At 65.5% G+C, this 57,671-nt stretch carries 41 protein-coding genes and 1 pseudogene (1 of these 42 running past the window's edge); 21 read left to right on the top strand and 21 right to left on the bottom strand.

From position 1 onward, the window contains the following. From NMG10_RS02655 to ccoN (NMG10_RS02610), 10 genes are all read right to left on the bottom strand, one after another. On the bottom strand, positions 1-525 hold the 5' portion of the coding sequence (locus NMG10_RS02655; protein WP_028692872.1) for a FixH family protein. 6 nt of this gene lie to the left of the window's left edge; 525 of the gene's 531 nt are visible here — the first part of the coding sequence; its start codon is at positions 523-525; its stop codon lies beyond the left edge, outside the window. A gap of 15 nt (positions 526-540) precedes the next feature. Then, positions 541-1,956, bottom strand: a complete 1,416-nt coding sequence (ccoG, locus tag NMG10_RS02650) for a cytochrome c oxidase accessory protein CcoG (protein ID WP_232856759.1) — start codon at positions 1,954-1,956, stop codon at positions 541-543. A 304-nt stretch (positions 1,957-2,260) separates the two neighbouring features. Continuing rightward, positions 2,261-3,238 (bottom strand): cytochrome-c oxidase, cbb3-type subunit III, encoded by a 978-nt coding sequence (gene ccoP / locus NMG10_RS02645; RefSeq protein WP_203651767.1) that lies wholly within the window; start codon positions 3,236-3,238, stop codon positions 2,261-2,263. Beyond that, positions 3,235-3,426, bottom strand: coding sequence for a cbb3-type cytochrome c oxidase subunit 3 (locus NMG10_RS02640; RefSeq protein ID WP_186715629.1), 192 nt, complete (start codon positions 3,424-3,426; stop codon positions 3,235-3,237). The genes ccoP (NMG10_RS02645) and NMG10_RS02640 overlap by 4 nt, the downstream gene beginning before the upstream one ends. A gap of 5 nt (positions 3,427-3,431) precedes the next feature. Beyond that, on the bottom strand, positions 3,432-4,040 hold the full coding sequence (ccoO, locus tag NMG10_RS02635; RefSeq protein ID WP_186715631.1) for a cytochrome-c oxidase, cbb3-type subunit II: 609 nt from the start codon (positions 4,038-4,040) through the stop codon (positions 3,432-3,434). Next, positions 4,040-5,482, bottom strand: coding sequence for a cytochrome-c oxidase, cbb3-type subunit I (ccoN, locus tag NMG10_RS02630; protein ID WP_011533054.1), 1,443 nt, complete (start codon positions 5,480-5,482; stop codon positions 4,040-4,042). The genes ccoO (NMG10_RS02635) and ccoN (NMG10_RS02630) overlap by 1 nt, the downstream gene beginning before the upstream one ends. A 559-nt stretch (positions 5,483-6,041) precedes the next feature. Further along, positions 6,042-6,983, bottom strand: a complete 942-nt coding sequence (gene ccoP, locus NMG10_RS02625) for a cytochrome-c oxidase, cbb3-type subunit III (protein ID WP_254463794.1) — start codon at positions 6,981-6,983, stop codon at positions 6,042-6,044. Further along, entirely contained in the window at positions 6,980-7,174 is a 195-nt protein-coding gene (locus tag NMG10_RS02620; protein WP_023632287.1) for a cbb3-type cytochrome c oxidase subunit 3, read from the bottom strand. Before NMG10_RS02620 ends, ccoP (NMG10_RS02625) begins: the two co-directional genes overlap by 4 nt. A gap of 5 nt (positions 7,175-7,179) precedes the next feature. After that, a complete protein-coding gene (gene ccoO, locus NMG10_RS02615) occupies positions 7,180-7,788 on the bottom strand; it encodes a cytochrome-c oxidase, cbb3-type subunit II (RefSeq protein ID WP_028692880.1) in 609 nt (202 codons plus the stop codon). Between the two features lie 13 nt (positions 7,789-7,801). Further along, a complete protein-coding gene (gene ccoN, locus NMG10_RS02610) occupies positions 7,802-9,226 on the bottom strand; it encodes a cytochrome-c oxidase, cbb3-type subunit I (RefSeq protein ID WP_050706570.1) in 1,425 nt (474 codons plus the stop codon). 49 nt (positions 9,227-9,275) lie between these two features. On the opposite strand from ccoN (NMG10_RS02610), the gene NMG10_RS02605 reads away from it, so the two are divergent. Continuing rightward, entirely contained in the window at positions 9,276-9,968 is a 693-nt protein-coding gene (locus tag NMG10_RS02605; RefSeq protein ID WP_203651771.1) for an alpha/beta family hydrolase, read from the top strand. A 102-nt stretch (positions 9,969-10,070) separates the two neighbouring features. On the opposite strand, the gene NMG10_RS02600 is transcribed toward NMG10_RS02605, so the two are convergent. Both NMG10_RS02600 and NMG10_RS02595 read right to left on the bottom strand, forming a co-directional pair. Continuing rightward, positions 10,071-10,355 (bottom strand): pyrimidine/purine nucleoside phosphorylase, encoded by a 285-nt coding sequence (locus tag NMG10_RS02600; RefSeq protein ID WP_038705716.1) that lies wholly within the window; start codon positions 10,353-10,355, stop codon positions 10,071-10,073. Positions 10,356-10,428: 73 nt separating this feature from the next. After that, positions 10,429-10,980, bottom strand: a complete 552-nt coding sequence (locus tag NMG10_RS02595; protein ID WP_203651773.1) for an exonuclease domain-containing protein — start codon at positions 10,978-10,980, stop codon at positions 10,429-10,431. Between the two features lie 188 nt (positions 10,981-11,168). Between NMG10_RS02595 and NMG10_RS02590 the strand changes: the two genes are divergently transcribed. Then, complete coding sequence (locus tag NMG10_RS02590) at positions 11,169-11,969, top strand: ABC transporter substrate-binding protein (protein ID WP_203651775.1); 801 nt, start codon at positions 11,169-11,171, stop codon at positions 11,967-11,969. Between the two features lie 187 nt (positions 11,970-12,156). On the opposite strand, the gene NMG10_RS02585 is transcribed toward NMG10_RS02590, so the two are convergent. After that, positions 12,157-12,684 carry an RNA polymerase factor sigma-70 gene (locus tag NMG10_RS02585; protein ID WP_203651777.1) on the bottom strand — a complete coding sequence of 176 codons (528 nt, stop codon included), beginning with the start codon at positions 12,682-12,684 and terminating at the stop codon, positions 12,157-12,159. A gap of 319 nt (positions 12,685-13,003) precedes the next feature. Here NMG10_RS02585 and NMG10_RS02580 point away from each other — a divergent pair, with 319 nt between their 5' ends. From NMG10_RS02580 to NMG10_RS02565, 4 genes and pseudogenes are all read left to right on the top strand, one after another. Next, positions 13,004-25,951 (top strand): non-ribosomal peptide synthetase, encoded by a 12,948-nt coding sequence (locus tag NMG10_RS02580; RefSeq protein ID WP_254463793.1) that lies wholly within the window; start codon positions 13,004-13,006, stop codon positions 25,949-25,951. 148 nt (positions 25,952-26,099) lie between these two features. Further along, a complete protein-coding gene (locus NMG10_RS02575; protein WP_254463792.1) occupies positions 26,100-30,659 on the top strand; it encodes an RHS repeat-associated core domain-containing protein in 4,560 nt (1,519 codons plus the stop codon). A gap of 11 nt (positions 30,660-30,670) precedes the next feature. After that, positions 30,671-31,090, top strand: coding sequence for a hypothetical protein (locus tag NMG10_RS02570; protein WP_254463791.1), 420 nt, complete (start codon positions 30,671-30,673; stop codon positions 31,088-31,090). An 89-nt stretch (positions 31,091-31,179) separates the two neighbouring features. Further along, a pseudogene (locus tag NMG10_RS02565) lies at positions 31,180-31,359 on the top strand (hypothetical protein); the annotation flags it as partial. A gap of 82 nt (positions 31,360-31,441) precedes the next feature. Here the strand turns inward: NMG10_RS02565 and dsbG are convergent. From dsbG to dsbD, 3 genes are read right to left on the bottom strand one after another with little or no spacing between them, the layout of a single operon-like run. Beyond that, positions 31,442-32,200 carry a thiol:disulfide interchange protein DsbG gene (dsbG, locus tag NMG10_RS02560; protein WP_254463790.1) on the bottom strand — a complete coding sequence of 253 codons (759 nt, stop codon included), beginning with the start codon at positions 32,198-32,200 and terminating at the stop codon, positions 31,442-31,444. A gap of 1 nt (position 32,201) precedes the next feature. After that, positions 32,202-33,032, bottom strand: a complete 831-nt coding sequence (locus NMG10_RS02555) for a TlpA disulfide reductase family protein (RefSeq protein WP_254463789.1) — start codon at positions 33,030-33,032, stop codon at positions 32,202-32,204. Then, positions 33,032-34,750, bottom strand: a complete 1,719-nt coding sequence (gene dsbD / locus NMG10_RS02550) for a protein-disulfide reductase DsbD (RefSeq protein WP_254463788.1) — start codon at positions 34,748-34,750, stop codon at positions 33,032-33,034. Before dsbD ends, NMG10_RS02555 begins: the two co-directional genes overlap by 1 nt. Positions 34,751-35,041: 291 nt before the next feature. On the opposite strand from dsbD, the gene NMG10_RS02545 reads away from it, so the two are divergent. The 3 genes from NMG10_RS02545 (at position 35,042) to NMG10_RS02535 (ending at position 38,673) form a co-directional block, all read left to right on the top strand. Continuing rightward, entirely contained in the window at positions 35,042-35,725 is a 684-nt protein-coding gene (locus tag NMG10_RS02545) for a response regulator transcription factor (RefSeq protein WP_254463787.1), read from the top strand. After that, complete coding sequence (locus NMG10_RS02540; protein WP_203651789.1) at positions 35,722-37,044, top strand: ATP-binding protein; 1,323 nt, start codon at positions 35,722-35,724, stop codon at positions 37,042-37,044. The genes NMG10_RS02545 and NMG10_RS02540 overlap by 4 nt, the downstream gene beginning before the upstream one ends. A 228-nt stretch (positions 37,045-37,272) precedes the next feature. Continuing rightward, the gene (locus NMG10_RS02535; protein ID WP_254463786.1) at positions 37,273-38,673 is read left to right on the top strand and encodes an aspartate aminotransferase family protein; all 1,401 of its coding nucleotides are present in this window, start codon (positions 37,273-37,275) and stop codon (positions 38,671-38,673) included. Between the two features lie 125 nt (positions 38,674-38,798). On the opposite strand, the gene NMG10_RS02530 is transcribed toward NMG10_RS02535, so the two are convergent. Then, positions 38,799-39,731, bottom strand: a complete 933-nt coding sequence (locus NMG10_RS02530) for a siderophore-interacting protein (protein ID WP_234561765.1) — start codon at positions 39,729-39,731, stop codon at positions 38,799-38,801. A 135-nt stretch (positions 39,732-39,866) separates the two neighbouring features. On the opposite strand from NMG10_RS02530, the gene NMG10_RS02525 reads away from it, so the two are divergent. Beyond that, positions 39,867-41,489, top strand: a complete 1,623-nt coding sequence (locus NMG10_RS02525) for a twin-arginine translocation signal domain-containing protein (protein WP_232856750.1) — start codon at positions 39,867-39,869, stop codon at positions 41,487-41,489. A 92-nt stretch (positions 41,490-41,581) separates the two neighbouring features. Here the strand turns inward: NMG10_RS02525 and NMG10_RS02520 are convergent, their stop codons facing one another. The 3 genes from NMG10_RS02520 to NMG10_RS02510 are packed head-to-tail and all read right to left on the bottom strand — an operon-like array spanning position 41,582 to position 46,130. Continuing rightward, positions 41,582-42,985, bottom strand: a complete 1,404-nt coding sequence (locus tag NMG10_RS02520; protein WP_234561767.1) for an efflux transporter outer membrane subunit — start codon at positions 42,983-42,985, stop codon at positions 41,582-41,584. A gap of 3 nt (positions 42,986-42,988) precedes the next feature. Then, positions 42,989-44,950 (bottom strand): MacB family efflux pump subunit, encoded by a 1,962-nt coding sequence (locus NMG10_RS02515; RefSeq protein WP_203651795.1) that lies wholly within the window; start codon positions 44,948-44,950, stop codon positions 42,989-42,991. Position 44,951: 1 nt separating this feature from the next. After that, on the bottom strand, positions 44,952-46,130 hold the full coding sequence (locus NMG10_RS02510; RefSeq protein WP_254463785.1) for an efflux RND transporter periplasmic adaptor subunit: 1,179 nt from the start codon (positions 46,128-46,130) through the stop codon (positions 44,952-44,954). A 216-nt stretch (positions 46,131-46,346) separates the two neighbouring features. Between NMG10_RS02510 and NMG10_RS02505 the strand changes: the two genes are divergently transcribed. From NMG10_RS02505 to NMG10_RS02480, 6 genes are all read left to right on the top strand, one after another. Continuing rightward, positions 46,347-46,823, top strand: coding sequence for a sigma-70 family RNA polymerase sigma factor (locus NMG10_RS02505; protein ID WP_186732870.1), 477 nt, complete (start codon positions 46,347-46,349; stop codon positions 46,821-46,823). Between the two features lie 172 nt (positions 46,824-46,995). Further along, a complete protein-coding gene (locus NMG10_RS02500) occupies positions 46,996-47,481 on the top strand; it encodes a histidine kinase (RefSeq protein ID WP_232856744.1) in 486 nt (161 codons plus the stop codon). Between the two features lie 53 nt (positions 47,482-47,534). Next, positions 47,535-48,860 carry an MFS transporter gene (locus tag NMG10_RS02495; protein WP_232856743.1) on the top strand — a complete coding sequence of 442 codons (1,326 nt, stop codon included), beginning with the start codon at positions 47,535-47,537 and terminating at the stop codon, positions 48,858-48,860. A 94-nt stretch (positions 48,861-48,954) separates the two neighbouring features. Beyond that, complete coding sequence (locus NMG10_RS02490) at positions 48,955-49,251, top strand: type II toxin-antitoxin system MqsR family toxin (RefSeq protein ID WP_203651799.1); 297 nt, start codon at positions 48,955-48,957, stop codon at positions 49,249-49,251. 1 nt (position 49,252) lies between these two features. Further along, positions 49,253-49,654, top strand: a complete 402-nt coding sequence (locus NMG10_RS02485) for a type II toxin-antitoxin system MqsA family antitoxin (protein WP_254463783.1) — start codon at positions 49,253-49,255, stop codon at positions 49,652-49,654. A gap of 149 nt (positions 49,655-49,803) precedes the next feature. Beyond that, the gene (locus NMG10_RS02480) at positions 49,804-51,453 is read left to right on the top strand and encodes a hypothetical protein (RefSeq protein WP_254463781.1); all 1,650 of its coding nucleotides are present in this window, start codon (positions 49,804-49,806) and stop codon (positions 51,451-51,453) included. A gap of 63 nt (positions 51,454-51,516) precedes the next feature. Here the strand turns inward: NMG10_RS02480 and NMG10_RS02475 are convergent, their stop codons facing one another. Then, complete coding sequence (locus NMG10_RS02475) at positions 51,517-53,181, bottom strand: electron transfer flavoprotein-ubiquinone oxidoreductase (RefSeq protein WP_203651802.1); 1,665 nt, start codon at positions 53,179-53,181, stop codon at positions 51,517-51,519. A gap of 542 nt (positions 53,182-53,723) precedes the next feature. On the opposite strand from NMG10_RS02475, the gene NMG10_RS02470 reads away from it, so the two are divergent. The 5 genes from NMG10_RS02470 to NMG10_RS02450 all read left to right on the top strand — a co-directional run bounded on the left by NMG10_RS02470 (position 53,724) and on the right by NMG10_RS02450 (position 57,481). Continuing rightward, the gene (locus tag NMG10_RS02470) at positions 53,724-54,473 is read left to right on the top strand and encodes an electron transfer flavoprotein subunit beta/FixA family protein (protein ID WP_254463779.1); all 750 of its coding nucleotides are present in this window, start codon (positions 53,724-53,726) and stop codon (positions 54,471-54,473) included. Then, complete coding sequence (locus NMG10_RS02465) at positions 54,474-55,403, top strand: electron transfer flavoprotein subunit alpha/FixB family protein (protein WP_028692906.1); 930 nt, start codon at positions 54,474-54,476, stop codon at positions 55,401-55,403. It abuts the gene before it with no gap. An 87-nt stretch (positions 55,404-55,490) separates the two neighbouring features. Then, entirely contained in the window at positions 55,491-56,312 is an 822-nt protein-coding gene (locus NMG10_RS02460; protein ID WP_254463777.1) for an ABC transporter substrate-binding protein, read from the top strand. A gap of 9 nt (positions 56,313-56,321) precedes the next feature. Then, positions 56,322-56,675 (top strand): DUF4398 domain-containing protein, encoded by a 354-nt coding sequence (locus tag NMG10_RS02455; protein ID WP_203651804.1) that lies wholly within the window; start codon positions 56,322-56,324, stop codon positions 56,673-56,675. Further along, positions 56,672-57,481 (top strand): OmpA family protein, encoded by an 810-nt coding sequence (locus NMG10_RS02450; protein WP_203651805.1) that lies wholly within the window; start codon positions 56,672-56,674, stop codon positions 57,479-57,481. The genes NMG10_RS02455 and NMG10_RS02450 overlap by 4 nt, the downstream gene beginning before the upstream one ends. The last annotated feature ends 190 nt before the right edge of the window (positions 57,482-57,671 follow it).

The raw sequence follows: 57,671 nt of genomic DNA, 5'->3' as shown, positions 1-57,671 counted from the left end.
CTGGTGCTCGGCACCTTGCAACGCCTCATCCCCCAGCTGCAAGGTCACCCCATGCTCGACCTTCTCTTCCTCGAACAGTCGCCACACATGCTCATCCTGGCTGCCCAGCAGTTCGACGAAGCGCCGCCCCTGGACCTTGTCGTCGAGCTGGCCGACATAGCGGCCCTGTTCGGCGCGGATCAGCGGCACCTTGCGGTCCTTGTCCGGCTGGGTCGGTGAGATCAGGTTCAGCTCCAGCGTCTGCGGGTCGCTGTTGCCGGTCAGGCGTACTTCCACTTCGCCGGTCAGCTCGTCCAGGTGCACGCTGGCCTTGAGGTTGAGGGTCTGGGCCAGCAGTTCGCGGTCCAGCGAGCGGTTGATGCCCTTGCCGGCCTCGTAGTAGTTGTCGTTGACCAGGTTGTCCGGGTTGCGCACGGCAATGCTGACCATGGTCAGGCTCAGGCACACCGAGGTGGCCAGGATGCCGATGATGATCCAGGGCCAAAGGTGCTTGTACCAGGGGCTGGCGGCGGTGGCTGCAGGCATTGTTGGTGTTCTCTCTCAGCGGATCTGTGGGCCGATGAAGCGGCTCTTGGCTTCAACCTGGCTGGCGCTGTCGTCGGCGTCCTTGAGGATGAAGGTGATTTCGTTGGTGGTCGAGGGCAGTTGTTCCGGGGCGACCGACAACTGCACCGGCAGGTTGACGATGTCGCCGGCGCTCACGCGGATCTCACGCTGGCCTTCGAGCTTGAGGTCGGGCAGGCCGGCGGCGTCAAGCACGTAGACGTGGTCGCGCTGGTCCTTGTTCATCACCTTCAGGCTGTAGACGTTCTCGATCCGGCCCTGGGCGTTCTCGCGGTACAGCACGCGGTCCTTGGCCACGTCGAAACCGATCAGCGAACGGGTGGCGAAGGCGGTGGCCAGGGCGCCGATCATCACCAGCAGCACCAGGGCATAGCCGATCAGGCGTGGGCGCAGCATGTGGGTCTTCTGCCCGGACAGGTTGTGCTCGGTGGTGTAGCTGATCAGGCCCTTGGGGTAGTTCATCTTGTCCATGATGCTGTCGCAGGCGTCGATGCAGGCGGCGCAGCCGATGCACTCGATCTGCAGGCCGTCACGGATGTCGATGCCGGTGGGGCAGACCTGCACGCACATGGTGCAGTCGATGCAGTCGCCCAGGCCCTTGGCCTTGTAGTCGATGTCTTTCTTGCGCGGGCCACGGGTCTCGCCGCGGCGCGGGTCATAGGAGACGATCAGGGTGTCCTTGTCGAACATCACGCTCTGGAAGCGCGCATAGGGGCACATGTAGATGCACACCTGCTCGCGCAGCCAGCCGGCGTTGCCGTAGGTGGCCAGGGTGAAGAAGCCGACCCAGAAGTAGGCCCAGCCATCGGCCTGACCGGTGAAGAACTCGATGGCCAGCTCGCGGATCGGCGCGAAGTAGCCGACGAAGGTCATGCCGGTGACGAAGCCGATCAGCAGCCACAGGCCGTGCTTGGCCAGCTTGCGCAGGAACTTGTTGGCGCTCATGGGCGCCTTGTCCAGTTTCATGCGCTGGTTGCGGTCACCCTCGGTGACTTTCTCGCACCACATGAACACCCAGGTCCACACGCTCTGCGGGCAGGTATAGCCGCACCAGACCCGCCCGGCGTATACGGTGATGAAGAACAGGCCGAAGGCGGCGACGATCAGGATGCCCGAGAGCAGGATGAAGTCCTGGGGCCAGATGGTGGCGCCGAAGATGTAGAACTTGCGTTCCGGCAGGTTCCACCAGACGGCCTGGTGGCCGCCCCAGTTCAGCCAGACGGTACCGAAGTACAGCAGGAACAGCACCGCGCCACCGACCATCCGCAGCCTGCGGAAGATGCCGGTGAAGGCGCGGGTGTAGATTTTTTCGCGCGAGGCGTAGAGGTCGACGGAATCCTTCCCTTTGCTGGCAGGCGGGGTGACGTCATGTACCGGAATTTGCTTGCTCATCATCAAGTCCCACGGCAGTGGAGAAATGCCGCGGCCAGTGCGTGCCGGCCGCAGTCTCGCGCGTTCTGCTAGCGCTCTGCGGCCCATGATACGCCTGAGATGGCGCGTGCGGGGCGCGCTGCGACCTTTAGTCGCGTTGGGTTCGTGGTGTGAATCGTGTTATGGCGGGTGTCAATTGATTCAGGTCATGAGGCCTGCAGGAATTGTGCTGTCAGTGCCGGCCTCTTCGCGGGTAAACCCGCTCCCACAGGTTCAGTGAAGTACCTGTGGGAGCGGGTTTACCCGCGAAGAGGCCAGGCCTGCCTTACTCGGTCTTGGCCGGTTCCGCCTGATGCGACAAGCTGTACACATAAGCGGCCAGCAAGTGCACCTTGTCATTACCCTGCATCTGCGCCTGGGCCGGCATCTGCCCCTGGCGGCCATAGCGGATGGTCTGCTGCAACTGGGCGAAGCTCGAGCCGTAGATGAACGCCTGCGGATGGGTCAGGTTCGGCGCGCCCATGGCCGGGGTGCCCTTGCCTTCAGGCCCGTGGCAGGCCACGCAGTTGGTGGCGAAGATCTGCTGGCCCTTGGCCGGGTCGGCCTTGGCGTCCTCGGGCAGCTTGCGACCGTCAAGGTTGGTCAGCACGAAGGCCGCCACATCCGCCACGCCCTGCTCGCCGATCACCGTGGCCCAGCCCGGCATCACGCCGTGGCGACCGTTCATGATGGTGGTCTTGATGGTCTCCGGCTCACCGCCCCAGCGCCAGTCGCTGTCGGTCAGGTTGGGGAAGCCGTAGGCGCCGCGGGCGTCGGAACCGTGGCATACCGAGCAGTTGGAGGCGAACAGGCGCGCGCCCATCTTCAGGGCCTGCGGGTCCTTGGCCACATCCTCCAGCGGCATGGCGGCGAACTTGGCGAAGATCGGCCCGAAACGGGCGTCGGCCTTGGCCATTTCCTTTTCCCACTCGTGCACGCCGGTCCAGCCGGCCTGGCCGTTGGAGAACTCGGTCTTCTTGTCGTTGTCGACGTAGGCGTAGCCCGGCAGGATGCCTTTCCAGTTGCCCAGGCCGGGGTACAGCACCAGGTAGCCGAGGGCGAAGACGACGGTGCCGACGAACAGCCAGAACCACCATTTCGGCAGCGGGTTGTCGTACTCCTCGATGCCGTCGAAGGCATGGCCGACGACTTCGTCGGTAATCTCTTCGCGCTGGCCCTTGCGGGTCGACAGCAGCAGCCAGGTCAAGGCGAAGATGGTGCCCAGGGTCAGGACGGTGACGTACAGACTCCAGAAGGTTGTCATTGTTGTTTGCTCCTAGAAGCTTTTGCTTGCTCGACGTGCCGGGTGGCGTCTGGATCGTCCGCGAACGGCAATTGCGTCGCTTCGTCGAATTCCTGCTTGCGCCGCGGGCTGAACACCCACAGCGCCAGGCCCACGAAGGCCACCAGCACCACGACGGTGCCCAGGCCGCGAATCATCCCGATATCCATCAGCGTCACCGTTTGCTTTTGATGAGGGTGCCAAGGCCTTGCAGGTACGCGACGATGGCGTCCATCTCGGTCTTGCCCTTGACCGCGTCGCGGGCGCCGGCGATGTCTTCGTCGGTATACGGCGTGCCCAGGGTGCGCAGCACTTCCATCTTCTTGGCGGTGTCCTTGCCGTCGAGCTTGTTCTCCACCAGCCACGGGTACGACGGCATCTTCGATTCCGGTACCACGTTGCGCGGGTTGTACAGGTGGGCGCGGTGCCAGTCGTCCGAGTAGCGGCCGCCAACCCGGGCCAGGTCCGGGCCGGTGCGCTTGGAGCCCCACAGGAACGGGTGGTCCCACACGCTTTCGCCGGCCACCGAGTAGTGGCCATAGCGTTCGGTCTCGGCGCGGAACGGCCGGATCATCTGCGAGTGGCAGCCCACGCAGCCTTCGCGGATGTAGATGTCGCGGCCTTCGAGCTCCAGCGCGGTACGCGGCTTCATGCCCTCGACCGGCTTGTTGGTGACGTCCTGGAAGAACAGCGGGACGATCTGGGTGAGGCCACCGACGCTGACGGCGATGACCATGAAGAAGGCCATCAGGCCGATATTCTTCTCGACTGCTTCATGCTTCATCAGTGGGCTCCCACGACGACGATCTTGGCGGCTTCCTCAGCCTGAACCGGGTTGGCGGCGCGCACGGTACGGAACACGTTGTAGGCCATCAGCAGCATGCCGGAGGCGAAGAACGCACCGCCCAGGGCGCGGACGATGAAGCCCGGGTGGCTGGCCTGCAGGGCTTCGACGAAGGAGTAGGTGAGGGTGCCGTCGTCGTTGATGGCGCGCCACATCAGGCCCTGGGTGATGCCGTTGACCCACATCGAGGCGATGTACAGCACGGTGCCGATGGTGGCCAGCCAGAAGTGCGCGTTGATCAGGCCGACGCTGTGCATCTGCTCGCGGCCGTAGAGTTTCGGGATCATGTGGTAGACCGCGCCGATGGAAATCATCGCCACCCAGCCGAGGGCGCCGGCGTGGACGTGACCGATGGTCCAGTCGGTGTAGTGCGACAGCGAGTTGACCGTCTTGATGGCCATCATCGGGCCTTCGAAGGTGGACATGCCGTAGAACGCCAGCGACACCACCAAAAAGCGCAGGATCGGGTCGGTGCGCAGCTTATGCCAGGCCCCCGACAGGGTCATCATGCCGTTGATCATGCCGCCCCAGCTCGGCGCCAGGAGGATGATCGACATCACCATGCCCAGCGACTGCGCCCAGTCCGGCAGTGCGGTGTAGTGCAGGTGGTGCGGGCCGGCCCAGATGTACAGGGTGATCAGCGCCCAGAAGTGCACGATCGACAGGCGATAGGAGTAGATCGGGCGTTCGGCCTGCTTGGGCACGAAGTAGTACATCATCCCGAGGAAGCCGGTGGTGAGGAAGAAGCCCACGGCGTTGTGCCCGTACCACCACTGGATCATCGCGTCGGTGGCGCCGGCATAGGCCGAGTAGGACTTGAACAGGCTCACCGGCAGCGAGATGTGGTTGACGATGTGCAGCATCGCGGTGACCACGATGAAGGCGCCGTAGAACCAGTTGCCGACGTAGATGTGCTTGGTCTTGCGCTTGACGATGGTGCCGAAGAACACCAGGGCGTAGGTGACCCAGACGATGGCCAGCAGGATTGCCAGCGGCCACTCGAGCTCGGCGTATTCCTTGGTGGTGGTGAAGCCCATCGGCAGGGTGATCAGCGCGCCGACGATCACCGCCTGCCAGCCCCAGAAGGTGAAGGCGGCCATGCTGTCGGAGATCAGGCGGGTCTGGCAGGTGCGCTGCACCACGTAGTAGCTGGTGCCGAACAGGGCACAGCCACCGAAGGCGAAGATCACCAGGTTGGTGTGCAGCGGGCGCAGGCGGCCGAAGCTCGTCCATGGCAGGTCCAGGTTGAGCTGGGGCCATACCAGTTGCGAGGCGATGAAGACGCCGAGCCCCATGCCAAGGATCCCCCAGACCACCGTCATGATGGCGAACTGGCGGACGACCTTATAGTTATAAGCAGTCGGACTGATTGCAGTGCTCATTCTAAGGTTCCACGGTTTGGGTGTTCTTGTTGGTTGGTAAATCGGCGCCAGTATCGATAACCACCAGGGTTATGGCAACGCAAGGAAACCTGCGCCGACCCGTGTCCAGACCCTTTTCACCGCCGTCCCGCGGCTTTTGGGTTGGATGATTGTACACAAATAAATATTTGTAATGTGTACCGTTTTCCATGTTTTTCTGATCGTTTGGTCAAGCTTTTTAATCGGGGACGGGCACGCAAGGCGTCATCCCAAAGCCGCAGGCTCGTGAGCGTGGAGTCGAGGCGTGATGTCAGGCTGTGCACCACGTCTGTTCCGGTCGCTGCGAGCGGAGCCACTGTGGCAACAAGCTTAGTTGTGTTCGGAGGGGGTGCAAGGCGGGGAGGGGAGAGGGGGAGGTCTGTAGGAGATCACCAAACCCTTTGGGGCTGCACTCTCGCACAGGGAGCGGAGTTGCAGGCTTTTACAGCGTGGGAGCGGGCTTGCCCCGCGATGGCGTCGGTTCCGGCGATGAGGTCGTCAGGTTTGGCGCCATCGCGGGGCAAGCCCGCTCCCACGAGTGTTACTTGGCAGTCACTGTTTCAGCGGCCTGCTCCTGCGACAGGCTATACACATAGGCCGCCAGCAGGTGGACCTTGTCGTTGCCCTGGATGTCATGCTGCGCCGGCATCTGGCCCTGACGGCCATAACGGATGGTCTGCTGCAACTGGGCGAAGCTCGAGCCGTAGATGAACGCCTGCGGGTGGGTCAGGTTCGGCGCGCCCATGGCCGGGGTGCCCTTGCCTTCTGGCCCGTGGCAGGCCACGCAGTTGGTGGCGAACAGCTCCTTGCCCTTGGCCGGGTCGGCCTTGGCATCAGCCGGCAGGGTGCGACCGTCGAGATTGGTCAGCACGAACGCCGCCACATCGGCCACGCCCTGCTCGCCGATCACGGTGGACCAGCCCGGCATGATGCCGTGGCGGCCGTTCATGATCGAGGCCTTGATGGTCTCCGGCTCGCCGCCCCAGCGCCAGTCGCTGTCGGTCAGGTTGGGGAAGCCGTAGGAGCCCTTGGCGTCGGAGCCGTGGCACACCGAGCAGTTGGAGGCGAACAGCCGGCTGCCCATCTTCAGCGCTTGCGGATCCTTGGCCACTTCCTCCACCGGCATGGCGGCGTACTTGGCGAAGATCGGGCCGAACTTGGCGTCGGCCTTGTCCATCTCTTTCTGCCACTCGTCCACCTGGGTCCAGCCATTCTCGTAGCCGGGCAGGATGCCTTTCCAGTTGCCCAGGCCCGGGTAGAGGATCAGGTAGCCGACCGAGAACACCAGGGTGCCGACGAACAGCCAGAACCACCATTTCGGCAGCGGGTTGTCGTACTCCTCGATGCCGTCGAAGCTGTGGCCCATGGTCTGGTCGGTGGTGTCGCTGCTCTGGCCCTTGCGGGTGGCGAGCAGCAGCCAGGTCAGGCCGATCAGGCTGCCGATGGTCAGTACGCTGATGTACGTACTCCAGAAGGTGGTCATTGCCGGGTACTCCTCATTGCAGCAGGTTCCTGCCCGGCGGGGGGCAGGCGGTCGTCGACGAAGGGCAGCAGGCGCGCTTCGGCGAAATCACGGTCGCGGCGACGGTTGAACACCCAGAGCGACAGGCCGATGAAGGCGATCATCACCACCAGGGTGCCCAGGCCGCGGATCATGCCGATGTCCATTTCCATCGCACTCACCTCTTGTTCTTGATCGCGGTGCCGAGCACCTGCAGGTAGGCGACCAGCGCGTCCATCTCGGTCTTGCCCTTGACCGCGTCCTTGGCACCGGCGATGTCGTCGTCGCTGTAGGGCACGCCGAGGCCGCGCAGGACGCGCATCTTGACGTCGGTGTGGCTGTTGTCGACCTGCGCGGCCACCAGCCACGGATACGACGGCATCTTCGACTCCGGCACCACGTTGCGCGGGTTGTACAGGTGCGCACGGTGCCAGTCGTCCGAGTAGCGGCCGCCGACGCGGGCCAGGTCCGGGCCGGTACGCTTGGAGCCCCACAGGAACGGGTGGTCCCACACGCTCTCGCCGGCCACCGAGTAGTGGCCGTAGCGCTCGGTCTCGGCGCGGAACGGCCGGACCATCTGCGAGTGGCAGCCCACGCAACCTTCGCGGATGTAGATGTCGCGGCCTTCGAGCTGCAGGGCGGTGTAGGGCTTCATGCCCTCGACCGGCTTGTTGGTGACGTCCTGGAAGAACAGCGGGACGATCTGGGTCAGGCCGCCGATGCTGACGGCGAACACCATCAGCAGGGCCATCAGGCCTATGTTTTTCTCAACGACTTCATGGTTCATCAGGCTCTACTCCTCAAGCCAGCTGGGCGTTGGCGGTGGCTTGCTCGGCGGCCGGGGCGCGCACGGTGCGCCAGGTGTTCCAGGCCATCAGGAACATGCCGCTGAGGAAGATCACGCCGCCGACGAAGCGCACGACGAAGCCTGGGTGGCTGGCCACCAGGGTTTCGACGAACGAGTAGGTCAGCGTGCCGTCGCTGTTGACCGCGCGCCACATCAGGCCCTGGGCGATGCCGTTGACCCACATCGAGGCGATGTAGAGCACGGTGCCGATGGTGGCCAGCCAGAAGTGCGCGTTGATCAGCCCGAGGCTGTACATGCGCTCCTTGCCGAACACTTTCGGGATGGTGTGGTACAGCGCGCCGATGGAGATCATCGCCACCCAGCCGAGGGCGCCGGCGTGGACGTGACCGATGGTCCAGTCGGTGTAGTGGGACAGGGCGTTGACCGTCTTGATGGCCATCATCGGGCCTTCGAAGGTGGACATGCCGTAGAACGCCAGCGAGACGACCAGGAAGCGCAGGATCGGGTCGCTGCGCAGCTTATGCCAGGCGCCCGAGAGGGTCATCATGCCGTTGATCATGCCGCCCCAGCTCGGGGCCAGCAGGATCAGCGACATGATCATGCCCAGCGACTGCGCCCAGTCCGGCAGCGCGGTGTAGTGCAGGTGGTGGGGACCTGCCCAGATGTACAGGGTGATCAGTGCCCAGAAGTGCACGATCGACAGGCGATACGAGTACACCGGACGTTCGGCCTGCTTGGGCACGTAGTAGTACATCATCCCCAGGAAGCCGGCGGTCAGGAAGAAGCCCACGGCGTTATGGCCGTACCACCACTGCACCATGGCATCGGTGGCGCCGGCATACAGCGAGTAGGACTTGGTCAGGCTGACCGGCACTTCCAGGTTGTTGACGATGTGCAGGATCGCCACGGTGAGGATGAAGGCGCCGAAGAACCAGTTGCCCACGTAGATGTGCTTGGTGTTGCGCTTCATCAGCGTGCCGAAGAACACCACGGCATAGGCCACCCAGACGATGGTGATCAGGATGTCGATCGGCCATTCCAGTTCGGCGTATTCCTTGGTGCTGGTGTAGCCCAGCGGCAGGCTGATCGCCGCCAGCAGGATCACCAGCTGCCAGCCCCAGAAGGTAAACGCGGCCAGGCGTGGCGCGAACAGGGTGGTCTGGCAGGTGCGTTGCACCGAATAATAGGAGGTGGCGAACAGGGCACAGCCGCCGAAGGCGAAGATCACCGCGTTGGTGTGCAAGGGTCGCAGGCGGCCGAAGCTGGTCCACGGCAGGTCGAGGTTGAAGGCGGGCCAGGCGAGCTGGGCGGCAATGAAGACGCCGAGCCCCATCCCGACGATGCCCCACACCACCGTCATGATGGCGAATTGGCGGACCACCTGGTAGTTGTAGGCGGTACTGCTGGTTGTGTTCATGTATGGGTTCCCATCCACGGTTATAGGCAGGCTAAACAGCGAGGCAAGCATGATTAATGGGCAAAGTGCCGGTATTGACGGGGATCAATGGGCGAAGATCGGAAATGTCCCAGGCTTGCGCTGCGATCCTCCGAAAATGGCGGAGGATCGCGGCATTTCCAGCTGCCTGATCCTGGCCCATGGCGCCGGTGCGCCAATGGACAGCGGGTTCATGGAGGACATGGCGCAAAGGCTGGCGGGGCAAGGGGTAGGGGTGGTGCGCTTCGAGTTTCCGTACATGGCCGAGCGGCGCCTGAACGGTGGCAAGCGACCGCCCAATCCGCAGAAGGTGTTGCTCGAATGCTGGCGGACTGTATACGACCAGCTGCGACCATTGGTCGCAGGGCGGTTGGCTGTCGGCGGCAAGTCCATGGGCGGGCGCATGGCCAGCTTGCTGGCAGACGAACTGGGCGCCGATGCGCTGGTCTGCCTGGGGTATCCGTTCTATGCCGTGGGCAAGCCTGAGAAGCCACGGGTGGAGCACCTGGCCGGGCTACGCACGCGCACGCTGATCGTGCAGGGCGAGCGGGATGCCCTGGGCAATCGTGAGGCGGTGCAAGGATATGAGCTATCGCCGGCGATCGAGGTGAGCTGGCTGGTGGCGGCCGATCATGACCTCAAGCCGTTGAAGGCGTCGGGGTTCAGCCATGAGCAGCACATGCAGGCGGCGGCGCAGCGGGTGGCGGCTTTCCTGAAAGATTGATGCAGCCTTCTTCGCGGGTAAACCCGCTCCCACAGGGACGGTGCAATGCTCGAACCCTGTGGGAGCGGGTTTACCCGCGAAGAGGCCGGTGCAGGCTATCGCTTAGTCGCGATACTCGCACAGGTAAGCGGTATCCACGGCGACCTTCAGCTGGAACTTGCTGTCGGCGGCCACGTTGAACTTGTCGCCAGCATTGAAGGTTTCCCAGTTGTCGCTGCCCGGCAGCTTCACGCTCAGGGCGCCGGAGACCACGTGCATGATCTCGCGCTTGGCGGTGCCGAACTCGTATTCGCCCGGGGCCATCACGCCCACGGTGGCCGGACCTTCCTTGCCTTCGAAGGCGATCGACTTGACGGTGCCATCGAAGTACTCATTGACCTTGAACATCGGGCGACTCCTGAAAAAGGACTGAAAAAAGGGCTGGCCAGTATGCCCAAGGCCCGCCCCTGCGTCATCTGTTTCAGGCGCTGCCCGGCGGCAGGCTCAGGGGCAGCAGGCGTGCGGTGTTGCGGGCGTCTTCCAGGGCCCGGTGCTGTTGCCCGGAAAACTGCAGGCCGGCCAGTTGCAGGGCGCTGTTCAGGCCTGCCGGGCGCTGCAGGTGGCGGGCCTTGGCGAAGCGTTGCTTGAGGTTGATGTGCGGCAGTTGCTCGAGCAGGCTGCGCACATGGTGCGCCTGCCATTCCTGCAGCAGCTGCTTGCGATCGTAGTCGCCCCAGCTGACCCAGGCCTGCAACTGTGCCTGGTGATGGCCCAGCCAGCGTTCGAACGCGGCCCAGACCTCGGGGAAGGGCGCAGCCGCATCGACCTCGGCCTGGCCGATGTGGGTCAGCTCGCAGCAGAAGGGGGTCAGCTGCGGCCGCCGCCGGGGCCGTACGAAGCGCTGGAAGTGGTCGACCTCGCGCCCATCGCGGGTGACCAGGCTTGCGCCGATTTCAATGATTTCCATCTCCGTGACCGGCCAGCCGCCGTCGTCGGTGGTGGCTTCCAGGTCGATCACCAACCAATGGCCCATGCCAGGCTCCCTATCAATGCAGAAAAGCCTGCGCGCTCGCCGGGGCGCGTGCGCAGGCCAGTAGAGCGTAGCCAAACTCGAGGCCCACGACATCCCCTGGCACTTTGGCATATTCGGCGGTTGTGCCTGTGCGGGAAAACGCCTAGCTTAGGCGCATTCAGGCCTTTACCCGTGATGAGTGTCCCGACTTGACTCCACTGCCCAATGCCAAGCTGTCGTCCGCCCTGTTGCTGTTCGCGACGGTTTTGCTGAGTGCTGCGGCGCAGGCCGAGGTGGTGCGGGAAGTGAAGATCGGGGCGGCGCATTTCCCGCCCTACACCGTGCGCCCGGAGCAGGGTGCCGATACCGGCCTGCTGCCGCAGTTGGTGGAATCGCTCAATCGCTCGCAGTCCCTGTATCGTTTCGTCCTGGTGCCCACCTCGATTCCCCGGCGTTTCGGCGATTTCCAGCAGGGCCGCACCGACATGGCGATCTTCGAGAATCCGCAGTGGGGCTGGCAGGAGATCGAGCACAAGGCGGTGGACATGGGGCTGGAGGATGCCGAGATCTTCGTCAGCCGCCAGCAGGCCGGGCGTGACCAGCATTACTTCGACGACCTCGAGGGCAAGCGCCTGGCGCTGTTCAATGGCTACCACTACGCCTTCGCCGATTTCAACGCGGACCCGGCCTGGCTGAAGAAGCGCTACCGCGCCACGCTGACCTATTCCCACGACAGCAACCTGAACATGGTCGAGCGCGGGCGTGCCGACATCGCCCTGGTCACCCGCTCGTACCTGAGCGACTTCCTCCAGCGCAACCCGGACAGCGCCGGCCAGTTGTTGGCGTCGCAACGGGTCGATCAGGTCTACCATCACTACGCGCTGCTGCGCCCGGGTGCGGCCATCAGCCCCGAGGCCTTCGCCAGCCTGTTGCGCCAGCTGCGGGAAAATGGCGAACTGCTGCGCATCTTCAAGCCCTACAAGATCACCGTCGAAGCGCCGCACGACTAAATTTCGGCGAAGTTGCCGCGTATTCAGTAATGAGCGTGCAGGATTCTGCAGTGCCCGAGGCAAAGGCGTGCTCCTGTGGGAGCGGCTTCAGCCGCGAACACCGGCGCAGCCGGTGCCAGGCGCCGCGTTGGATTCTTCGCGGGTAAACCCGCTCCCACAGGGTCCAGCAGAATCGATGGAGAACAGCTCAGCCCAGGCGACTGCTCTTGCGGCAATGGATCAGCGCATCGCGGATCATGAAGTTGACCAGCGTCGGCGACACCCCCAGCTCCTTGGCGATGTCCTTCTGTGGCACGCCATGCAGGCGGTACATCTCGAAGGCGTAGCGGGTGCGCTTGGGCAGTTCGTCGAGGGCGTCGGCGATGTGCTCCAGGGCGGCGAGATTGATGTGGGTGGCTTCAGGCGAGGCGTTCTGGATGACCACGTTCATCCCTTCCTCTTCGCTGCCGGTGTATTTCAGCTCCATGGCCTGCTTGCGGTAGTGATCGATGGCCAGGTTGCGCACGATCTGGAACAGGTAGCTGAGCTGGGCCTTGAATGAAGAGGTGATCTGCGGGGCGGCGCTGAGCCTGAAGAAGGCGTCCTGCACCACATCCTCGGCGCGGGAGCGGCAACCGGTGATGCGCGCCGCGATCTTCACCAGGATGCTGCGGTTGTCGACGAATGCCTGGAGTAATGGTGAATCGCACTTACTTGTGGATAGTTGTTCCGCCATGGAAATCACCTTGTCTCGAAGAGGAGTGGGAGCGCACCCCTGAGGGAGGCTTCCTACGACGTGCGACAAACTATTCGTAATGATAATGATTGTCAAATACGAAAGTTAATGAGTTTTGATCCATTTTAGTTCTAAGCTCCAGGCTGTGAACGGCTTCACTCCATCCCTCTGCGCCCGGCCTTCCCGGGCCGTCCGACGGGCCTAATTTCTTCCCAGGCCCATCCGTTCCCCTGTGTACATCTCGGCTGCCGAACACTGCCCGCCTGTCGTGCGCGGGCCAGTCAGGCGCGACTCACCCAGACACTGGCAGGAACATTCCATGACGGACGCCTTCGAACTCCCGCACTCGCTGGTCCAGGCCCTGGCGCAGCGCGCCGCCCAGACCCCTGAGCGCATTGCCTTGCGCTTCCTGGCCGACGCGCCCGGCGAGCAGGCGGTGCTCAGCTACCGGGACCTCGACCAGCGCGCGCGGACCATCGCCGCGGCGTTGCAGGCCCGGGCCGGGTTCGGCGAGCGCGCCGTGCTGCTGTTCCCCAGCGGCCCGGACTATGTCGCGGCCTTCTTCGGCTGCCTGTATGCCGGGGTGATCGCCGTGCCGGCGTATCCGCCGGAGTCTTCGCGTCAGCATCACCAGGAGCGCCTGCTGTCGATCATCGACGACGCCGAGCCGCGCCTGCTGCTGACGGTAGAAGCGCTGTGTGACAGTTTGCAGGGCCTCGAAGCCCTGGCAGGGGCCAACGCCCCGGGCCTGCTGGCAGTGGATCGCCTGGACCCGCAGTTGGCCGGGCAGTGGCGCGAGCCTGAGCTCAAAGGCAATGACATCGCCTTCCTGCAGTACACCTCCGGCTCCACCGCGCTGCCCAAAGGCGTGCAGGTCAGCCATGGCAACCTGGTGGCCAACGAGCAACTGATCCGCCAGGGCTTCGGCATCGACCTGAACCCGGACGACGTGATCGTCAGCTGGCTGCCGCTGTACCACGACATGGGCCTGATCGGCGGCCTGTTGCAGCCGATCTTCAGTGGCGTGCCCTGCGTGCTGATGTCGCCGGGCTACTTCCTCGCCCGGCCGCTGCGCTGGCTGCAGGCGATCAGCGAATACGGCGGCACCATCAGCGGCGGCCCGGACTTCGCCTACCGCCTGTGCAGCGAGCGGGTCAGCGAGGCCGCAATCGCCGGCCTGGACCTGAGCCGCTGGCGCGTGGCCTATTCCGGTTCCGAGCCGATCCGCCAGGACAGCCTCGACACCTTCGCCGAAAAATTTGCCGCCTGTGGCTTCGACGCCAGCAGTTTCTTCGCCAGCTACGGCCTGGCCGAGGCCACCCTGTTCGTCAGCGGCAGCCGCCGTGGCCAGGGCATCGGCGCCCTGGAACTGGATGCCGAGGCCTTCGCCGCCAACCGTGCCGAGCCGGGCAAGGGCAGCGTGCTGATGAGCTGCGGCTATCCGCAGCCGGGCCACGCGGTGCGCATCGTCGAGCCGCAACAGCTGCAGGTGCTGGCTGACAACCAGGTGGGCGAGATATGGGCCGGTGGCCCGAGCGTCGCCCTGGGTTACTGGCGCAACCCCGAAGCCAGCGCCCGTACCTTCGTCGAGATGGACGGCCAGACCTGGCTGCGCACCGGCGACCTGGGCTTCATGCGCGACGGCGAGGTGTTCGTCACCGGGCGCCTGAAGGACATGCTCATCGTCCGTGGCCAGAACATCTACCCGCAGGACCTGGAAAAGACCCTGGAGCGTGAGGTCGAGGTGCTGCGCAAGGGGCGTGTGGCGGTATTCGCCGTCGACGACCAGGGCGAGGAAGGCATTGGCGTGGCGGTGGAGATCAGCCGCAACGTGCAGAAGGCGCACACGCCCGAGGCGCTGATCAACACCCTGCGCCGGGTCATCGCCGACGCCTGCCGCCAGGCGCCGGCCGTGGTCCTGCTGCTCAACCCCGGCGCGCTGCCCAAGACCTCCAGCGGCAAGCTGCAGCGCTCGGCCTGCCGCCTGCGCATGAACGACGGCAGCCTGGATATCTATGCGCGGTTCCCGACGGCGCAAACGGAGCAGGGTAATGGCGTGGCTGGGGACGACCTGCAGGCACGGATCGCTGGCATCTGGCGTGAGCTGCTCAAGGTCGAATCGGTGGCGGCGGACGATCACTTCCTGCTGCTGGGCGGTAACTCCATCGCCGCCACCCAGGTGACCGCGCGCCTGGGCGACGAGCTGGGCCTGCAACTGAGCCTGCGCATCCTGTTCGAAGCACCGACCCTGGCCGAGTACAGCGCCGCCGTGGCGGCCATCCTCGCCGAAGGCGGCAGCGCCGCCGGCGTCATCCACAACCAGGACCGCGACCAGGCGTTGCCGCAGTCCCTGGCGCAGAATCGCCTGTGGCTGTTGTGGCAACTGGAGCCGCAGTCCGCCGCCTACAACATCCCCGCCGGCCTGCACCTGCGCGGCGAGCTGGACGAAGCGGCGCTGCTGGCGAGCTTCCAGTCCCTGGTCGCCCGCCACGAATCCTTGCGCACGCTGTTCGACGAGGTCGACGGCCAGGCCGTGCAGCGCATCCTGCCGGACCCGTCGTTCACCCTGCGCCATCTGGACCTCGAAGGGCTGTCGCCCGCCGAAGTGGCCGCGCGCCGTGAGGACGAGGCGCAGCAGCCGTTCGACCTGCGCCAGGGCCCGCTGCTGCGGGTGACCCTGGCGCGCCTGGACGACGAAGAGCACCAGCTGTGGGTGACCCTGCACCACATCGTCGCCGACGGCTGGTCGCTGAATATCCTGCTGGATGAGTTCGCCCGCCTGTACGCCGCCCAAGGCCAGGCCGTGCAACTGCCCGAACTGACGCTGGGCTACGCCGACTACGGCCAGTGGCAGCGCCAGTGGCTGGCCGACGGCGAGAGCGCCCGTCAGCTCGACTACTGGAAGAACACATTAGGTGATGAACTGCCGGTGCTCGACCTGTGCACCGACCAGCCCCGCGCCAGCCAGCAGCACACCCGCGCCGCGCGCCACAGCCTCAAGGTGCCGGCGGCGCTGACCAGCGCCCTCAAGGACCTGGCCCGCGACCAGCAGGCCAGCCTGTTCATGGTCCTGCTGGCCGGCTGGCAGGCCCTGCTGCACCGCTACAGCGGCCAGGGCGACATCCGCGTCGGCGTGCCCAACGCCAACCGCCCGCGCCTGGAAACCCAGGGCATGGTCGGCTTCTTCATCAACACCCAGGTGCTGCGCGCCGAACTCGACGGCCGCCTGCCGTTCGCCGGGCTGCTGGCCCAGGCGCGCCAGGCTACCCTGGAAGCCCAGGCCCATCAGGACCTGCCGTTCGAGCAACTGCTCGAAGCGCTGCCGCAGGCCCGTGAACAGGGCCTGTTCCAGGTCATGTTCAACCACCAGCAGCGCGACCTGTCGGCCCTGCGCCGTCTGCCCGGGCTGCTGGCCGAAGAGTTGCCGTGGCACAGCCGCGAGGCCAAGTTCGACCTGCAGCTGCACAGCGAGGAAGACCACCAGGGCCGCCTGACGCTGGCCTTCGACTACGCCGCCGGGTTGTTCGAGGCGGCCACCGTCAAGCGCCTGGCCAGCCATCTGCTGGCCTTGCTCGAGCAGGTCTGCGCCGAGCCGCAACTGGCCCTCGGCGAGGTGCGCCTGCTCGACGAGCAGGGCCGCGCGCAACTGCTCGGCTGGGGGCAGGCGCCGATGGCGAGCGCGCCGCGGCTGCTGGTCGAGCAACTCAATGAACAGGCCCGCCTGACCCCCGAGCACACCGCGCTGGTGTGGGAGGGCGGCCAGCTCAGCCATGCCGAGTTGCACCAGCAGGCCAACCGCCTGGCCCATTACCTGCGCGACAAGGGCGTCGGCCCGGACACCTGCGTGGCCATTGCCCTCGAGCGTTCGCCGCAGCTGCTGATCGGCCTGCTGGCCATCCTCAAGGCCGGCGCCGCCTATGTACCGCTGGACACCGACTACCCGGCCGAGCGCCTGGCCTACATGCTGGCCGACTGCAAGGCCGGCCTGCTGCTCAGCCACGCCAGCCTGCTCGACAAGCTGCCGCAGGTGGACGGCGTCAGCGCCATCGCCCTCGACCAGCTGCACCTGGACAGCTGGCCGAGCCAGGCCCCCGGCCTGCACCTGCACGGCGACAACCTTGCCTACGTGATCTACACCTCCGGCTCCACCGGCCAGCCCAAGGGCGTGGGCAACACCCACGCGGCCTTGGCCGAACGCTTGCAGTGGATGCAGCAAACCTACGCGCTGGACGCCAGCGACGTGCTGATGCAGAAGGCGCCGATCAGCTTCGACGTGTCGGTGTGGGAGTGCTTCTGGCCGCTGGTCACCGGTTGCCAGCTGGTGCTGGCCGGCCCCGGCGAGCACCGTGACCCGCAGCGCATTGCCCAGCTGATCCAGCAACACGGGGTGACCACGCTGCACTTCGTGCCGCCGCTGTTGCAGGTGTTTGTCCAGGAGCCGCTGGCCGCTGGCTGCACCAGCCTGCGCCGGCTGTTCTCCGGTGGCGAGGCGCTGTCTGCGGCCTTGCGTGACCGCGTGCTGCAACTGCTGCCGCAAGTGCAACTGCATAACCGCTACGGCCCGACCGAAACCGCCATCAACGTCACCCATTGGCACTGCCAGGCGAGTGATGGCGAACGCTCGCCCATCGGCCGCCCGCTGGGCAACGTGCTGTGCCGGGTGCTGGACGACGAATTCGAGTTGAGCGCGCCGGGCGTGCCCGGCGAGCTGTGCCTGGGGGGCGCGGGCCTGGCCCGTGGCTACCTCGGCCGCCCGGGGCTGACCGCCGAGCGTTTCGTGCCCCAGCCCGATGGCGACGGCGCGCGCCTGTACCGCAGTGGCGACCGTGCCCGCTGGCATGTGCAGAGCCAGGCCCTGGAGTACCTGGGCCGCCTCGACCAGCAGGTGAAGGTGCGCGGTTTCCGCGTCGAGCCCGAGGAAGTGCAGGCGGTGCTGCTGGCCCAGCCGGGTGTTGCCCAGGCCCTGGTGCTGATTCACCAGGACGCCGTTGGCGCCCAACTGGTGGGTTACTACAGTGGCATCGAGCAGAGCGACGCGCTGCTGGCCGCGCTGGCGGAGTGCCTGCCGGCCTACATGGTGCCGGCCCAGCTCATCCACCTGGCGCAGATGCCCCTGGGGCCGAGCGGCAAGGTCGACCGCAGGGCGCTGCCGGCGCCGGTCTGGCAGCAACGTGAGCATGTCGAGCCGCAAAGCGCGCTGCAGCAGCAGGTCGCGGCGATCTGGCGCGAGGTGCTGAACCTTCCGCAGGTTGGCCTGCAGGACGATTTCTTCGCCCTCGGCGGCCACTCGCTGCTGGCCACCCAGATCGTCTCGCGTACCCGCCAGGCGCTGGATGTCGAGCTGCCGCTCAAGGCCCTGTTCGACGCCAGCGAACTGGGCGCGTTCTGCGCCGAGATCGCCCGCCTGCAAGGCAGCGGCGAGCGTAACCGGCAAGGCGTCATCGCCCGTGTCGACCGCCGCCAGGCCGTGCCACTGTCGTACTCGCAGCAGCGCATGTGGTTCCTCTGGCAGATGGACCCGCACAGCCCCGCCTACAACGTCGGCGGCATGGCCCGCTTCCAGGGACCGCTGCACGTGGACGCCTTCGAGCGTGCCCTGCAGGCGCTGATCGTGCGCCATGAAACCCTGCGCACCACCTTCCCCAGCATCGACGGCAAGCCGTACCAGTGCGTGGCCGACGACAGCCACCTGCAACTGCACTGGCACGACTTCAGCGCCCTGGCCGACGAAGCCCGCCAGCAACGCCTGCAGCAACTGGCCGACGACCAGGCGCACCAGCCGTTCGACCTGGAGCGCGGCCCGCTGCTGCGCGCCTGTCTGGTCAAGGCCGGCGAGCGCGAGCACTACTTCGTCCTGACCCTGCATCACATCGTCACCGAAGGCTGGGCCATGGACATCTTCGCCCGTGAACTGGGCGAGCTGTACGAGGCTTTCGTCGACGAGCGCGAGTCGCCGCTGGCGCCGCTGCCGGTGCAGTACCTCGACTACAGCGTCTGGCAGCGCCAGTGGCTGGAAGGCGGCGAGGGCGCCCGTCAGCTGGCCTACTGGAAAGACCGTCTGGGCGAGGAGCATCCGGTGCTGGCGCTGCCGGCCGACCGTCCGCGCCCGGCAGTGCAGAGCCACCGCGGCGAGCTCTTCCGCTTCGACCTGGATCCTGCGCTGGTCAAGCGCGTGCATGCCTTCAACAGCCAGCGCGGCCTGACCCTGTTCATGACCATGACCGCCACCCTGGCCACGCTGCTGCACCGCTACAGCGGCCAGCGCGACCTGCGCATCGGCGCGCCGGTGGCCAACCGCATCCGTCCGGAAAGCGAAGGGCTGATCGGCGCCTTCCTCAACACCCAGGTGCTGCGCTGCGAGCTGGACGGGCAGATGAGCGCCGGCGCGTTGCTCGACCAGGTGCGCCAGACCATCATCGACGGCCAGTCGCATCAGGACCTGCCGTTCGAGCAACTGGTCGAGGCCCTGCAGCCGCCGCGTTCGAGCGCCTACAACCCGCTGTTCCAGGTGATGTGCAACGTGCAGCGCTGGGCCTTCCAGCAGAGCCGTGAGCTGGTGGGCATGCAGGTGGACTACCTGGTCAACGACGCCAGCGCCACCAAGTTCGACCTGTACCTGGAGGTCACCGACCTCGATGGCCGCCTGGGCTGCTGCTTCACCTACAGCCGCGACCTGTTCGACGAACCGCGTATCGCCCGTATGGCCGAGCACTGGCAGCAACTGCTGGTGGCGTTGATCGACGACCCGCAACAGCGCCTGTGCGAACTGCCGATGCTGGCCGAGGCCGAACAGCAGGTGCTGATCGGTCAGCTCCAGGGCGAGCAGGACTTCGAGCTGAACCAGACGCTGCACGGGTTGTTCGCCGCCCAGGCCGAGCGTACCCCGCATGCCCTGGCCCTGACCTTTGCCGGCCAGCACCTGAGCTACGCCGAGCTCGACCAGCAGGCCAATCGCCTGGCCCGCGCCCTGCGCGAGCGCGGCGTAGGCCCGCAGGTGCGGGTAGGCCTGGCGCTGGAGCGCTCGCTGGAGATGGTGGTGGGCCTGCTGGCCATTCTCAAGGCCGGTGGCGCCTACGTGCCGCTGGATCCGGAATACCCGCTCGACCGCCTGCGCTACATGATCGAGGACAGCCGCCTTGGCCTGCTGATCGGCCAGCGGGCGCTGCTCGACACCCTGGGCGAACTGCCGCCAGGTGTCGCGCGCTGGAGCCTGGAGGACGATGCCGCGAGCCTGTCCGCCTACAGCGACGCCGCCCTGGACAACCTCAACCTGACGCAGCACCAGGCTTATCTGATCTACACCTCCGGCTCCACCGGCAAGCCCAAGGGCGTGGTGGTCAGCCACGGTGAAATCGCCATGCACTGCAAGGCGGTGATCGCCGAGTTCGGCATGCGCAGCGACGACTGCGAGCTGCATTTCTATTCGATCAACTTCGACGCCGCCAGCGAACGCCTGCTGGTACCGCTGCTGTGCGGCGCCCGCGTGGTGCTGCGCGCCCAGGGCCAATGGGGCGCCGAGGAAATCTGCCAGCTGGTACGTGAACAGCAGGTCAGCGTGCTCGGCTTCACCCCGAGCTACGGCAGCCAGCTGGCCCAGTACCTGGCCGGGCAGGGCGAGCAGTTGCCGGTGCGCCTGGTGATCACCGGTGGCGAGGCGCTGACCGGCGAACACCTGCTGCGCATCCGCCAGGCTTTTGCCCCGCAACAGTTCTTCAACGCCTATGGCCCGACCGAGACCGTGGTCATGCCGCTGGCGTGCCTGGCGCCGGACACGCTGCCCGTCGATGCCGGCAGCGTGCCGATCGGCCGGGTGATCGGCGCCCGCACCGCCTATATCCTCGACGACGACCTGGCCCTGTTGCCGCAGGGTGGCATCGGTGAGCTGTACGTGGGCGGCGCGGGCCTGGCCCAGGGGTATCACGACCGCCCAGGCCTGAGCGCCGAGCGCTTCGTCGCCGACCCGTTCAGCCATGACGGTGGCCGCCTGTATCGCACCGGCGACCTGGTGCGCCTGCGCGCCGATGGCCTGGTGGAATATGTCGGGCGTGCCGACCAGCAGGTGAAGATCCGCGGCTTCCGTATCGAGCTGGGCGAGATCGAGAGCCGCCTGCAGGAGCACGCCGACGTCGAGGAGGCGGTGGTCCTGGCCCTCGACCTGCCGGGCGGCAAGCAGCTGGTGGGCTACCTGGTGTGCCCGCAGGCCGGCGCCGACGCCGAGGCCCAGGCCCTGCTGCGCGAGGCGGTCAAGGCCGATGCCCGCCAGCATCTGCCGGACTACATGGTGCCGGCGCACCTGGTGCTGCTCGACAGCTTGCCACTGATGGGCAACGGCAAGCTCGACCGCCGCGCGCTGCCGGCGCCGGACCTGGAGCAGGCGCGCCAGCACTACCAGGCCCCGGCCAACGAGCTGGAAAGCCAGCTGGCGCAGGTCTGGCGCGAAGTGCTCAACCAGTCGCGCATCGGCGTGCAGGACAATTTCTTCGAACTGGGCGGCGACTCGATCCTGTCGATCCAGGTAGTCAGCCGGGCCCGCCAGCTGGGGTTGCAGTTCACCCCGCGCGACCTGTTCCAGCACCAGACCATCCAGACCCTGGCGGCCGTGGTGACCCGCAGCGAGGCGCCGAGCAGCATCGAGCAGGGCGCGCGCGAGGGCCACAGCGGCCTGACGCCGATCCAGCACTGGTTCTTCGACAGCGAAGTGCCGCAACCGCAGCACTGGAACCAGGCGGTGCTGCTGCAGGCGCGCCAGCCATTGCAGGCTGAGGCGCTGGAGCAGGCCCTGGCCGCGCTGGTCGAGCACCACGACAGCCTGCGGCTGCGCTTCGACCAGGCCAACGGCCGCTGGCGGGGCGAGTACGCCCAGCAGAGCGCCCAGCCGTTGCTGTGGACCGCGACGGTGACCGACTTCGAGGACTGCCAGGCGCTCTATACCGATGTGCAGCGCAGCCTCGACCTTGCCGAGGGGCCGCTGCTGCGTGCCTTGCTGGTCAGCGACGGCCAGGGTGCCCAGCGCCTGCTGCTGGCCATCCATCACCTGGTGGTCGATGGTGTGTCCTGGCGCGTCCTGCTGGAAGACCTGCAGGCGCTGTACCGCGGTGAAACGCTGGCTGCCAAGACCCATGCCATGGGCGACTGGGCGGCGCGCCTGGCCAGCTATGCCGGCAGCGATTCGCTGCGCGACGAGCTGGGCTGGTGGGAAGCCCAACTGGGTAGCGCCCGCCGCGAACTGCCCTGCGATCATCCCCAGGGTGGCAACCTGCACCGCCATGCCCGCAGCATCGCCATCGAACTGGACGTCGAACAGACCCGTCAGCTGCTGCAACAGGCGCCGGCGGCCTACCACACCCAGGTCAACGACCTGCTGCTGACCGCCCTGGCGCGCACCCTGTGCCAGTGGAGCGGCGACCAACAGGTGTTGGTGCAACTGGAGGGCCATGGCCGCGACGGCTTGTTCGAGGATATGGACCTGACCCGCAGTGTCGGCTGGTTCACCAATGCCTACCCGCTGAGCTTGAGCCCGCAGATGGGTGAGGGCGAATCGGCCCGTGCCGGCTCGATCAAGCGCATCAAGGAGCAGCTGCGCCAGGTGCCGCACAAGGGGCTGGGCTATGGCGTGCTGCGTTACCTGGCCGACGAGGCCGGGCGCGAACGCATGGCCGCGCTGCCCCAGGCGCGCATCACCTTCAACTACCTGGGCCAGTTCGACCAGCAGTTCGACCAGGCGGCGTTGTTCCAGCCGCTGGACGCCCCCGCAGGCCTGGCCCATGACCTCGACGCGCCGCTGCCGAACTGGCTGAGCGTCGATGGCCAGGTGTACGGCGGCGCGCTGCAACTGCGCTGGAGCTTCAGCGCCGAGCGCTACGACGAAGCGACCATTGCCCGTCTGGCCGAAGCCTACCGCCAGGAACTGCTGGCCCTGGTCGGCCACTGCCTGGTGGACGGCAACGGCAGCTTCACGCCGTCGGACTTCCCGCTGGCGCAACTGACCCAGGAGCAGATCGACGCGCTGCCGATCCCGGTCGCCGAGATCGAGGACGTCTACCCGCTGACGCCGATGCAGGAAGGCCTGCTGCTACACACCCTGCTCGAGCCGGGCACCGGCATCTATTACATGCAGGACCGCTACCGCATCAACAGTGCCCTCGACCCCGAGCGCTTCGCCCAGGCCTGGCAGGCCGTGGTGGCGCGCCACGAGGCGTTGCGTGCGTCGTTCAGCTGGAACGCCGGCGAAGCGATGCTGCAGATCATCCACAAGCCCGGCAAGACCCCGGTGGACTACCAGGACTGGCGCGGCCTCGACGAGACCGCCCAGGAAGCGCGCCTGCAGGCCCTGCACAAGCAGGAGCGCGAGGCCGGATTCGAACTGCTGCGCGAAGCGCCGTTCCACCTGCGCCTGGTGCGCGTCGACGACGCACGCTACTGGTTCATGATGAGCAACCACCACATTCTCATCGATGCCTGGTGCCGCTCGCTGCTGATGAACGACTTCTTCGAGATCTACCAGGCCCTGGGCGAAGGGCGCCAGGCCCAGCTGCCGGTGCCGCCGCGCTACCGTGACTATATCGGCTGGCTGCAGCGCCAGGACCTCGACGAGGCGCGCCAGTGGTGGCAGGCCAACCTGGCCGGCTTCGAACGGGCCACGGCGATCCCCAGCGACCGACCGCTGCGCCACGATCACGCCGGTGACGGCATGGTAGTGGGTGATTGCTACACCCGCCTCGAGGTGAGCGAGGGCGCGCGCCTGCGCGAACTGGCCCAGGCCCACCAGCTGACGGTCAATACCTTCGCCCAGGCGGCCTGGGCGCTGACCCTGGCCCGTTACAGCGGCGACCGCGACGTGGTGTTCGGCGTCACCGTGGCCGGGCGCCCGGTGAGCCTGCCACAGATGCAGCGCACGGTCGGCCTGTTCATCAACAGCATCGCCCTGCGCGTGCAGATGCCGCAGCCCGGCGAGCGACGCAGCGTGCGTGACTGGCTGCAAGGCCTGCTCGACCGTAACATGCAGCTGCGCGAGTACGAGTACCTGCCGTTGGTGGCGATCCAGGAGTGCAGCGAGCTGCCCAAGGGCCAGCCGCTGTTCGACAGCCTGTTCGTGTTCGAGAACGCCCCGGTGGAAACCGCCGTACTCGACCACGCCCAGCACCTGGACGCCAGCTCCGACTCGGGCCGCACCCACACCAACTTCCCGCTGACCGCGGTGTGCTACCCGGGCGATGACCTGGGCCTGCACCTGTCGTTCGACCAGCGTTACTTCGACTACTCGACCGTCGAGCGCCTGCTCGCCGAGTTCAAGCGCCTGCTGCTGGCGCTGGTCGAGGGCTTCAATGGCGAGGTGGATGAGCTGGCGCTGCTGGGTGCCGACGAGCAGCGCTTCCTGCTCGAGGACTGCAATCGCACCGAGCACAGCTACGCCCTGGAGCAGAGCTACGTCGAGCTGTTCGAGGCGCGGGTCGCCGCGCACCCGCAGCGCACCGTCGCCCGCTGCGAGGCGGCCGCTTACGACTATGCGGGCCTGAACGTGGCGGCCAACCGCCTCGGCCATGCCCTGGTCGCGGCCGGCGTGGCCATCGACCAGGCGGTGGCGCTGCTGGCCGAGCGCGGCCTGGCGCTGTTGGGCATGATCGTCGGCAGCTTCAAGGCCGGCGCCGGCTACCTGCCGCTGGATCCGGGCCTGCCGTCCGCGCGCTTGCAACGCATCGTCGAGCTCAGCCGCACGCCGGTGCTGGTGTGCAGCGCGGCCTGCGCCGAGCAGGCGCGCCAGCTGCTCGACGAAGTGGCGGGCGCGGCGCGGCCGAAGCTGCTGGTCTGGGAAGAGCTGCAGGCGAGCAACGTGGCCAGCCATAACCCCGGCATCCACAGCGCGCCGGACAACCTCGCCTACGTGATCTACACCTCCGGGTCCACCGGCCTGCCCAAGGGCGTGATGGTCGAGCAGCGCGGCATGCTCAACAACCAGCTGAGCAAGGTGCCGTACCTGGCCCTGGACGAGCAGGACGTGATCGCCCAGACCGCCTCGCAGAGCTTCGACATCTCGGTGTGGCAGTTCCTCGCCGCGCCGCTGTTCGGGGCCAAGGTGCAGATCGTGCCGAACGCCATCGCCCATGACCCGCAAGGCCTGCTGAGCCATGTGCAGGCCACCGGCATCACCGTGCTGGAGAGCGTGCCGTCGCTGATCCAGGGCATGCTGGCCAACGACCACCAGGCCCTCGACGGCCTGCGCTGGATGCTGCCGACCGGCGAGGCCATGCCGCCCGAGCTGGCCGCCCAGTGGCTGCAGCGCTACCCGGCCATCGGCCTGGTCAACGCCTATGGCCCGGCGGAGTGCTCGGATGACGTGGCGTTCTTCCGCGTCGATGCCGCCTCGACCCAGGGCAGCTACCTGCCGATCGGCACGCCGACCGACAACAACCGCCTGTACCTGCTCGGCGAGGACCAGACCCTGGTGCCGCTGGGCGCGGTGGGCGAGCTGTGCGTCGCAGGTACCGGCGTGGGCCGTGGCTATGTCGGCGACCCGCTGCGCACGGCGCAGGCCTTCATCCCGCACCCGTACGGTGCACCGGGCGAACGCCTGTACCGCACCGGCGACCTGGCTCGCCGTCGTCCGGACGGCGTGCTGGAGTACGTCGGGCGTATCGACCATCAGGTGAAGATCCGCGGCTACCGCATCGAACTGGGCGAGATCGAGGCACGCCTGCACGAGCAAACCGAACTGCGCGATGCCGCGGTGGGCGTGCAGGAAGGCGTCAACGGCAAGCACCTGGTCGGCTACCTGGTGGCGCACCAGGGCGTCGCCGCCGACGCCGCGCTGCTCGACCAGCTCAAGCAGCGCCTGCGCGCCGAACTGCCGGAGTACATGGTGCCGCTGCACTGGGGCTGGTTCGACAGCCTGCCGCACAACGCCAACGGCAAGCTCGACCGCAAGGCGCTGCCGGCCATCGAGATCGGTGGCCAGCACAGCCAGGCTTACCTGGCGCCGCGCGACGAGCTGGAGCAGACCCTCGCCGGCATCTGGGCCGATGTGCTCAAGGCCGAACGGGTGGGCGTGCGCGACAACTTCTTCGAGCTGGGCGGGCATTCGCTGCTGGCGACACAGATCGCCTCGCGGGTGCAGAAGGCCCTGCAGTTGAACGTGCCGCTGCGGGCGATGTTCGAGTGCAGCACGGTGCAAGAGCTGGCGGACTATGTACGCGGGCTGCAGGACAGCGCGCTGGATGACGCCAAGGTCGATCGGTTGAGCGACCTGATGGCGGAGCTGGAGGCGTTGTAACTGCATTGCCTTCAGCGCGGGGCGTGCCTGTTCCCACAGGATCAGGCAGGCCCCGCGCTGACGCGCCGATGTGGCGTATGGCCACCCTGTAATCCTCACCCTTGCCGGTGCTACGCTGCACACAGTGCGCAAGGATTTCACGGGTTTCATGGACGATAGCCTGCATGCCGCCCGCATGGGCGATCTCATACTTCATCCCCCGCTGATGGCCGAGCTGGTCAGTGGCCTGGTCGAGGCCGCCGTCTATGCGGCGGCGGTCGCCGCGGTCGGTGCCGCCATTGGTGGCGCGGTGGTCGCGGTGGTCGGTACCGGCGGTGCCGCCGCCGTGCTCACGCCGTTGATCGCCGGGGTCATGGTCAGTGCCGCCGCCATGCTGCCGGCCGGTGAAGACAAGAGCATTGGCGACCATATCAGCGACTTCAGCAACTGGGTTGGCAATTCGCTGTTTCCGCCCGAGCCGTACGGCTCGATCAGCAGTGGCTCGCACAATACCCGCATCAACGGCATCCTCGCGGCGCGCGCCGCCGGGGTGAGTGGTGGCCCGGTCGAGGCGCCGGGCCCAGCCGATGAACCGTCGATCCTCGAAAACATCGGGGCCTACGCCATGGTTGGCGCCTCGATGGTATTGCCGGTGATCGGCTTGGCGCAGGAGATCAACAGCATCTTCAACCCGCCGGTGACCACGCCAGCCGCGCCCGGATCGATTCCCAAGCCCGAGGACAAGGCGGTCTGCAGCAAGCACCCTCCAATGCCCGAACAGTTCATTGCCCAGGGCTCGGACAAGGTGTTCATCAATGGCCAGCCGGCAGCGCGGGTCGGAGACAAGACCACCTGCGACGGGCCGATCGGCATGACCTATTCGCCCAATGTGCGCATCGGTGGCGGCACCACCACCGTGCGCGACATCCACGACGGCAAGAGCGCTGCGGCGAAGATCATTGGCCTGATTGCCGGGATGCTCATCAGTCGCCGGGGCATGCTCAAGGGTCGACGCTGCGGGGTGGGCAACCCGGTGGCTCCAGCCATGGGCAGCAAATTCCAGGATGGCCCCGAGGATGTGGATTTCAAACTCGCGGCGCTGGTCCCGATCACTTGGGCGCGGCGCTATGACAGCAACGACCGACGTAGCGATGGCCTGTTCGGCATAGGTTGGAGTGTGCCCTACGAAGTGCGCCTGGAGCGTGTCGCGCACCCTGAGGGGGGCGAGTTGTGGATCTACGTCGATGACGAGGGCGCCAGGCTGGAGCTCGGGCGTCTGCAGGTCGGCAGTGCCTTCGTCAGCATTCTCGATGGCCTGGCGTTTTTTCATCAGGACAACGGCTTCACCATCGTCGAGGACATCAACAGCGGGTTGTACCAGGTGTTCCATACCGATCCATTGGACAGTCGGCGGTCGCGCCTGGTCAAGGTCGGTGATCGTAACCTCAATTGCCTGGAGCTGTTCTACGACGAACAAGGCCGATTGCAGTTCCTCGGCGACAGCTCGGCCCGGATCTTCATCGAACTGCGCTTTGCCGACGGGCAACCGCGCCGGGTAGCCGAGATACACAGATTGTACTTGCGGGCCGGTCGGGCCTTTGCCGTCGAGCAGCGCGAATGCCTGGTGCAGTATCGCTACACCTCGGCAGGGCAATTGGAGGTTGTCGCCGATGCCGAAGGGCAATTGCTGAGGCAGTTTACCTACACCGACCAAGGGTTGCTGGCCAGCCATACGCTGCCCATGGGGGCTACGCGGTACTACGAGTGGGCCCGCTTCACGCCACCGCCGGCGCGCCAACCGTGCAGTCTGGATGGCACGCCTTACGCCATGCCCGCGCTGTTGGAGCTACAGCCCGAGCATGAATGGCGCGTGGTTCGGCACTGGGGCAGCGACGGCGAGGACTATCGCTTCATCTATGACCTGGAGCATGGCCATACCCAGGTCATCGATGGCCTGGGGCGTGAGGAGCACTATCACTGGGGCGCGCTGAACGAGGTCCACACCTACATCGATGCGCTGGGATATTGCTGGCGGCACGACTATGTCGATGGCCTGTTGCGGCGCACCCTCGATCCACAAGGTGGCGAGTGGTCCTATAGCTACGATGCGCTCGGGCGCGTGGTTGCCACTGCCGACCCGTTGGGGCGTCGTGAAAGCATCGGCTACACCGAACATTGGGCCTTGCCCACCCGTATCGTCGACGGAGCAGGGCATGAGCGTCGTTATACCTATGATGCTCGGGGCAACCTGTTGTCCGAGGTCGATCCACTCGGGCAACTGACACGTTACGACCACGATCGTCAGGGACGTATGGTGCGTAGTGTCGATGCCATAGGCAAGGAACGTTCGTTCAAGTGGAACGGGCGTGGCCAGCTGACTGCCTCACGCGATTGCTCGGGGCAACAGACTCACTATCGTTACGACCTGCGTGGGCACCTGAGCGAGGTGCGCAATGCCGAGGGCGGCGCCACGCGCTATCGTTTCAATGTGCGTGGCCATCTGCAGCAGCGCGAATTGGCCGATGGCCGGGTCGAGCACTATCAGATCGATGCCGCCGGTCAGTTGGCCCACCATGTCGACCCAGCGCAGCGCATGACCCAATGGCAATACGACGGCAGCGGTCGACTGCTGCAGCGTACTGATGCACTGGGGCACACTGTGCGGTTGCACTGGGATGCCTACGGCCGCTTGCAGCAGTTGGAAAACGAGAACGGCGAGCACTATCGCTTCCAGTGGGATGCGCTAGACCGGTTGGTTGGTCAGCGTAACCTCGATGGTGGCGGTTTCAGTCTGCTTTATGATGCCCTGGATGCGATCACCCAACGCACCGTGCATCCATGCCGCGAAGCGGAGCCCGTGTTGCCGGGCAGCCCGGATGAGCCCGAAGTGTTTGCACAGGTTCACCACCATGAACACGATGCGGTCGGTCGTCTGCTGTGCAAGCGGACCGACGATGGCGAGACGACCTACCGCTACGATGCTGCTGACAATCTGCTGGCGATCCATTTCACTCACCGTAGTGGGCAGGTCCAGCAGTTGGACTTCACCTACGACGCCATGGGGCGATTGCTGAGCGAAAGCCAGGGTCCAGGGCAACTCGGTTACACCTATGATCCCCTAGGTAACCTGCAGACCTTGACGCTGCCTGACTCCCGCCGGATCAACTACCTGTGCTATGGCAGCGGACATCTGCACCAGATCAATCTCGACGGGCGGGTGATCAGCGACTTCGAGCGCGATGCGTTACACGACGAGGTCTTGCGCAGCCAGGGTGCATTGCTTACCAGAACCCGTTATGACAGTACGCGGCGCCTGCTGCGCAAGGCTGTGGAATATCAGGATGGCGAGCGCACCCGCATGCCCTTGCTGCAGAAGGACTATGAGTACGATGCGGCGGACAACCTTGTCGGCGAGGTACTGACCCAGACCCAGCGCGCTGGTAGCGGGCTGGGGGTGGAGCTTGAGCATCTGGTCGGTCGTTTCCAGGCCGGTGCCGGTGGGCGTGGCAGCTACCAGGGGCGCATTGGTTATGACTACGGGCCCACCGAGCGAATCCATGGCGCGTCACGCCAGTTGCCTCAGCAACAGCCGATGGTCGAGCACTTTGGCTACGACCTTGCCGGCAACCTGCTGGAGGGATATCAGGTCAACGGTCGGGTACGGCACAACCGGGTCAAGGTGTTCCAAGATAGACGCTATCGCTACGACCGCTTTGGTCGGCTCGAGGAGAAGCGCTCCGGCAATCGTCTGCTCCAGCGCTTTGAATACGATGCAGAGCATCGGCTGGTCTGTATCCGTCAGCGGCGTGGGCCGCTTCGCGAACGGATCGAGTTTGCTTACGACCCCTTGGGCAGGCGCATCGACAAACGAGTCTACCGTGACGACCTGGACGCGCCGGTCAGTCGAACCGAGTTTCAGTGGCAAGGCCTGCGTCTGTTGCGAGAAGTTCAGGACGGCAAACCGAGTCTTTATCTGTACGCAGACGCGGCGGGCCATGAGCCGCTGGCCAGGGTAGATGGGGTGCCTGGGCATGAGCAGGTTTTCCACTTTCATACGAATCTGGTCGGCCTGGTAGAGCAACTGACCGACGAACACGGGATAACTGCCTGGCAGGGGCAGCACCAGGTATGGGGCAACAACTGCGAGGAATGGCATGCGCCGGAGCAGGTCAGTCGGCAGAATGTGCGTTTTCAGGGGCAGTACCTGGATCGGGAAACTGGGCTGCACTACAACACATTCAGATTTTATGACCCGGATATCGGGCGATTTACCCAGCAAGACCCGATAGGCTTGAGGGGCGGGATCAACCTCTATCAATATGCGCCTAATCCTCTGTCATGGATCGATCCGTTAGGCTTGGAGGTGGTGCGTGTTTATCATTACACGAGCAAGGAAGGTTATAAGGGAATCATGGGGACAGGCGTGATTAATCAAAGTGACCCCGGCGCCAGGGGGCGAGGTGCTATTCAAGGCAAGCCCAAAGGTGTCTACGTGACGACACTAACGCCAGAAGAAATGGAGAGCACCAATGTAAGAGGTAAAATGGGGCTGACCAAAGAGAAAAGTACCCATTTTGTTTCGTTTGAAGTTGATGGCGGTAAAGTTAAAAAGGTGGATCGGCAGAATGCTTATCTAAGGCTCTATATACAAGAAGATATTCAGCTCAGGGACGCTAATAGAAGACTTCGTGCTGATGTCAGTCACGGCGCTTCCGGATGCAAGCTATAGGAGACAGTGGGATGGCAGATTGGTCGGGTGTCATGTATGGCTTTTATACCGATACGTCGCTGGAACTGGTGCTCGCGGCATTGACGGAAAAAGCAGCACGTCTGGGGTTTCAGTCACAGCAGGAGTGCATTCGGGGAGAGGAGTTTATTCTTTTCTATAAAGATGAGGGGATGCTGAAGGCCCACCTTGAGCAAGGTTACAATCTGGGGGCGACGGGCGAGGGGTGCTTTGGCGTTGAGGCAAAGCCAGCAGCGTTGAACGGGATCGCTACGCTATTCGAGTTTGAAGGTGATTCGGATTTCGAACCGTACGATATCAATTTGCGCTTCAATCGAATTTTTTACTATGTATTGGTGTTGCCGGACAGTGTCGATGAATCAGATTTCTGCCGGCGTATACACACTATGTTTTCCGAGACCTTGATGGATTGAGCCACGGTCAAGGTCGAGGGGGAAGTGGGCGTATCAATGAGCCTGAAAAGGACGGCTCCGGCCTGGTGGCGATTGTATCTCCTTGTCCACGACTGTTTGGCTGGCTGAGGGAGAACCGCCGCCTGGATACACGCTACTGCAAGCTGGCGGAAAGCTCTGCTGCAATGGTCACGCTGGCTTGCTGGCGGCGGTGTCTACGACATGACTTTGCGTACAGTGCCCAAGCGAACGCAAAGCGCTCTGCGACCCATCAGGATCGCTGGGCTTGATGCGCTATCTGCTGGTTGGTTACGACAGCCATGTCGAGGTATTCGCCAAAGGCTATCGTTGCACCTTCAGATAGACTGCGGTTTAACGCTTGCCGAGTATCCTCCCCAGCATCTCCGGCCGCGGCGCGCCTTGCTGGCTCTGCAACTGCCCCTTTTCATCCTGATAGAAGATCGCCGGGGTTGCGGCCAGGCCCAGTTCTTCCATCAGGGCCAGATTCGCCTCGAGCTTCTTCTGAACCGCCTCCGGCACCTTGTCCAGTGCCTTGAGCGTGCTGGCCTTGCCGGCCTTCTCATGTTCCTGCAAGGCCTTGGCCGGGTCCTTGGCGGCGAGCAGCGCGGCGGACTTGCCCGGGCTGTCCTCGCGGATGATGCCGACCATGATGTGACGCAGCTGGACCTTGCCCGACTCGACCCAGGGCCGGGCCTGCTGCCAGAACATGTTGCAATAGGGGCAGTTTGGGTCGCTGAACAGGTAGACAGTGCGTGGCGCGTCCACCTTGCCGTCCTGGATCCAGGCAGTGTTTTCCATCTTCGCCCAGACCGCCTTGCTCATCGGTGCGTACACCAGCTTTTCCAGCGGCTCGGCGCTGAGGTCCTTGCCTTGTTCGTCGAACAGGCTGCCCACCAGCACGTGCTTGCCGTCGGGCGTCAGGTACAGGGCGATGCCGTTGTTGTGGTACTCGGCGGCGTAGCCACGCAGGCCGTTGGGAGCGTCGAAGCTGCCCTTGATCACGGCGCCCTTGGCCTGCAGTTGCTGGATCGCCTTGGGTAGCTCTTCGGCGTGCAGCGGGGGCGCAGCGAGCAGGGTGAGGGTCAGGGGCAGCAGTGCATTCAGTCGCATGTCAGTTTCCTTGTGGGGCGGGCGCATCGGCGCGTTCGAAGGGTTCCAGGGCGTGGCGCAGGCTGGCGCGCGAAAGTTCGCCCAGGTGGCTGCCGACCAGCCGCCCTTCGGCGTTGTAGAACAGGGTGGTGGGCAGGGCCATGGAGCCGACCTTGCGGGCCAGCTCGCCGGTGCCGTCGAACAGCACGTGGGACAGGGTCAGGCCGGTGGTGGCCATGAAGGTGCTGACGTTCTCCGGGGTTTCTCCCTGGTTGACGAACAGGAAGGTCACGTGGGGGTAGTCGTCCTCGGCCTGTTGCAGCACCGGCATCTCGCGGCGGCAGGGCGGGCACCAGGTGGCCCAGATGTTGATCACCAGCGGCCGTCCGCGGTAGCTGTGCAGGGCCACCGCCTGGCCACGGTTGTCGCGCAGGCTCATGTCCGGCAGCTCGGTGCCCTTGCTGTACAGGTGGCTGGCCAGGCTGCCGAGGCCCCAGAACAGCGCGCCGCTGAACAACGCCCAGCCCAGGGGGCGGCGCAGACCGGGTCGCCGCCAGCCCTGCCACAGGGTGCCGAGGACGATGCCCAGCAGGCCGCCCCAGAGCAGGAAGCCGCCGTCGCGGATGTCGATGACCTGCAGCGGGTCGTCGCGGTACATCGGCCAGTAGGCCAGGACGAAGCCCAGGCGGGCGAACAGCAGGCCCAGCAGGAACAGATTGAACAGCGCAGATTCCGGGTTTTCACCGCCGTGCCTGGCCACCCGCCAGCCGACCAGACTGGCGATGCCCAGCGCCGCGAGCAGCAGCAGGTGATTCAGGGCCATGGTCAGCGGCCCGAGGGTGACGGTCAGCATCAGCCTTGGCTCCTGGTCTGGGCCCAGTGTTGCATGAACCCGGCGGCGTCGATCTCGCCAGTGATGCGGCGGGCGCGGCGCTCGTCGCCTTCCGGGCCGATCCAGATCAGGCTGGGCGGCCCTGGCACCTGGTAACGCTGCAGCAGTTCGCGGCTGGCCGGGGAATCGGCGGTCACGTCCAGGCGCAGCAGGTGCACGCCGTCCAGGCTGGCCTGGACATCGCCACGGCCGAACACCTGCTTTTCCATGACCTTGCACGACACGCACCAGTCGGCATAGTAGTCCACCAGCACCCATTGACCACGGGCCTTGGCGGCGTCGAGTTCACGCTGCAGGTCGGCCGGCGCGTTCACGGTGACGAAGGCGTCGTGGGCGTTGGCCGGAGCTTGCGCGGTGCCCTTGCCGGCGAAGGGCTGCAGGGGTTGCCACAGGTCGTTGCCCCCGGCTGCGGCGCCCACCAGCAGCAGGCCACCCCACAAGGCGCCGAGCAGGGGAATGGCGCGCAAGGCGGGCAGGCGCTGCAGGGCCGGCCAGGCGGCCCAGCCCAGGGCGATCAGCCAGGCGCCGGCCAGGGCCAGCACCAGGGTTTCCGCCAGCAGGCCACGCACCGTGTACAGGGCCATGGCCAGGAACACGAAGCCGAACAAGCCCTTGACCAGGTTCATCCAGGCGCCCGGGCGTGGCAGGTAGCGGTTGCCCAGGGTGACCAGCAACAGCAGGGGAACGCCCATGCCCAGCCCGAGGGTGAACAGCACCAGCGCCCCTTGCAGCACGTCACCGCTCTGGGCGATGAACAGCAGGGCGCCTGCCAGCGGCGCGGTCATGCACGGGCCCAGCAGCAGGCCCGACAGGGCGCCCAGCAACGCCGCGCCGTACAGGTTGCCGCCACGGGTGCCTTGCCCGGCGCGGTCCAGGCGGTCACGCAGGGCGGCCGGCAATTGCAGTTCGAAGGCGCCGAACATCGGCAGGGCCAGGAGCACGAACAGGCCGGCCAGGCTGCCCAGCAGCCAGGGTTGTTGCAGCCAGGCCTGCAGGCTTGCCCCCAGCAGCGCGGCGATCACGCCGAGGGCGGCGTAGACCAGTGCCATGCTCAGCACATAGACGCCGGCCAGCCACCAGCCGCGCCGGGCACTGGCGCCATTGCCCATGACCAATCCGGCGAGGATCGGCAGCATCGGCAGCGAGCACGGGGTGAAGGCCAGCAGCAGGCCCAGGCCGAAGAATGCCAGCAGGCTCCAGGCCAGGCTGTCCTGTTGCAGGGTACCGGCCAGGGCCTGGTCGCTGGCCTGGTCGGCAGCGGCGGGTGGCGCAGCGCTGCCGCCCAGGGCGATTGGCGTGGTCTGCGGCGGGTAGCACAGGCCGGCGTCGGCGCAGCCTTGCCAGCCCAGGCGCAGCTCACCGCTGGCGTTGGCCGGGAGCAATAGCTCAAGCTCGGTGCGGTAGACCGCGCTGTCGCCGAAGAATTCGTCGTGGTGGTTTTCGGCCTGGGGCAGCGACGGGTGCTGCTCGGGAGGCAGGCCGTCGAACTTCAGGCGCTTCTGGTAGAGGTAGTAACCGTCCTTGATCTGGAAATGCAGGCGCATCTGGCCGTTTTCCAGGCGGTCGTGGGTCAGGACGAAGGCCTCGTTGACCGGCAGGAAGTCCGGCTTTACCGCAAAGGGGTTGGCCTGGAGAGGGCCGGCGAGCAGGAATGTCAGGAAGAGCAGGAGAACACGCATGTCGACGCCTTGGCAGAGCTTTGAAGAGGGCCATGCTGGCCTTGGCTTATTAACTGAAGGTTAAGTTGGTCTTAGGACCAGGCCTTTCAAGGTGTTCGCCATGAGCGTTGTAGTGCCTGTGAGACCGAGCGCCGCCCGCGCGGCGCTCGGTCTCACAGGCGTAGCAAGGGCTGCGTCTGGCCCCTGTTCGCCTCGATGCTATCAGCCCGACGAACATCTCCAAACCCGTTCATAATCCCCCCTTAATCGCCACCCTGTGCAATGCCAGCTTCCCCACCCAGGAGATCCCTTATGCACGTTCTGCTCTGCGAGGACGACGACCTGATCGCCAGCGGCATCTGCGCCGGCCTTTCGGCCCAGGGCCTGACCGTGGACCGGGTGGCCAGCGCCTCGCAGGCCCGGCAGATGCTCGGGACCGCGAAGTTCGACGTGATGATCCTCGACCTGGGCCTGCCCGACGAGGACGGCCTCAAACTGCTGCGCCGCCTGCGCCAGCAGGGCGAGACCCTGCCGGTGCTGGTGCTCACTGCCCGCGACGCGGTCACCGACCGGGTCGACGGCCTGCAGGCCGGCGCCGACGACTACCTGCTCAAGCCCTTCGACCTGCGCGAACTGGCCGCCCGCCTGCACACCCTGCTGCGCCGTGTGGCCGGGCGGGCGGTGAACGTCATCGAGCACGGCCCGCTGCGCTACGACCCCAGCAGTTGCGCGGCGACCCTGGCCGGCCAGGCGGTGGACCTGTCGCGCCGTGAGCAGGCGTTGCTTCAGGCCTTGCTGCAGAACCCGGGGCGTGTGCTGTCCAGCGAGCAGCTCAAGGACTGCGTCTACGGTTTCAGCGACGAGGTCGAAAGCAATGCGTTGAACGTGCATATCCACCACCTGCGGCGCAAACTGGGCAACAGCATCGTCGAGACCGTACGCGGCCTTGGCTACCGCCTGGGGCCGGCCCAGGCACCGGAGGAGCGCGCGTCATGAGCCTGCGGGTTCGCCTTTCACTGATCCTCGGCAGTGTGTTCATCGTCATCTGGGCGCTGGCGGCTGCCTGGATGCTGCGCGACCTGCGCCAGCAGATGATGTTTTCCCTCGACCAGCGCCTGGTGGCGTCGGCGCGTATGGTCGCGGGGCTGATCGACCAGTTGCCGCAACCGTTGACCGCCAAGGGCCAGGACGCGCACTTTTCCGCCGACCAGTTCAGCGTGCCGGACGGCATGGCCTGCCAGGTCAGCTCGCTGCGTGGCGAGATCCTCGCCAGCAACCACAAGCACGATGGCACCATGGACGACGAGCGCAGCGGCTTCCGAGACCAGACCATCGACGGCGCTTCCTGGCGTACCTTCACCTACAACCATGGCGATGTGCGCATCACCACCGCTGACCGTCACCAGGAACGCGAGGCGCTCAATCAGTCGATTCTGCTGGCGGCCTCGGCGCCGGTGCTGATGGCCTTGCTGGGCAGCCTCGGGCTGTTGTGGATCGGTCTGGGCAAGGGGCTGGAACCACTCAATCGCATGCGTGACGCCTTGCGCAGGCGTCGCGCCGACAGCGTCGAGCCCTTGCAGGTGGCCGGCTTGCCCAGCGAGCTGCAACCGCTGCTCGACACCCAGAACCAGCTGTTCCTGCGTATCGCCCAGACCATCGAGCGCGAACGCCGCCTGACCGACGACGCTGCCCACGAACTGCGCAGCCCGTTGACGGCCATCAAGACCCACCTGCAAGTGGCGCGGATGACCGATGGCGCCGTGCGCGAACAAGCGCTCGAGCATGCCGAGCAGGGCACCGACCGCATGCACCGCACCCTGGAGCAGTTGCTGATGCTGGCGCGGGTCGAGGGCAGCCTGTCGTTCGACGATGGCGTGCAGTGCAGTGCCGAGCAGGTCGCCCGGCAGGCCATCGAGGACGCCGGCGGCGGTGACAACCGGCGCATCCACCTGCGTTTGCCCGAGGCCGCGGCCAAGGTCTACCTGAGCATGCCAGCGCCGCTGGCGGTGGCGGCGCTGCGCAACCTGCTGGACAACGCCCTGCGCCATGGTGGCGATGCCGCCGTGGAGCTGGAGGTACAGGCGCAGGACGGGCAGGTGGACTTCCTGGTGCGCGACCATGGGCCGGGCATTGCCCAGGAAGATCTCGAGCACCTGACCGAACGTTTCTGGCGCAACGGCCAGAGCGGTGGTTGCGGCCTGGGGTTGGCGATCGTCCAGGCCATCGTCCAGCGCTGCGCTGGCAGCCTGCGATTCGACAGCCGGGCCGATGGTTTGCGGGTGAGCCTGCAGGTACCGGCGCGTTCGGGGAGTTGAGTTCGGCGTTGTACCCATCGCGGGGCAAGCCCGCTCCCACGCAGCTTGGCGCATGAGTCTGTGGGAGCGGGCTTGCCCCGCGATGCAGGTCGTACATTCACAACAAATCCCACGACAACCGCTAAATCCGCACCTCGCTGAAGCGTTTTTCAAACGATAAGAACCCGACACACATCCGGTTACAGGGCGCGTGGCGGGCACATTCGCTTGCTTGCGAGGGATTTTCCGATGTCGACCGCTTCCAGCCTTGCCCAGGTGCTGCCGGCCACCACGCCGCGCCCCCTGTACGAATTCGAGGATTCGCCCCTGCTGTTGCGCCAGCAGCAGCAGGAGTCCAACGCCCGCAGCTACCCGCGGCGCATCCCCCTGGCGCTCAAGCGCGCCCGTGGCCTGTACGTCGAGGACGTCGAGGGCCGCCAGTTCATCGACTGCCTGGCCGGCGCCGGCACCCTGGCCCTGGGGCACAACCATCCGGTGGTGATCGACGCGATCCAGCGCGTGCTGGCCGATGAGTTGCCGCTGCACACCCTGGACCTGACCACGCCGGTCAAGGACCAGTTCGTCCAGGACCTGTTCGCTCTGCTGCCAGAAGGTTTGCGCGGGGAGGCGAAGATCCAGTTCTGCGGCCCGACCGGCACCGACGCGGTCGAGGCGGCGCTCAAGCTGGTGCGCACGGTCACCGGGCGCAGCACCGTGCTGGCGTTCCAGGGGGCCTACCATGGCATGACCCAGGGCGCGCTGAGCCTGATGGGCAGCCTGGGACCGAAAAAACCGCTCGGCGCACTGTTGAACAATGGCGTGCAGTTCCTGCCGTATCCCTATGACTACCGCTGCCCGTTCGGCCTTGGCGGCGAGGCGGGCGTGCGCGCCAACCTGCACTACCTGGAAAACCTGCTGTGCGATCCGGAGGCCGGCGTGGCGCTGCCGGCGGCGGTGATCGTCGAGGTGGTGCAGGGCGAAGGCGGCGTGATTCCCGCCGATATCGAATGGCTGCGCGGGCTGCGTCGGATCACCGAGCAGGCCGGGGTGGCGCTGATCGTCGACGAGATCCAGAGCGGCTTCGCCCGCACCGGCAAGATGTTCGCCTTCGAGCACGCCGGTATCGTGCCCGACGTGGTCACCCTGTCCAAGGCCATCGGCGGCAGCCTGCCACTGGCGGTGATGGTCTACCGCGACTGGCTCGACCAATGGTCGCCGGGCGCCCATGCCGGCACCTTCCGTGGCAACCAGATGGCCATGGCCGCAGGCTCCGCGGTGATGAAGTACCTGGTGGAGCACCGCCTGTGCGAGCACGCCGAAGCCATGGGCCAGCGCCTGCGCGGGCACCTGCAACGGTTGCAGCAGGACTATCCGCAGCTCGGCGACATCCGTGGCCGTGGCCTGATGCTGGGGGTGGAGCTGGTGGATCCGGCGGGCAAGCACGACGTCCAGGGCCATCCGCCGGCCTGTCGCAAGCTGGCGCCGAAGGTGCAGCGTGAATGCCTGCGTCGTGGCCTGATCCTCGAGCTGGGCGGTCGTCACGGAGCGGTGGTGCGCTTCCTGCCGCCGCTGATCATCAGCGCCGAGCAGGTTGATGAAGTGGCTGCAAGGTTTGCCGAGGCCGTCGCGGCGGCGGTGTCGGCTGGCTGAGACTCCAAGGCCGGACGCAAACCCTGTGTAGGAGCGGCCCCGACGATCTTTGCATTAACGCTGAAATCCTGGGGCCGCTACGCGGCCCTTTCGCGGCGCAAGGCCGCTCCTACAGGACGCAGGTACTAGTCGAAGGTGCGTCCGGCACGCCAGTAGCCCATCAGCGTCAGGCTTTCCCTCGGCAATCCGCGTTCCTTGATCAGATGCCGGCGGATATCCATGACGGTCCCCGATTCCCCGGCGATCCAGGCATGGAAGTCGCCATGCTCGCCGCTGGCCTGTTCCCACAGGATACGCTCGTCTATATCCACGTCCTCCAGCTCGACCGTCGACGCACCGCGCACCGCCGGCAGGCTGGCCAGCTCGCGCACGGCGTGCTGCATGCCCTGGCCGTGCTCGCTGCGCAGCAGGTCGCGCGGCAGCCAGTGCAGGCGGGTGGCCGGGCTGTGGCGCAGGTCGAGGCAGTCGGCCTCCAGCGGCACTTCGATGAATGCCTCCACCAGCAATTCCGGCGCGCTCGCGGCCAACTGCTCGAGGATGCCGGCGATGGCCGGCAGGGCGGTTTCATCACCGATCAGCAGGATGCGCCGGGCACTGTGCGGTGGTTTCCACTCGTAGCCGCCGGGGTCATCGCTATAGGCAAGGTTGGGGGCGACCATCTGCAGGCGGTCACCCGGGCGGGCGTGGGTGGCCCAGGCCGAGGCCGGGCCATTGACGCCGTGCAGGACGAAGTCCACATCCACCTCGAGGGCATCGCGGCGCAGGGCGCGAATGGTGTACGTGCGCATGGGTGGCATGTCCTGCGCTGCCAGCTCGCGCCGGGCCTGTTGCCATTGCTCGTGCTTGGGCAGGCTCGGAGGCGCTCCGGCGGGCGTCGGGAATAGCAACTTGACGCGTTGGTCGGGGGCCAGGGTGGTCATCTGCGCCACGTCCTCGCCGGTGAAGATGAAGCGGCTCAGCGAAGGACTCAAGGGTTCGATGGCCTTGAGGTCGAGGTCGAAGACCCGGTAGGGCGTGGCCTTGACCGGTTGGGTCAGGCGATCGAGCAGGGAGGTCATGGCTATGCCTCTGTCAGCGGGAGATACCCAACAGACGAGCGCGCCGGTTGGTTAATTAGAAGGCTAAATTTCCCCGGTCCGCCTACGTCCTAGCTTGGATAGAAGTCGCGGCACGCGAAGACGGATTGAGGCGCAATGACAATTTCCCGACGAGGATTCATCGCTGGCCTGGCTGTGGCGGGCGCCACAGGCACGGCGGCCTATTACGCGCACAAGCAACTGACCCACGACCCTGAAGACGATATCGTCACGCCCGGCGAAGCCAGCGTGGAGCTGGCCGACTATGCCGGGCAGGTCCTAGCGGACCAGCTGCGCGGCGTTTGGGAGATTCGCTTCGACGGTGCCGAGCGTGGCCTGGACGGCCTGCCCGTGCAGGGGGTCGAGATGTTCCTCGACGTTGCCACCAAGGGCCGTGGCCTGCGCGGATATGTCGATACCGGCGAGGGGCTGCGTGGCGTCGCGGAGCCTGCCTACCGTGTGCTCGGTGACCTGGTCGGTGCCAGCAGCGCCGAGGTGCGTTGGCGCCTGGTCAACCAGCACGGCGGGCCGGGTTATGAGTGCGTGGCCAGCCTCGACGAGGTCTGGGCCGAGTTTGCCAACGCCGGCAGCGGTACGTTGAGCGGCCGCGTGCAGCGCCTGGACCGGCCACTGACCCTGCCGCTGCCTGACAGCCGTTTTGTCGCGGTCAAGCGGCTGTTCCCCGAGGCCCGCGAGCGTCTGCCGTATACCCCCGAAATGCGCGAGTGGGTGATCGGCGCTGAACATCGCCTGTTCCACCAGCTCTGGCACGCCACCCGCGACAAATGGCACAAGCTGCCGGAGAAAAAGCAGGATGCCCTGCGTGGCCTGGGCTGGCAGCCGGGGCCACGGGACCGTGAGCGCGATGCCCGTGGCCCGCGCAAGCACCGCAATGGCTCCGGTATCGATTTCCTGTTCATGCACCGGCACATGTTGATGTATGCCCGCACCTTGCAGGACCTGCCTTCCTGGCAGCGCTTCCCGCTGCCGCAGCCGAGCGTCGAGTTCGATCGGGCAGGTTTCGCCCGCTACTTCGACAACCACGACGGCTGCTGTGTGCCGCCAGGCTGGCAGGCCCCGGGCGATGACGCCTATGGGCAGTGGGTCGGGGCGATCAAGGCAGGGGAAACCTATTGCAGCAATTTCCAGGTGTGGGAGTCGCAGTACCAGGACCCGGTGTACCTGTCGAAACTGACCCTGGGCGCCTTTGGCTCGGAACTGGAGATGAACCTGCACGACTGGCTGCACATGTGCTGGGCATCGGTGCCGCGCGACCCCAACAATGGCGCACCGGTACCGTTCGCCCGCGACCAGGCGGATTTCGCCGCGCGCTGGTTCGAGCCTGAGAACGACTTCCTCGGTGATCCGTTCTCATCCCATGTGCACCCAGTGTTCTGGGGCTTCCATGGTTGGATCGACGACCGCATCGACGACTGGTTCCGCGCCCATGAGCGCCACCACCCCGGTCAGGTGCGACGTCTGGAAGTCAATGGCGTGCCGTGGTTCGCCCCGGGGCGCTGGGTGGAGGTCGACGATCCGTGGCTGGGCCCGGATACCCATGGTTGCAGCACGCAGCCAGGCATGCGCCTGGGCAAGTCGGTGGAGATGGATGTGGAGACCATGAAGCTGGCCTTGCGCATCACCTTCGGCGCCGACGACAAGATCGAAAACCTGTTGCGCAAGGTGCCGCAACGGCCTTGGTATGCGCGGCACCTGTCAATGAAGAATATTGTCTCCTGAAGCGCCCCTGTAGGAGCGGGCTTGCCCCGCGAAAGCGCCAGACCTGAAAGCATCGTTGTCTGGTCTGGCGCTTTCGCGGGGCAAGCCCGCTCCTACAGGTTTTGCGGCGCCTGCCAGCCTCCGCCCAGTGCCTTGTACAACGCCACGCTCCCGCGCAACTGCTCCAGGCGCAGCTGCGCCTGCTGGTCCTGGGCCAGGTACAGCGTGCGCTGGGTCTCGAGTACGGTGAGCAGGGTCTCGGCACCGGCGGCGTAGCGTTGCTGGGCCAGGTCGAAGGCGATGCGCGCCTGTTCCACTTCCTGGTCCTGCCAGCGGCGCTGGCGCTCCACGCCGGCGATGGCATTCAGGGCTTTCTCCACATCCGAGAACCCGGCCAGGATGCTGGCGCGGTACAGCTCCAGCAGCTCCTGCTGTTCGGCACTGGCCACGTCCCGGGCGGCACTCAGCCGACCGTTGTTGAAGATCGGCGCGGTGAGCCCGGCGGTGAGGGTGTAGTAGGGGCTGTCGAAGATGTTGGGCAAGGTCCGGGCGCCACTGCCCAGGTCCGCTCCCAGTATCAGGCGCGGCAGCATCGCCGCCCGGGCCACCTGGATATTGGCGCTGGCCGCCGCCAGGCGGGCCTCGGCGGCGGCGATGTCCGGGCGGCGGCCGAGCAGTTCGCTGGGCACGCCGCTGCCGATGGCCGGCCACTGCACGTTGCCGATGGTTTCGCGGGTGGCGGGCAGCGCCTGCACCGGATCGCCCAGTAGGGTGGCAAGGACGATGCGATTGTCCTGGCGGCGCTGTTCGAGCAGCGGCAGCTGGCGCTCCTGGGCGGCTACCAGGCTGCGCTGCTGGGCCAGTTCCAGGCGGGTGGCCGAGCCCGAGCGTTCGCGGGCTTCGACCAGGCCCAGCACATCGCGGGCGTTGTCCAGGTTCAAGCGGGCGATGCGCAGTTGCTCGTCGAATGCCAGGCCCTGCAGGTAGCTGTCGGCCACGGCGCTGACCAGGGTCAGTTCCACGGTCTGGCGGTCGAAGCGGCTGGCGTCGAGGCTGCGCAGGGCGCTGTCGCGGGTGGCGCGCAGGCCGCCCCAGAAGTCAATCTCGTAGCTGGCGCTCAGGCGGGTGCCGAACGAGGTGCTGGTGCGTTCGCTGCTGCTGGCGTCGAGCTGGCTGTTGCCGTCGCCGCGCAACAGGCGCTGGCGGCTGCCGTTCAGACCCAGCTTCACCTCGGGCAACAGCGGTGCACCGGCGATCACCGCGCTGGCCTGCGCTTTGCGCACCCGCGCGGCGGCCGCCGCCAGGTCGTGACTGTTCAGGCGGGCGCGTTCGACCAGACGGTCCAGCTCGGCGCTGGCAAAGGCGCGCCACCATTGGCTGTCGGGCAGGGACTGGGCCGTGGTTGGCCCTTGCCAGGCGGGGGGTGTGTCGATGTTCGCCGCCGGTGGGGGCGGGCTGCTGCAGGCGGCCAGGCAAAGGCTCAGGGTCAACAGGCTGATGCGGCTGGGGATCGTCATGAACTATTCGCTGGTAAGGGCCTTGACCGGGTCGAGGCGGGCGGCCTTGCGGGCCGGCATGAAACCGAACACCACGCCGGTGATCACGGCGCAGGCGAAGGCGCCGAGGATGGCGGGCAGGGCGAAGGCCACGGCGATGTCGGCCAGCAGCAGGCTGGCGCCGATGGCCAGGGCCAGGACAATGCCGGTCACCCCGCCGACCATCGACAGCATCACCGCCTCGGTGAGGAACTGGCGCAGGATGTCGCGCTGGCGTGCGCCGGTGGCCATGCGGATGCCGATCTCGCGGGTGCGTTCGCGCACGGTCATGAGCATGATGTTCATCACGCCGATGCCGCCGACCAGCAGCGAGATCGCGGCGATCGCCCCGAGCATCAGCGACAGGCTGTTCTGGGTGCGGGCCTCGGCCTGGATCAGTGCGGCGTCGTTGGTCAGGACGAAATCGTACTTGCCCTGGTGACGCTGCAACATGAGGCGTTCGATCGCCTGCTCGGTTTCCTTCACGCGGCTGGAATCCTGGGCGGCGATGGTGACGTACTCCGGATCGCGGCTGCCAAACAGGCGGATGGAGGCGGCGGAGTAGGGCACCACCACGCGCTCGTCGCTGTCTTCGCTGCCGGAGCTGGCGCCCTTGCCCTGAAGCACACCGATCACCTGGAACGGCACGTTGCCGATCAGCAGGTACTGACCGAGCGGGTTGCTCCCCACACCAAACATCTTCTCGCGCACCTTCTGGCCGATCACGGCCACGGCGGCGGCGTTGGCTTCGTCGGCCTCGCTGTAGAAGCTGCCTTCGACCACCGGCCAGTTGAAGATCTCGGGGAACCCGGTGTTGTTGCCGCCGACATAGAACTGCTCGCCCTTGTTGCCGTGGCGCACCATGAGCTTGTCGCCGATGACCGGCATGACGCGCTTGACCTGCGGCAGTTCGCCGATGGCGTCGACATCGTCGAGGGTGACGATGCCCATCAGTTCCTCGGAGGAGTGCTTGCCGTTGAGGTAGAGGATGTTCGAGCCGAAGGCGGCCATCTGCGCCATGACCTGGCGCTTGCTGCCTTCGCCGACCGCCAGCATCACCACTACCGAGGCCACCCCGATGATGATGCCGAGCAGGGTAAGGGCGGTACGGAAGCGGTTGATCCACATCACCCGCCAGGCGGCCTGCAGGGACTCGACCAGCTCGCCCTTCCAGGCGCCGCGCTGGGTGGCGCCGAAGTCCAGGCGCTGGCGCAGGTCGTCGGCCTGCAGCTGTCGGGGCGGTGCATCGACCGAGGACGGGGTGGCCGAATCGCTGACCACCTCGCCGTCGCGCACCTCGATGATCCGCTGGGCGCGGGCCGCGACTTCACGGTCATGGGTGATGAGGATGATCACATGGCCCTGGCTGGCCAGTTCGTCGAGCAGGGTCATCACCTCGGCGCCGCTTTGGCTGTCGAGTGCGCCGGTGGGCTCGTCGGCGAGGATGATGTGCCCGCCGTTCATCAGCGCGCGGGCGATCGACACCCGCTGCTGCTGGCCGCCGGACAACTGGTGCGGACGGTTGCCGGTGCGGCTGGCCAGGCCCAGGCGCTCGAGCAGGGCGTGGGCGCGGGCATGGCGTTCGGCGGGCTGAGTGCCGGCGTAGATGGCCGGCATCTCGACGTTCTCCTGGGCCGAGCCGGAGGGGATCAGGTGATAGCCCTGGAACACGAAGCCGAAGGCTTCGCGGCGCAGCCAGGCCAGCTCGTCGCTGTCCAGCTCGGCCACGTCCCGACCGGCAAAGCGGTAGCTGCCCGAGGTGGGGCGGTCGAGGCAGCCGAGGATGTTCATCAGGGTCGACTTGCCGGAGCCCGAGGCGCCGACGATGGCGACGAATTCTCCGGGGTGGATGCTCAGGCTGATGCCGCGCAGCACCTCGACCCTGGGCGAATCGACACCGCCGTAGACCTTGCGGATGTCGCACAGCTCGATCAGGGGCGTGGACATATCAACCCCCACTGGCGGCGGGTAGGCCGATGACCAGGCGCTCACCTTCGTTCAGGCCCTCGAGGATCTGCACCCGCAGGCGGTCACTCAAGCCGGTGCGCACCTGGCGCGCCTCGATCTGGCCCTTGTTGTTCAGCACCTGTGCCAGACGCACGCCGTCGCCAGGGGTGTCGTCGAGCGCGGCCAGGGGCGCGCTGAGCACCTGGCTGGCCTGGCCGGCGACGAAGAACACCTGGGTGGTCATCTCCGCCATCAGGGCACCGTCGGGGTTGTCCACGTCCAGCAGCACGGTGTACTGGACCACCTTGGTGCCAGTGGTGCCGGCCGTGGCGCTGGCCGGGCTGCCCCCGCCCTGGCTGGATTGGTCCAGCGGCTTGGGTGGCACCGGCAGGATCTGCCGGACGGTGCTGGTCCAGCGCCGCTTGCCGCCGGCCAGGGTGTTGAAGTAGGCGGTCATGCCCGGTTTGACCTTGCCGATGTCGGCTTCGGACACCTGGGCCCATACGGTCATCGGCGACAGCTTGGCGATGCGCAGGATTAACGGTGTCTGCTGCTGGGCGTTGAGGGTCTGGCCCTCGCGGGCGTCCACCGCCACCACGGTGCCGCTCATGGGCGCATAGATCCGCGTGTAGCCCAGCTCCGCTTCGTCGCTGCGAAGGCTGGCCTGGGCCTGGCGGATCTGCGCCAGGTACATGTCGATGCGGGCCTGGGTCACCTTCAACTGCGCCGCGGCCGTTTGCAGGTCTTCCTGGCGGCTGGCGCCGGTGGCGGCCAGATCCTGCTGGCGCTTGTACTGCTGCTGGGCGAGCAGGTACTGCGCCCGTTGTTCGGCCAGCTGGGCCTTGAGGTTCTCGATCGAGAAGCGTCCGGCATCGAGCTTGGCTTGTTGTGTTGACGGATCGATTTCAACCAGCAGTTGGCCCTGACGCACCTCGTCGCCGGCTTCCACATGCAGCTTGCGGATCTGCCCCGAGGCCTGGGCGCCGACATCGACATAGCGGCGTGGTTGCAGGGTGCCCAGGGCAGTGACGCTGCTCTCGATATCGGCGCGGGTCACTGGCACGGTGCTGACCGGTGCGCCGCCCAGAGGCAGGGCCTGCCAGGCCACCAGGCTGCCGAGGCCGGCCAGGCCCAAGGCGCCGATCAGCACTCGGCGGCGGGTATTGGATGTGCGTGTCATGCGGGCTTCCAGCCGGAGATAGTGGCCGAGTGCCGCGACGGGGCATGCGCTCGGGGGTCCCAGTTAAACGAATGATCTTGATGACGATTTAGCGCAGCGCGGGGGTGGTCTGCGTGTTGCTGCGAATAATTATAATTTGTAAGATCGCACGCTGACATCATCCAGAACACTGCCCCTGACTACCAACGCTTGAGCAGGGAGACGCCAGGTGCCGTCGTGGAACATTACTATCGCGAATTGGTGAGCTTCCTGTCCGCCCGACTCGGTAATCGCCAGGCGGCCGAAGACGTCGCCCACGATGCCTACATCCGGGTGTTGGAGCGCACGGAGGGCGAGCATATCGAGCATCCACGCGCCTTCCTTTATCGCACGGCCATGAATCTCGTGGTCGATCATCATCGTCGACATCTGGTGCGTCAGGCCGAGCCGCTGGAGGTACTGGACAGCGATGAGCGCTGGCATACCCCTGCTCTGACGCAGAGCATGCAGCTCGACCAGCGCCTGGCGCTGATGCAGCAAGCCCTGGGCGAACTGAGCGGGCCTTGCCGCGACAGCTTCCTGCTGCGCAAGCTCGATGGCCTGTCGCATCAGCAGATCGCCGAGCGCCTGGGTATTTCCCGCAGCCTGGTGGAAAAGCATATTGTCAATGCCATGAAGCATTGCCGCGTGCGCATGCGCCAGTGGGAGTCCTGAGCGAGCCGTCCGTGGAATGTGAAAATTCCGTGAGTTGGCGACTTGATTTCTCCCGGGTTCACGACAACTATCAATAAAGACCCCCCGCTCAGGCGTCCCGTCTGACGTTGCCGTTGCCGGCGCAGTATGGTCATGGAGCCACCGTCACCACCCAACTGCCCAGGTTCGGACGATGCCTAACAAATCCATGCGCATCCTCATCGCCGATGAGCACCCCGGCCAGCGCCTGCAGCTGGAGAAGATGCTCAATGGCCTGGGTTATTACCGGATCGCCCCGGTGGAGAGTTTCGACGACCTGCAGCGCCTGGTGCACAGTGCCCTGGAACCCTTCAACCTGCTGGTGGGCAACATCGAGCTGGCCAGCCATGCCGGGGTCGACCTGGCGCGTTTTTGCCGGGTCAGCTCGCAGATCCAGCACGCGCTGCTGTACCACTCGCCACACCTGAAAGTGCCCGCTGTACCGCCCAACGATCGCCACGCCGTCAGCATCAGCCTGCCCCATGCCCCCGACAGCGAGGCACTGGAATCCTTCATGGCAATCATCGATATGCCGGTGCTGGTCGGGCAGTTGCCGCTGCCGCCGGGGCTGGCGGGGGCGTCGAACCATGCCCGGCGGCGCACCAACCTCGCGCAGACGGTGTTCTGTCGTAACCCCTGAGCAGGGGGTGGATTTGCTATCCTCTGGCCTTTTGCCTCGTTGCGGAAGCTGCCATGACTGCCATCGATACCACCCGCCCGCCACGGTTCAGCCGTCGCGATCACCGGACCCTGGGGCTGGCCGCGCTGGGTGGCGCCCTGGAAATCTACGATTTCATCATCTTCGTGTTCTTCGCGCTGACCCTCAGCCAGCTGTTCTTCCCGCCTGAAATGCCGGAGTGGCTGCGCCTGCTGCAGAGCTTCGGGATCTTCGTCACCGGCTACCTGGCCAGGCCGCTGGGTGGCATCCTCATGGCCCATTTCGCCGACCACCTGGGGCGCAAGCGGGTGTTCAGCCTGAGCATCCTGATGATGGCGCTGCCGTGCCTGCTGATCGGGGTGATGCCGACCTACGCCGACATTGGCTACGCCGCGCCGCTGATCCTGCTGGCCCTGCGCATCCTGCAGGGTGCGGCGGTTGGCGGTGAGGTACCCAGCGCCTGGACCTTCGTCGCCGAACATGCGCCGTCTGGTCGTCGCGGTTATGCGCTGGGCTTCCTGCAGGCCGGGCTGACCTTCGGCTACCTGCTCGGTGCGCTGACCGCGACCTTGCTGGCGCAGCTGTTCACGCCCCAGGAGATCCTCGATTACGCCTGGCGCTATCCTTTCCTGCTTGGCGGCGTGTTTGGCGTGATCGGTGTCTGGCTGCGTCGCTGGCTGAGTGAAACCCCGGTGTTCCTGGCCCTGCGGGCGCAGCAGGAGCAACCGGTGGCCTTCCCCCTGCGACGGGTGCTGGGCACTCATCGACGGGCCTTGATTCCAGCGGCGCTGCTGACCTGTGTGCTGACCTCGGCGGTAGTGGTGCTGGTGGTGATTACCCCGACCGTGATGCAACAGCGGTTCGGCATGACAGCCGGGCACACCTTCGCCCTGAGCAGCGTGGGTATCGTCTTCCTCAATATTGGCTGCGTGCTGGCCGGCTTGCTGGTGGACCGTATCGGTGCCTGGCGGGCGCTGATGCTCTACTGCCTGCTGCTGCCGTTGGGCATCGGCGCCTTGTACGCCAGCCTGGTGGGCCAGTGGGGGCAGCTCTGGGCGGCCTATGCATTGGCTGGCCTGTCCTGTGGCGTGGTAGGGGTGGTGCCGTCGGTGATGGTCGGGCTGTTCCCGGCCGAGATCCGGGTGTCGGGCATCTCCTTCACCTACAACGTCGCCTACGCCCTGTGGGCCAGCACCACGCCGCTGGCGCTGATTGCCCTGATGCCCTGGAGCCCATGGGTGTGTGTCGGTTTTTGTCTGGTCATGGGCATGGTCGGATTGCTGACGGCGCTCTATTTCGGACGCCGCGAGCCGTTGGAGTTCGCTGCGCAGCCGCTGGCGCTCATGTGCGGTGACAAATGAGGCGGTAATGACTGCTGGGCAGTGAGGCAGACTTCCGGGTGGGGGTTATTAAAATAACCTATTGGCCAAGAATAACCTTAAAGGTTAATTTCTCATGGAAAAGAGAACGCCGCACTGCCCGCTGGAAAGGGTGCGAATGTTGATGAGCCAGGGCCGGGTCAGGCCCACCCGGACAGCTATCCAGGACTGTGATGCGCTCGGGCTGAGCCCTCGCCAGATGCTTGAAGTCGTTCGAGGCTTGTCGGCACACGATTTCTACAAAAGCATGACGACCTATCACGATCATCGGATCTGGCAGGATGTCTATCGTCCCCGAACCGTCTTTGGCGATCTCTACATCAAGCTGACGGTGGTCGATGACGTGCTGATCGTGTCATTCAAGGAGCGTTGAAATGAAGTGTCCCGTGTGTGGTGGTGCTGAGCTGGTCGCCCAGGCTCAGGACATGCCTTATCGATACAATGGCCATTCGACGGTGATCCGCGATGTCTTCGGCGATTATTGCCCTGTTTGCGGCGAGGCGATGCTGAGCATGGCTGAAGCTGAGCGCCTCGGTGATCTGATGCTGGCCTTCAAGCGACAGGTCAATGCCGCCGCTGTCGACCCTGCCTTCATTGCCAGCGTTCGGCGCAAATTCGACCTCGATCAGCGTGAGGCGGGCGAAATCTTTGGCGGCGGGGTCAATGCCTTTTCCCGTTACGAGAACGGCAAGACCCAACCACCGGTCGCACTGATCAAGCTGTTCAAGCTCCTGGATCGTCATCCGGAACTGTTCGAGGAAGTCAGGACTGCCTGATGCGTCCAGGCAGTCAACAGGTCCTACAGGCAGGGTAGGGATTTTGAGCGTCGGCAGCTCTGCACCCCTACAGCGCCTTCGAGGTTGTGCACGTAATTTCGACTGATCGTTGACGGACCCTTCCGTTCATACAGTCAGGAGAAATATGCATGTCCAGTTTCAACATCACCTGGATGACGCGGGCCCAGCTGCCTGCGTTTCCGCCACAGATGAGCTTTTCGGCTGCCAATCCCGCCAGCACGAAACCGGATGATCAGGCCAGGACTCCGGTTATCCGCTGGGGCCGTAGCCTGGCCTGCGTGCTGGAGTCCCGTCACCACCACGACCAGGCCTGGGTGGTAGTCTACGGTGATGGCAAGCAATTGACCGGCGTACACCCGCTGCATGACTTTCGCCATATCAGCCGTATCCAGCTGGCCGCCAACAGCCATGCCGTACTGTTGACCGACAGTGCGCAGCGCCAGCAAACGGTCGAATTCATCCAGCTGAAGGCACTGGATGGCAGTGGTGGTGCCGGGGACCCCGTGAACGGCCTACCCAGCGGTATCCCGTTCATGCTTACCAATGGTCGTGATTACCTGATGGCGGACGAGGAGGGCGTGTGCCTCGCCGTGAACCCGGATCCCAAGGCCATGCAATGGCTCTACAGGGACGGGCAACTGGTCAATGTCACCACCGGGCAGGCCTTGGGGCTCGGGATCTGCGGCAAGGCGAGCGCAGCCTCGGGGGATCGCTGGCGGCTGTCTTCCAAGGGTGAGCTTCTCTATGGCGATGGCACCCGTACCTTGTGCAGTGCTCCGATTTCGGGTGAGGTCTGGCTGCAGCGACGAAGCGAGGCGCTGCCTTCCGACGCCTGGCGGGTGCAACTGCCCCAGCTCCCCCGCCGGGGGCAGGCGCCGAGCATGGTCGTAGACAAACTGAGCGTGTGCCTCGCTGTCTCTGCCGACTACAGTGCCGGAACAGGCGATACCCTTTCGTTCTCGATCAATGGCAGCGAGCACCGCCAGCCGCTGGCCGGCGACTTCGAGCGAGGGGCGCACTTCAAGGTCGAGGTCGACCTGGCCAAGATGTTCCAGCGCAGCGTGATCTATGCCGATGAGCTGCGCTCGGTCGAGATCTACCAGGCCAGTGCCGGGGGGTACGGTCCGGCCTGGAAGATGCAGTCGCTGGACCTGAAGGTCAATGACCAGCTGAACAACCGCGTGGTAGGGAGCGACAACCGCTGGATCGAGGCCAGGGACGGCGTGGCATGGCAAGGCCGGGTGAACTGGCTGGACTGGCGCAAGGCCGATATCTCGGCGCCCCTGGACTTTGCCGGCTACACCTACCCGGTGCAGTTGCAGCAATGGCTGATCGATGTGCTGAAATGGCGCAGCTATCAGCCTGAAACCCTCGATGGCGTCTGCCAGCTGATCGGCGAGGAGCGCGGCCAGATACTGGCGTATGAGCTCAAGAGCGGCAGACTGACCTATCTGCGCCCCAATACTGCCCAGGATGCCTACACCTGGGTCTATACCCCGCAGAAAAGCATTCTGGTCAAATTCTGGGACCAGTCCCTGGACCGTACGCGCTATACCCGGCACAGCCAGCTTGGCGGTGGCCAGCCGGTGGTGTGCGCCGGAGAAATGCGCATCGACCGCAAGACCACCAGCAATGCGGTGAGCGACATCCTTGGTCTGGTCAATGATGCCTCCGGACACTACAAGCCCGATGGCGGGCAGTGCCTGGGGCATGTCCTGGAACGGCTCGAACAACTGGGGCTGGACACCACGCACACCGTGGTTTCGTACAAGGGATAGCGACCATGAAAAAGCCCCCGGGTCTCACGACCAGGGGGCTTTTGCTTGCCGCCAGGGCAGGGCTTACATGTTCGGGTAGTTCGGCCCGCCGGCGCCTTCAGGGGTGACCCAGGTGATGTTCTGGGCCGGATCCTTGATGTCGCAGGTCTTGCAGTGCACGCAGTTCTGCGCGTTGATCTGGAAGCGCTTGTTGCCGTCTTCCTGGGTGACCACTTCGTACACGCCGGCCGGGCAGTAGCGCTGTGCCGGTTCGTCGTACAGCGGCAGGTTGCTGGCGATCGGGATGTTCGGGTCGGTCAGCTTCAGGTGGCAGGGTTGTTCCTCTTCATGGTTGGTGCTGGAGAGGAATACCGAGCTGAGCTTGTCGAAGCTGAGCTTGCCGTCCGGTTTCGGGTAGTCGATCTTCTGCGAGTCCGCCGCGAGCTTGAGGCAGGCGTAGTCCGGCTTGGTGTCATGCAGGGTGAACGGCAGCTTGCCGCCGAACCAGTTCTGGTCGATGTAGTTGAACGCACCACCGAGCAACGGGCCGAACTTGTGCAGCGCCGGGCCGAAGTTGCGGCTGGCGAACAGCTCTTCATGCAGCCAGCTGGCCTTGAAGGCGCTGACATAGCCGTTGAGCTGGTCACCGCCTTCGCTGCCGGCGATCAATGCGTCGGCCACGGCTTCGGCGGCGAGCATGCCGGACTTCATCGCGGTGTGGCTGCCCTTGATCTTGGAGAAGTTCAGGGTGCCCAGGTCGCAGCCGATCAGCGCGCCGCCATTGAAGACCATCTTCGGCAGCGAGTTCAGGCCGCCCTTGCAGATGGCGCGGGCGCCGTAGCTGATGCGCTTGCCGCCTTCGAGGTACTGGGCCATCACCGGGTGGTGCTTCAGGCGCTGGAACTCGTCGAACGGTGACAGGTACGCGTTGGAGTAGGACAGGTCGACGATCAGGCCGACCACCACCTGGTTGTTTTCCAGGTGATAAAGGAAGGAGCCGCCGGTGTTCTCGGCGCTCATCACGTCCAGCGGCCAGCCGGCGGTATGCACCACCAGGCCCTGCTCGTGCTTGGCCGGGTCGATTTCCCAGATTTCCTTGAGACCGATGCCGTAGTGCTGGACGTCGGACTCGTTGTCCAGGTCGAAGCGCTTGATCAGCTGCTTGCCGATATGGCCACGGCAGCCTTCGGCGAACAGGGTGTACTTGGCGCGCAGCTCCATGCCCGGGGTGTACAGGCCTTCTTTTGGCTGGCCTTCGCGGTCGACACCCAGGTCGCCGGTGACGATGCCACGCACCACGCCGTTTTCATCGAACAGTGCCTCTTGCGCGGCGAAGCCCGGGTAGATCTCGACGCCCAGGTTCTCGGCCTGCTGGGCCAGCCAGCGGCACAGGTTGCCCAGGGAGATGATGTAGTTGCCGTGGTTGTGCATGGTCTTGGGCACGAACAGGTCGGGGACCTTGGTCGAGCTGTCGGCACTTTTCAGCACATAGATGTCGTCGCGCTTCACTTCGGTGTTCAGCGGCGCGCCGAGTTCTTTCCAGTCGGGGAACAGTTCGTTCAGGGCGCGTGGTTCGAACACCGCGCCGGAGAGGATGTGGGCGCCGACTTCGGAGCCTTTCTCGACCACGCAGACGCTGATCTCGCTACCGGCTTCGGCGGCCTTCTGCTTCAGGCGGCAGGCGGCGGACAGGCCCGCCGGGCCTGCGCCGACGATGACCACGTCGAATTCCATGTATTCGCGTTCCACAGGTTCTCTCCTACTCAAGGCTCATCGCGTTGCTTGTCTTTTATGGGTGTTCACGGTCACGTGCGGCGTGCAGAGGCTGTAGCTTCGCAGGTGATGGACTACACCGTTTTGTCTTGGCCGCGCATTATATCTACACCACTTGGCGGGTCCAATACAAACGTTTGTTTGAATTTGCCGGAGGCCCGTAGAATCGCAGGTAGGCGGCTGGAGGCTGGCCAATTTGCCGTATTGACCGGATTGGGTGTTACGGTCAAGATACGAGCGCTTTCGCGTTCGCCGTAGGCTGACCGTCGGGCGCAGGTGCACCCCTAAAGACCAGGCGTGGAGCAGGGTTTACGGGCCGAATCAGGTTTTGTAGTGGAGTCTACACGCCACGACAGAAAATGACCCGCGGGTTTTGTCCCTGAAGGTCGCAACAAGACTGATCGGTCAACTGAACTTTGTCGGCGTCGGAACGTTTTTAGAGGTGCCCTTGTACCCACGCGCATTCGCCGGGCAGTCCCCAGGCGATCTTCTTTTCACCGGAGAGTAACGAGGAATCCATGAAGGTTCTTGTAGCTGTCAAACGAGTGGTCGACTACAACGTCAAGGTTCGCGTCAAGGCGGACAACTCCGGCGTCGACCTTGCAAACGTCAAGATGTCCATGAACCCCTTCTGCGAAATCGCCGTGGAAGAAGCCGTCCGCCTGAAAGAGAAGGGCGTGGCGAGCGAAATCGTCGTTGTCTCCATCGGCCCGACCGCCGCCCAGGAGCAACTGCGTACCGCCCTGGCCCTGGGCGCCGACCGTGCCATCCTGGTCGAGGCCGCTGACGAACTGAACTCCCTGGCCGTGGCCAAGGCGCTGAAAGCCGTTGTCGACAAGGAGCAGCCGCAGCTGGTCATCCTCGGCAAGCAGGCCATCGACAGCGACAACAACCAGACCGGCCAGATGCTGGCCGCGCTGACCGGCTTCGCCCAGGGCACCTTCGCCTCCAAGGTCGAAGTCGCCGGCGAAAAGGTCAACGTCACCCGTGAAATCGATGGCGGCCTGCAGACCGTTGCGCTGAATCTGCCAGCCATCGTCACCACCGACCTGCGCCTGAACGAGCCGCGCTACGCGTCGCTGCCGAACATCATGAAGGCCAAGAAGAAGCCGCTGGAGACCATCACTCCAGACGCGCTGGGCGTGTCCATCGCCTCCACCAACAAGACCCTCAAGGTCGAAGCGCCTGCCGCCCGCAGCGCCGGTATCAAGGTCAAGTCGGTGGCCGAACTGGTCGAGAAGCTGAAGAACGAAGCGAAGGTAATCTAAATGACTATCCTGGTTGTCGCTGAACACGAGAACGGTGCCGTAGCCCCGGCCACCCTGAACACTGTCGCCGCTGCCGCCAAGATCGGTGGTGATATCCACGTGCTGGTCGCCGGCCAGAACGTCGGTGGCGTCGCCGAGTCCGCCGCCAAGATCGCCGGCGTGGCCAAGGTGCTGGTCGCCGATAACGCCGCCTACGCCCATGCCCTGCCGGAAAACGTCGCGCCGCTGCTGGTCGAGCTGGCCAAGGGTTACAGCCACGTGCTGGCCCCGGCCACCACCAATGGCAAGAACATCCTGCCGCGCGTTGCCGCGCTGCTGGACGTCGACCAGATCTCCGAGATCATCGCCGTTGAATCCGCCGACACTTTCAAGCGTCCGATCTATGCCGGTAACGCCATTGCCACCGTGCAATCGAGCGCTGCGGTCAAGGTCATCACCGTGCGTACCACCGGCTTCGACGCCGTGGCCGCCGAAGGTGGTTCGGCCGCTGTCGAAGCCGTCGCTGCCGCCCACGACGCCGGCAAGTCGGCCTTCGTTGGCGAAGAGCTGGCCAAGTCCGACCGTCCTGAGCTGACCGCCGCCAAGATCGTCGTTTCCGGTGGTCGCGGCATGGGCAACGGTGACAACTTCAAGCACCTGTACGCCCTGGCCGACAAGCTCGGCGCCGCCGTCGGCGCCTCGCGCGCCGCGGTCGACGCAGGCTTCGTGCCGAACGACATGCAGGTCGGCCAGACCGGCAAGATCGTCGCGCCACAGCTGTACATCGCCGTCGGTATCTCCGGCGCGATCCAGCACCTGGCCGGCATGAAGGACTCGAAAGTGATCGTCGCGATCAACAAGGACGAGGAGGCGCCGATCTTCCAGGTCGCCGACTACGGCCTGGTCGCCGATCTGTTCGAAGCGGTTCCGGAGCTGGAAAAGCTGGTCTGATCCGCCTGCTTCACTTATAAAGAACCCGGCCCGCCCTTGGCGGTCCGGGTTTTTTCATGGATTTTTTCAGGGGCGGGGAGAGGTTGCATGGCGTTTCGCTGGAGCAAGGGAGGGCTGGCCTGCGTGCTGGCGCTGCTGTCGACGCAGGCCTTGGCGCTGGGCAAGTGCGAGCGTCTGGTGGCCACCGGCAGCCCGGATGCGCCGCCGTACTCCTGGCAGGATCCGCAAGACCCGAAACACCTGATCGGCGCCAATGTCGACCTGCTGCGCCAGGTGGCTGCCGAGCTTGGGGTGAAGGTCGAGGTGCTGCACGCCGGCAAGCGCGAGCAGGCTCTGGAGGAGGTGCGCAGCGGGCGCATGGACCTGTTGCTCGACACGCCGATGCAGGTCACCCAGCTGACCAGTCTGGATTACATCCATCCGGCCTTGCAGCTCAACGAATACCTGGTCTGGACCCGCCATGACGCCACCCTGGTGTTCGATGGCCCGGCTGACCTTGCCCAGTACCGCGGCGCCCTGTCCGAGAAGGCCCGCCTGACCCCGGCCTTCGATGCCTTTGCCAGGACCCAGCTCAAGCTGGAGCCGGCGCAGAACCTGACGCAGGCCTTCCAGAAACTGGTGCTCGGCCAGGTCGACTATGTGCTGGCTGGGCGCTACTCGGGCATGGCCATGGCGCAGAGCCTGGGCGTGGGCAACGACCTCATCGCCCGGGGTTTGCCGGTGGATCGTCCGGGGCTGTACCTGGCGGTCTCGCACAACTCGGCGTGTAACGACAGCTGGTTGCGCGGACAACTGGCGAAAAAACTGACAGAATTGCCGATCTCCGGGGCGAGCGAAGCTGTGCTGCAGCGCAATGTCGAGCGTTGGAAGGCGCAGATGCAGGCGTCGCAGGGTGCCCCCAAACAGTAGGAAGCGTGAGTGAGAATCCAACCCTTGATGCTTGCCCTGGCCGTGCTCGGCCTGGTCGGCTGTGCCAACGACCCGGCACCCAATGAACAGCTGCGCCTGTCGGAACAGGCCTTGGAGCAGGCCAAGGCGGTCGGCGCCAATGAGCAGGTGCCGGAGTTCAAGTTGGCCGAAGACAAGCTGGCCCGGGCCAAGAGCAACATGCTCGGCGAAAGCCACCGCGATGCGCGCATGCGCGCCGAGCAGGCCGAGCTCGATGCGCGCCTGGCCGAGGCGCGGGTACTGAACCAGAAGAGCGAGGAGCAGCTGCAGGCGATGCAGTCGCGGATCAAGCGCCTGCGTAAGCAACTGGAGGTGCAGCCATGAAGTCTCTCAAGCCCATGGCGGCCCTGGCCTTGCTGGCCCTGGTCGGTCTGCAGGGCTGCGCCAGCCAGCGCAGCGAGTCGGCACTGGACGATGCCAGTGCTGCGTTCCAGAAGGTCAAGGACGATTCCGACGTGCTGCGTAGCGCGCCTCGCGATGTGATCCGCGCCGGCGAGTCGTTGGCGCGTGCGGAGCGCCTGGCGGGCTATGTCGGCACCGGCAGCGATGTTCGTCATTACGCCTACCTGAGTCAGCGCTACAGCGAGATTGCCAGCGAGCATGCCAAGCTGGCGTTGAACCAGGAGCGCCTGGCCAAGCTCGACCTGGAGCGCCAGCGCCTGCAGTTGGCGCTGCGCGAGGCCAAGCTGGCCAGCGTCCAGCAGCAGGGCAAGTTCGTCGAAGCGCAGATTGTCGCGCTGGCGTCGGAGCAGACCGATCGCGGTCTGGTCATGACCCTGGGCGATGTGCTGTTCGATACCGGCCAGGCTGATCTGAAGAACTCGGCCAGCCGTACTGTATTGAAGCTGGTGCAGTTCCTTCAGCTCAATCCACGGCGCGTGGTGCGGATCGAGGGTTATACCGATAGCACCGGTGCGGCGGAGGAGAACCTGAAACTGTCCCGTGATCGTGCGCAGTCGGTGGCCGATATGCTGGTTGATCTGGGGGTGGACGAGAAGCGGATCCAGGTCGAGGGTTATGGTGACCAGTACCCGGTTGAGGCCAATGCTTCGGAGCGGGGCAGGGCGCAGAATCGTCGGGTCGAGATCGTCTTCTCCGATGACAAGGGTAAACTCGCGCCAGCGCGTTGAATTCTGTTTTGATTTCGAGCAAGCCCGTTCCTGCAAGAAGTTATACATAACTTGTAGAAGCGGGCTTGCACACGATAGGGTTCATCCAGCCAATTCATAGTCAGTCGGCTAACTACCACTTCGCATTTCTTGATCTGATCTTGATCTTGATCTTGCTGTTGCTTCTAAGTGCGCAATAGTTCAGGTGCCG

The organism is Pseudomonas sp. DVZ6 (assembly GCF_024259445.1).
In the GTDB taxonomy this organism is placed as follows: Bacteria; Pseudomonadota; Gammaproteobacteria; order Pseudomonadales; family Pseudomonadaceae; genus Aquipseudomonas; species Aquipseudomonas peradeniyensis.
Note: the sequence above shows the minus strand (reverse complement) of the source record. Positions and strands in the feature narration are given on the sequence as shown.

Bases quoted from the DNA above. Each gene is read 5' to 3' on its own strand.
- ccoG (WP_232856759.1), bottom strand. From the start codon at position 1,956: ATGAGCAAGCAAATTCCGGTACATGACGTCACCCCGCCTGCCAGCAAA.
- ccoP (WP_203651767.1), bottom strand. From the start codon at position 3,238: ATGACAACCTTCTGGAGTCTGTACGTCACCGTCCTGACCCTGGGCACC.
- NMG10_RS02640 (WP_186715629.1), bottom strand. From the start codon at position 3,426: ATGGATATCGGGATGATTCGCGGCCTGGGCACCGTCGTGGTGCTGGTG.
- ccoO (WP_186715631.1), bottom strand. From the start codon at position 4,040: ATGAAGCATGAAGCAGTCGAGAAGAATATCGGCCTGATGGCCTTCTTC.
- ccoN (WP_011533054.1), bottom strand. From the start codon at position 5,482: ATGAGCACTGCAATCAGTCCGACTGCTTATAACTATAAGGTCGTCCGC.
- ccoP (WP_254463794.1), bottom strand. From the start codon at position 6,983: ATGACCACCTTCTGGAGTACGTACATCAGCGTACTGACCATCGGCAGC.
- NMG10_RS02620 (WP_023632287.1), bottom strand. From the start codon at position 7,174: ATGGAAATGGACATCGGCATGATCCGCGGCCTGGGCACCCTGGTGGTG.
- ccoO (WP_028692880.1), bottom strand. From the start codon at position 7,788: ATGAACCATGAAGTCGTTGAGAAAAACATAGGCCTGATGGCCCTGCTG.
- ccoN (WP_050706570.1), bottom strand. From the start codon at position 9,226: ATGAACACAACCAGCAGTACCGCCTACAACTACCAGGTGGTCCGCCAA.
- NMG10_RS02605 (WP_203651771.1), top strand. From the start codon at position 9,276: ATGATTAATGGGCAAAGTGCCGGTATTGACGGGGATCAATGGGCGAAG.
- NMG10_RS02600 (WP_038705716.1), bottom strand. From the start codon at position 10,355: ATGTTCAAGGTCAATGAGTACTTCGATGGCACCGTCAAGTCGATCGCC.
- NMG10_RS02595 (WP_203651773.1), bottom strand. From the start codon at position 10,980: ATGGGCCATTGGTTGGTGATCGACCTGGAAGCCACCACCGACGACGGC.
- NMG10_RS02585 (WP_203651777.1), bottom strand. From the start codon at position 12,684: ATGGCGGAACAACTATCCACAAGTAAGTGCGATTCACCATTACTCCAG.
- NMG10_RS02580 (WP_254463793.1), top strand. From the start codon at position 13,004: ATGACGGACGCCTTCGAACTCCCGCACTCGCTGGTCCAGGCCCTGGCG.
- NMG10_RS02575 (WP_254463792.1), top strand. From the start codon at position 26,100: ATGGACGATAGCCTGCATGCCGCCCGCATGGGCGATCTCATACTTCAT.
- NMG10_RS02570 (WP_254463791.1), top strand. From the start codon at position 30,671: ATGGCAGATTGGTCGGGTGTCATGTATGGCTTTTATACCGATACGTCG.
- dsbG (WP_254463790.1), bottom strand. From the start codon at position 32,200: ATGCGACTGAATGCACTGCTGCCCCTGACCCTCACCCTGCTCGCTGCG.
- NMG10_RS02555 (WP_254463789.1), bottom strand. From the start codon at position 33,032: ATGCTGACCGTCACCCTCGGGCCGCTGACCATGGCCCTGAATCACCTG.
- dsbD (WP_254463788.1), bottom strand. From the start codon at position 34,750: ATGCGTGTTCTCCTGCTCTTCCTGACATTCCTGCTCGCCGGCCCTCTC.
- NMG10_RS02545 (WP_254463787.1), top strand. From the start codon at position 35,042: ATGCACGTTCTGCTCTGCGAGGACGACGACCTGATCGCCAGCGGCATC.
- NMG10_RS02540 (WP_203651789.1), top strand. From the start codon at position 35,722: ATGAGCCTGCGGGTTCGCCTTTCACTGATCCTCGGCAGTGTGTTCATC.
- NMG10_RS02535 (WP_254463786.1), top strand. From the start codon at position 37,273: ATGTCGACCGCTTCCAGCCTTGCCCAGGTGCTGCCGGCCACCACGCCG.
- NMG10_RS02530 (WP_234561765.1), bottom strand. From the start codon at position 39,731: ATGACCTCCCTGCTCGATCGCCTGACCCAACCGGTCAAGGCCACGCCC.
- NMG10_RS02525 (WP_232856750.1), top strand. From the start codon at position 39,867: ATGACAATTTCCCGACGAGGATTCATCGCTGGCCTGGCTGTGGCGGGC.
- NMG10_RS02520 (WP_234561767.1), bottom strand. From the start codon at position 42,985: ATGACGATCCCCAGCCGCATCAGCCTGTTGACCCTGAGCCTTTGCCTG.
- NMG10_RS02515 (WP_203651795.1), bottom strand. From the start codon at position 44,950: ATGTCCACGCCCCTGATCGAGCTGTGCGACATCCGCAAGGTCTACGGC.
- NMG10_RS02510 (WP_254463785.1), bottom strand. From the start codon at position 46,130: ATGACACGCACATCCAATACCCGCCGCCGAGTGCTGATCGGCGCCTTG.
- NMG10_RS02500 (WP_232856744.1), top strand. From the start codon at position 46,996: ATGCCTAACAAATCCATGCGCATCCTCATCGCCGATGAGCACCCCGGC.
- NMG10_RS02495 (WP_232856743.1), top strand. From the start codon at position 47,535: ATGACTGCCATCGATACCACCCGCCCGCCACGGTTCAGCCGTCGCGAT.
- NMG10_RS02490 (WP_203651799.1), top strand. From the start codon at position 48,955: ATGGAAAAGAGAACGCCGCACTGCCCGCTGGAAAGGGTGCGAATGTTG.
- NMG10_RS02485 (WP_254463783.1), top strand. From the start codon at position 49,253: ATGAAGTGTCCCGTGTGTGGTGGTGCTGAGCTGGTCGCCCAGGCTCAG.
- NMG10_RS02480 (WP_254463781.1), top strand. From the start codon at position 49,804: ATGTCCAGTTTCAACATCACCTGGATGACGCGGGCCCAGCTGCCTGCG.
- NMG10_RS02470 (WP_254463779.1), top strand. From the start codon at position 53,724: ATGAAGGTTCTTGTAGCTGTCAAACGAGTGGTCGACTACAACGTCAAG.
- NMG10_RS02465 (WP_028692906.1), top strand. From the start codon at position 54,474: ATGACTATCCTGGTTGTCGCTGAACACGAGAACGGTGCCGTAGCCCCG.
- NMG10_RS02460 (WP_254463777.1), top strand. From the start codon at position 55,491: ATGGCGTTTCGCTGGAGCAAGGGAGGGCTGGCCTGCGTGCTGGCGCTG.
- NMG10_RS02450 (WP_203651805.1), top strand. From the start codon at position 56,672: ATGAAGTCTCTCAAGCCCATGGCGGCCCTGGCCTTGCTGGCCCTGGTC.